The organism is Amycolatopsis bullii (assembly GCF_014654205.1).
Lineage (GTDB): Bacteria > Actinomycetota > Actinomycetes > Mycobacteriales > Pseudonocardiaceae > Amycolatopsis > Amycolatopsis plumensis.
Map to the genome: position 1 here is coordinate 112088 of NZ_BNAW01000006.1, position 55663 is coordinate 167750.

General features: G+C 71.4%; 54 protein-coding genes and 1 tRNA gene (2 of these 55 cut by a window edge). 36 read left to right on the forward strand and 19 right to left on the reverse strand.

Annotated features, from left to right (window positions below; translation table 11 throughout):
* The 3 genes in view from IE317_RS10470 to IE317_RS10480 are tightly spaced (each overlapping or abutting the next) and all read left to right on the forward strand, a layout consistent with a single transcriptional unit that may run on beyond the window.
* Nucleotides 1-143, forward strand: partial view of an ATP-binding cassette domain-containing protein gene (locus tag IE317_RS10470; protein WP_191308741.1) — the final stretch only. Its footprint begins 1024 nt before the window's first position; 143 of the gene's 1167 nt are visible here — the last part of the coding sequence; its start codon lies off the left edge, out of view; its stop codon occupies nucleotides 141-143.
* Nucleotides 140-919 carry an ABC transporter permease gene (locus tag IE317_RS10475; RefSeq protein WP_191308743.1) on the forward strand — a complete coding sequence of 260 codons (780 nt, stop codon included), beginning with the start codon at nucleotides 140-142 and terminating at the stop codon, nucleotides 917-919. Before IE317_RS10470 ends, IE317_RS10475 begins: the two co-directional genes overlap by 4 nt.
* Nucleotides 916-1875, forward strand: coding sequence for a glycine betaine ABC transporter substrate-binding protein (locus IE317_RS10480; RefSeq protein ID WP_191308746.1), 960 nt, complete (start codon nucleotides 916-918; stop codon nucleotides 1873-1875). Before IE317_RS10475 ends, IE317_RS10480 begins: the two co-directional genes overlap by 4 nt.
* A gap of 160 nt (nucleotides 1876-2035) precedes the next feature.
* Here IE317_RS10480 and IE317_RS10485 read toward each other — a convergent pair whose 3' ends face one another.
* On the reverse strand, nucleotides 2036-2497 hold the full coding sequence (locus IE317_RS10485) for a DUF6474 family protein (protein ID WP_191308748.1): 462 nt from the start codon (nucleotides 2495-2497) through the stop codon (nucleotides 2036-2038).
* Between the two features lie 90 nt (nucleotides 2498-2587).
* Here IE317_RS10485 and IE317_RS10490 point away from each other — a divergent pair, with 90 nt between their 5' ends.
* The 3 genes from IE317_RS10490 to IE317_RS10500 all read left to right on the forward strand — a co-directional run bounded on the left by IE317_RS10490 (nucleotide 2588) and on the right by IE317_RS10500 (nucleotide 5726).
* Nucleotides 2588-4228, forward strand: coding sequence for a TM0106 family RecB-like putative nuclease (locus IE317_RS10490; RefSeq protein ID WP_191308751.1), 1641 nt, complete (start codon nucleotides 2588-2590; stop codon nucleotides 4226-4228).
* Between the two features lie 83 nt (nucleotides 4229-4311).
* Nucleotides 4312-4944, forward strand: a complete 633-nt coding sequence (locus IE317_RS10495; RefSeq protein WP_191308753.1) for a PadR family transcriptional regulator — start codon at nucleotides 4312-4314, stop codon at nucleotides 4942-4944.
* 134 nt (nucleotides 4945-5078) lie between these two features.
* A complete protein-coding gene (locus IE317_RS10500; RefSeq protein ID WP_191308756.1) occupies nucleotides 5079-5726 on the forward strand; it encodes a class I SAM-dependent methyltransferase in 648 nt (215 codons plus the stop codon).
* 51 nt (nucleotides 5727-5777) lie between these two features.
* On the opposite strand, the gene IE317_RS10505 is transcribed toward IE317_RS10500, so the two are convergent.
* Nucleotides 5778-6536, reverse strand: coding sequence for an SDR family NAD(P)-dependent oxidoreductase (locus IE317_RS10505; RefSeq protein WP_191308757.1), 759 nt, complete (start codon nucleotides 6534-6536; stop codon nucleotides 5778-5780).
* 144 nt (nucleotides 6537-6680) lie between these two features.
* Between IE317_RS10505 and IE317_RS10510 the strand changes: the two genes are divergently transcribed.
* The 3 genes from IE317_RS10510 (at nucleotide 6681) to IE317_RS10520 (ending at nucleotide 10296) form a co-directional block, all read left to right on the forward strand.
* Nucleotides 6681-7985, forward strand: coding sequence for a UDP-glucose dehydrogenase family protein (locus IE317_RS10510; RefSeq protein WP_191308759.1), 1305 nt, complete (start codon nucleotides 6681-6683; stop codon nucleotides 7983-7985).
* Between the two features lie 136 nt (nucleotides 7986-8121).
* Entirely contained in the window at nucleotides 8122-8502 is a 381-nt protein-coding gene (locus IE317_RS10515; protein ID WP_191308761.1) for a VOC family protein, read from the forward strand.
* Nucleotides 8503-8529: 27 nt separating this feature from the next.
* The gene (locus IE317_RS10520) at nucleotides 8530-10296 is read left to right on the forward strand and encodes a gamma-glutamyltransferase family protein (RefSeq protein WP_191308764.1); all 1767 of its coding nucleotides are present in this window, start codon (nucleotides 8530-8532) and stop codon (nucleotides 10294-10296) included.
* Here IE317_RS10520 and IE317_RS10525 read toward each other — a convergent pair.
* From IE317_RS10525 to IE317_RS10540, 4 genes are all read right to left on the reverse strand, one after another.
* Nucleotides 10293-10670, reverse strand: coding sequence for a hypothetical protein (locus tag IE317_RS10525; protein WP_191308766.1), 378 nt, complete (start codon nucleotides 10668-10670; stop codon nucleotides 10293-10295). The two genes, IE317_RS10520 and IE317_RS10525, sit on opposite strands and share 4 nt — an antisense overlap.
* A 46-nt stretch (nucleotides 10671-10716) precedes the next feature.
* Nucleotides 10717-11589, reverse strand: coding sequence for a VOC family protein (locus IE317_RS10530; RefSeq protein WP_191308769.1), 873 nt, complete (start codon nucleotides 11587-11589; stop codon nucleotides 10717-10719).
* On the reverse strand, nucleotides 11582-12106 hold the full coding sequence (locus tag IE317_RS10535; RefSeq protein ID WP_191308771.1) for an RNA polymerase sigma factor: 525 nt from the start codon (nucleotides 12104-12106) through the stop codon (nucleotides 11582-11584). Before IE317_RS10535 ends, IE317_RS10530 begins: the two co-directional genes overlap by 8 nt.
* A 199-nt stretch (nucleotides 12107-12305) precedes the next feature.
* Nucleotides 12306-13730 carry an MFS transporter gene (locus IE317_RS10540; protein WP_191308774.1) on the reverse strand — a complete coding sequence of 475 codons (1425 nt, stop codon included), beginning with the start codon at nucleotides 13728-13730 and terminating at the stop codon, nucleotides 12306-12308.
* A 102-nt stretch (nucleotides 13731-13832) separates the two neighbouring features.
* Here IE317_RS10540 and IE317_RS10545 point away from each other — a divergent pair, with 102 nt between their 5' ends.
* The 5 genes from IE317_RS10545 to IE317_RS10565 all read left to right on the forward strand — a co-directional run bounded on the left by IE317_RS10545 (nucleotide 13833) and on the right by IE317_RS10565 (nucleotide 18616).
* Nucleotides 13833-14666 carry a helix-turn-helix transcriptional regulator gene (locus IE317_RS10545; protein WP_191308776.1) on the forward strand — a complete coding sequence of 278 codons (834 nt, stop codon included), beginning with the start codon at nucleotides 13833-13835 and terminating at the stop codon, nucleotides 14664-14666.
* Nucleotides 14667-14733: 67 nt separating this feature from the next.
* Nucleotides 14734-15840 carry a sensor histidine kinase gene (locus IE317_RS10550; protein ID WP_191308779.1) on the forward strand — a complete coding sequence of 369 codons (1107 nt, stop codon included), beginning with the start codon at nucleotides 14734-14736 and terminating at the stop codon, nucleotides 15838-15840.
* The gene (locus IE317_RS10555) at nucleotides 15837-16505 is read left to right on the forward strand and encodes a response regulator (RefSeq protein WP_191308781.1); all 669 of its coding nucleotides are present in this window, start codon (nucleotides 15837-15839) and stop codon (nucleotides 16503-16505) included. The genes IE317_RS10550 and IE317_RS10555 overlap by 4 nt, the downstream gene beginning before the upstream one ends.
* A gap of 204 nt (nucleotides 16506-16709) precedes the next feature.
* Nucleotides 16710-17705, forward strand: a complete 996-nt coding sequence (gene gmd / locus IE317_RS10560) for a GDP-mannose 4,6-dehydratase (RefSeq protein WP_191308784.1) — start codon at nucleotides 16710-16712, stop codon at nucleotides 17703-17705.
* A complete protein-coding gene (locus IE317_RS10565; RefSeq protein ID WP_191308787.1) occupies nucleotides 17702-18616 on the forward strand; it encodes an FkbM family methyltransferase in 915 nt (304 codons plus the stop codon). The genes gmd and IE317_RS10565 overlap by 4 nt, the downstream gene beginning before the upstream one ends.
* Before the next feature lie 4 nt (nucleotides 18617-18620).
* Here IE317_RS10565 and IE317_RS10570 read toward each other — a convergent pair whose 3' ends face one another.
* The 6 genes from IE317_RS10570 to IE317_RS10595 form a co-directional block, all read right to left on the reverse strand.
* Nucleotides 18621-20990 (reverse strand): glycosyltransferase family 4 protein, encoded by a 2370-nt coding sequence (locus tag IE317_RS10570; RefSeq protein ID WP_191308790.1) that lies wholly within the window; start codon nucleotides 20988-20990, stop codon nucleotides 18621-18623.
* The gene (locus tag IE317_RS10575; RefSeq protein ID WP_191308792.1) at nucleotides 20987-22123 is read right to left on the reverse strand and encodes a methyltransferase domain-containing protein; all 1137 of its coding nucleotides are present in this window, start codon (nucleotides 22121-22123) and stop codon (nucleotides 20987-20989) included. The genes IE317_RS10570 and IE317_RS10575 overlap by 4 nt, the downstream gene beginning before the upstream one ends.
* A gap of 24 nt (nucleotides 22124-22147) precedes the next feature.
* Nucleotides 22148-23425, reverse strand: a complete 1278-nt coding sequence (locus IE317_RS10580) for an alginate O-acetyltransferase AlgX-related protein (RefSeq protein WP_229902626.1) — start codon at nucleotides 23423-23425, stop codon at nucleotides 22148-22150.
* The gene (locus tag IE317_RS10585) at nucleotides 23422-25806 is read right to left on the reverse strand and encodes a glycosyltransferase (protein ID WP_191308794.1); all 2385 of its coding nucleotides are present in this window, start codon (nucleotides 25804-25806) and stop codon (nucleotides 23422-23424) included. The genes IE317_RS10580 and IE317_RS10585 overlap by 4 nt, the downstream gene beginning before the upstream one ends.
* A 1-nt stretch (nucleotide 25807) precedes the next feature.
* Nucleotides 25808-27028 (reverse strand): hypothetical protein, encoded by a 1221-nt coding sequence (locus IE317_RS10590; protein ID WP_229902627.1) that lies wholly within the window; start codon nucleotides 27026-27028, stop codon nucleotides 25808-25810.
* 108 nt (nucleotides 27029-27136) lie between these two features.
* Nucleotides 27137-28318 (reverse strand): hypothetical protein, encoded by a 1182-nt coding sequence (locus IE317_RS10595; protein ID WP_191308796.1) that lies wholly within the window; start codon nucleotides 28316-28318, stop codon nucleotides 27137-27139.
* 215 nt (nucleotides 28319-28533) lie between these two features.
* Between IE317_RS10595 and IE317_RS10600 the strand changes: the two genes are divergently transcribed.
* Both IE317_RS10600 and IE317_RS10605 read left to right on the forward strand, forming a co-directional pair.
* Entirely contained in the window at nucleotides 28534-30315 is a 1782-nt protein-coding gene (locus IE317_RS10600) for a hypothetical protein (RefSeq protein ID WP_229902628.1), read from the forward strand.
* A gap of 89 nt (nucleotides 30316-30404) precedes the next feature.
* The gene (locus IE317_RS10605; protein ID WP_229902629.1) at nucleotides 30405-31028 is read left to right on the forward strand and encodes a hypothetical protein; all 624 of its coding nucleotides are present in this window, start codon (nucleotides 30405-30407) and stop codon (nucleotides 31026-31028) included.
* Here the strand turns inward: IE317_RS10605 and IE317_RS10610 are convergent.
* Nucleotides 31006-31689, reverse strand: a complete 684-nt coding sequence (locus tag IE317_RS10610; RefSeq protein WP_191308798.1) for an alpha/beta fold hydrolase — start codon at nucleotides 31687-31689, stop codon at nucleotides 31006-31008. The genes IE317_RS10605 and IE317_RS10610 overlap by 23 nt on opposite strands.
* A 133-nt stretch (nucleotides 31690-31822) precedes the next feature.
* Between IE317_RS10610 and IE317_RS10615 the strand changes: the two genes are divergently transcribed.
* Together IE317_RS10615 and IE317_RS10620 are read left to right on the forward strand one after the other, a co-directional pair.
* On the forward strand, nucleotides 31823-32413 hold the full coding sequence (locus IE317_RS10615) for a DUF2716 domain-containing protein (RefSeq protein WP_191308801.1): 591 nt from the start codon (nucleotides 31823-31825) through the stop codon (nucleotides 32411-32413).
* A gap of 33 nt (nucleotides 32414-32446) precedes the next feature.
* Nucleotides 32447-32848: an Imm7 family immunity protein gene (locus IE317_RS10620; protein ID WP_191308803.1), complete on the forward strand. Its 402-nt coding sequence runs from the start codon at nucleotides 32447-32449 to the stop codon at nucleotides 32846-32848.
* A 165-nt stretch (nucleotides 32849-33013) separates the two neighbouring features.
* Here the strand turns inward: IE317_RS10620 and IE317_RS10625 are convergent.
* Nucleotides 33014-33086 (reverse strand) — tRNA-Gly (locus tag IE317_RS10625).
* A 186-nt stretch (nucleotides 33087-33272) separates the two neighbouring features.
* Here IE317_RS10625 and IE317_RS10630 point away from each other — a divergent pair.
* The 11 genes from IE317_RS10630 to IE317_RS10680 all read left to right on the forward strand — a co-directional run bounded on the left by IE317_RS10630 (nucleotide 33273) and on the right by IE317_RS10680 (nucleotide 45125).
* The gene (locus IE317_RS10630; protein ID WP_191308806.1) at nucleotides 33273-34898 is read left to right on the forward strand and encodes a sigma-70 family RNA polymerase sigma factor; all 1626 of its coding nucleotides are present in this window, start codon (nucleotides 33273-33275) and stop codon (nucleotides 34896-34898) included.
* Nucleotides 34899-35041: 143 nt separating this feature from the next.
* On the forward strand, nucleotides 35042-35482 hold the full coding sequence (locus IE317_RS10635) for a hypothetical protein (RefSeq protein WP_013222080.1): 441 nt from the start codon (nucleotides 35042-35044) through the stop codon (nucleotides 35480-35482).
* A 12-nt stretch (nucleotides 35483-35494) separates the two neighbouring features.
* Nucleotides 35495-36355 carry an Fpg/Nei family DNA glycosylase gene (locus IE317_RS10640; RefSeq protein WP_191308809.1) on the forward strand — a complete coding sequence of 287 codons (861 nt, stop codon included), beginning with the start codon at nucleotides 35495-35497 and terminating at the stop codon, nucleotides 36353-36355.
* Nucleotides 36356-36454: 99 nt separating this feature from the next.
* Complete coding sequence (locus tag IE317_RS10645) at nucleotides 36455-37780, forward strand: histidine kinase (RefSeq protein ID WP_191308811.1); 1326 nt, start codon at nucleotides 36455-36457, stop codon at nucleotides 37778-37780.
* A gap of 143 nt (nucleotides 37781-37923) precedes the next feature.
* Nucleotides 37924-38769, forward strand: a complete 846-nt coding sequence (locus tag IE317_RS10650) for a S49 family peptidase (RefSeq protein WP_191308814.1) — start codon at nucleotides 37924-37926, stop codon at nucleotides 38767-38769.
* Between the two features lie 158 nt (nucleotides 38770-38927).
* Nucleotides 38928-40325 carry a carbohydrate-binding protein gene (locus IE317_RS10655; protein ID WP_191308817.1) on the forward strand — a complete coding sequence of 466 codons (1398 nt, stop codon included), beginning with the start codon at nucleotides 38928-38930 and terminating at the stop codon, nucleotides 40323-40325.
* An 81-nt stretch (nucleotides 40326-40406) separates the two neighbouring features.
* On the forward strand, nucleotides 40407-41240 hold the full coding sequence (locus IE317_RS10660) for a LytR/AlgR family response regulator transcription factor (protein WP_043792552.1): 834 nt from the start codon (nucleotides 40407-40409) through the stop codon (nucleotides 41238-41240).
* Nucleotides 41241-41254: 14 nt separating this feature from the next.
* On the forward strand, nucleotides 41255-41782 hold the full coding sequence (locus IE317_RS10665; RefSeq protein WP_191308819.1) for a hypothetical protein: 528 nt from the start codon (nucleotides 41255-41257) through the stop codon (nucleotides 41780-41782).
* Nucleotides 41783-41813: 31 nt separating this feature from the next.
* The gene (locus tag IE317_RS10670; RefSeq protein WP_191308822.1) at nucleotides 41814-43604 is read left to right on the forward strand and encodes a sodium/solute symporter; all 1791 of its coding nucleotides are present in this window, start codon (nucleotides 41814-41816) and stop codon (nucleotides 43602-43604) included.
* Between the two features lie 124 nt (nucleotides 43605-43728).
* On the forward strand, nucleotides 43729-44085 hold the full coding sequence (locus IE317_RS10675) for a rhodanese-like domain-containing protein (protein ID WP_191308825.1): 357 nt from the start codon (nucleotides 43729-43731) through the stop codon (nucleotides 44083-44085).
* A gap of 2 nt (nucleotides 44086-44087) precedes the next feature.
* A complete protein-coding gene (locus IE317_RS10680) occupies nucleotides 44088-45125 on the forward strand; it encodes a DUF4328 domain-containing protein (RefSeq protein WP_191308827.1) in 1038 nt (345 codons plus the stop codon).
* Here the strand turns inward: IE317_RS10680 and IE317_RS10685 are convergent.
* Entirely contained in the window at nucleotides 45122-45712 is a 591-nt protein-coding gene (locus tag IE317_RS10685; RefSeq protein WP_191308828.1) for a TetR/AcrR family transcriptional regulator, read from the reverse strand. The genes IE317_RS10680 and IE317_RS10685 overlap by 4 nt on opposite strands.
* A 95-nt stretch (nucleotides 45713-45807) precedes the next feature.
* On the opposite strand from IE317_RS10685, the gene IE317_RS10690 reads away from it, so the two are divergent.
* Nucleotides 45808-47154 (forward strand): DHA2 family efflux MFS transporter permease subunit, encoded by a 1347-nt coding sequence (locus tag IE317_RS10690; protein WP_229902644.1) that lies wholly within the window; start codon nucleotides 45808-45810, stop codon nucleotides 47152-47154.
* A 56-nt stretch (nucleotides 47155-47210) separates the two neighbouring features.
* Nucleotides 47211-48053: a mycothiol conjugate amidase Mca gene (gene mca, locus IE317_RS10695; RefSeq protein WP_191308831.1), complete on the forward strand. Its 843-nt coding sequence runs from the start codon at nucleotides 47211-47213 to the stop codon at nucleotides 48051-48053.
* Between the two features lie 278 nt (nucleotides 48054-48331).
* Here the strand turns inward: mca and IE317_RS10700 are convergent, their stop codons facing one another.
* Complete coding sequence (locus IE317_RS10700; RefSeq protein WP_191308833.1) at nucleotides 48332-49498, reverse strand: cytochrome P450; 1167 nt, start codon at nucleotides 49496-49498, stop codon at nucleotides 48332-48334.
* 53 nt (nucleotides 49499-49551) lie between these two features.
* Here IE317_RS10700 and IE317_RS10705 point away from each other — a divergent pair, with 53 nt between their 5' ends.
* The 4 genes from IE317_RS10705 (at nucleotide 49552) to IE317_RS10720 (ending at nucleotide 52452) form a co-directional block, all read left to right on the forward strand.
* Entirely contained in the window at nucleotides 49552-50433 is an 882-nt protein-coding gene (locus IE317_RS10705) for a DUF5926 family protein (RefSeq protein WP_191308835.1), read from the forward strand.
* Nucleotides 50434-50551: 118 nt separating this feature from the next.
* Nucleotides 50552-50905, forward strand: coding sequence for a DUF952 domain-containing protein (locus IE317_RS10710; protein ID WP_191308837.1), 354 nt, complete (start codon nucleotides 50552-50554; stop codon nucleotides 50903-50905).
* A 210-nt stretch (nucleotides 50906-51115) separates the two neighbouring features.
* Nucleotides 51116-51625: a SigE family RNA polymerase sigma factor gene (locus tag IE317_RS10715; RefSeq protein WP_191308839.1), complete on the forward strand. Its 510-nt coding sequence runs from the start codon at nucleotides 51116-51118 to the stop codon at nucleotides 51623-51625.
* A complete protein-coding gene (locus IE317_RS10720; RefSeq protein WP_191308842.1) occupies nucleotides 51622-52452 on the forward strand; it encodes a hypothetical protein in 831 nt (276 codons plus the stop codon). Before IE317_RS10715 ends, IE317_RS10720 begins: the two co-directional genes overlap by 4 nt.
* 74 nt (nucleotides 52453-52526) lie before the next feature.
* Here the strand turns inward: IE317_RS10720 and IE317_RS10725 are convergent, their stop codons facing one another.
* The 3 genes from IE317_RS10725 to IE317_RS10735 all read right to left on the reverse strand — a co-directional run bounded on the left by IE317_RS10725 (nucleotide 52527) and on the right by IE317_RS10735 (nucleotide 55263).
* Entirely contained in the window at nucleotides 52527-53081 is a 555-nt protein-coding gene (locus IE317_RS10725; RefSeq protein ID WP_191308844.1) for a ferritin, read from the reverse strand.
* Nucleotides 53082-53225: 144 nt separating this feature from the next.
* On the reverse strand, nucleotides 53226-54410 hold the full coding sequence (locus tag IE317_RS10730) for an arginine deiminase (protein ID WP_191309132.1): 1185 nt from the start codon (nucleotides 54408-54410) through the stop codon (nucleotides 53226-53228).
* 40 nt (nucleotides 54411-54450) lie between these two features.
* Nucleotides 54451-55263, reverse strand: a complete 813-nt coding sequence (locus IE317_RS10735) for a CPBP family intramembrane glutamic endopeptidase (RefSeq protein ID WP_191308847.1) — start codon at nucleotides 55261-55263, stop codon at nucleotides 54451-54453.
* 22 nt (nucleotides 55264-55285) lie between these two features.
* Here IE317_RS10735 and IE317_RS10740 point away from each other — a divergent pair, with 22 nt between their 5' ends.
* Nucleotides 55286-55663: the 5' portion of a PPOX class F420-dependent oxidoreductase gene (locus IE317_RS10740; protein ID WP_191308850.1), read on the forward strand. Its footprint extends 84 nt past the window's final position; 378 of the gene's 462 nt are visible here — the first part of the coding sequence; it begins with the start codon at nucleotides 55286-55288; its stop codon lies off the right edge, out of view.

Sequence of the window (55663 nt, forward strand, 5' to 3'; positions counted from 1 at the left end):
AGGCGATGCTCGCCGAAGGCGGGTCGGTGCCGGTCACCGGCGCGCGCGGGGAGTACGCGGGCACCATCCAGCTGGACACGGTGATCGCGACCATCCAGCAGCTGCGCGAGGAGCACACGAACGACGAAGAGGTGCCGGCATGACAGCAGCCGTCGACACCGGCTTCAGCACTGAATCGGGCTCGAAACGCGCGGAACGCGTCCGGCTGTTCGCCCAGCCGATCGCGGTGCTGGTGATCGTCGCGGTGACGCTGGTCGCCGTGTTCTCCAGCGGGCTGAACGCGACGGAGAAGGCGACGCTCAACGCGTCGACCCTGCTCACGGCGTTGGGGGACCACGTGCTGATGACGCTCGTGGTGACCGCGATCGTCGTGCTGGTCGCGGTGCCGCTCGGGGTGATCGTCACGCGGCCGTGGGCGCGCTTCCTGGCCCCGGTCTTCCTGGCCATCGCGAACATCGGCCAGGCCGCGCCCGCGCTCGGCGTGCTGGTGCTGTGGTTCATCGTCACCGGCGCGACCGGCGGGATCTGGGTGGCCGCGCTGCCGCTGGCGTTCTACTCGCTGCTGCCGGTGCTGCGGAACACGATGGTCGGCATCCAGCAGGTCGACCCGGCCCTGATCGACGCGGGCCGCGGCATCGGCATGTCGGCGGGCGCGGTGCTCTGGCGCGTCGAGCTGCCGCTGGCCGTCCCGCTGATCCTGGCCGGCCTGCGCACGTCGCTGGTCCTGGCGGTCGGCACGGCGACGTTCGGCATGTTCGTCAACGCCGGTGGCTTCGGGCTCCTGATCGACACCGGCTACAAGCTGAACCTGACCTCGGTGCTGGTGACCGGCTCGGTATTGGCCGTCGCGCTGGCGCTGCTGGTCGACTGGCTGGGCGCGGTCGCCGAACAGTACTTCGGACCGAAGGGGCTGCGATGAAACTCCGGCGACTGGCGGTCGTGGCGCTGCTCGGCGTCACGCTGTCGTCCTGCGGCCTGACGGTCAACCAGGCGGTGCCGTACGACATCAAGCCCGGCTCGATCCAGCCGATCCCGGCTCTGCAGGGGGTGAAGGTGACGGTGGGGTCGAAGGACTTCACCGAGAACATCATCCTGGCGTACATGGCCGAGATGGCGTTGACGGCCGCGGGCGCGGACGTCGTGGACCTCTCGGACATCAAGGGGTCGAACTCGTCGCGCCAGGCGCTGCTGTCCGGGCAGACCGACGTCACGTGGGAGTACACGGGCACGGGCTGGATCAACTACCAGGGCAACGAGCTCCCGGTCCCGGGCGGCGAGCAGGCCCAGTACGAGGCGACGGCCAAGGCGGACAAGGAGAAGTTCGGCGTCACGTGGCTGAACTATTCGCCGCTGAACGACCAGTACGCGTTCGCGGTGACGGAGGCGTACGGCGCTCAGAACAACCTGAAGACGACGTCCGACTTGGCGGCGTTCATCAAGCAGAAGCCGGACCAGGCGGTGTTCTGCCTGGAGACGGAATTCACCAGCCGCCAGGACGGCTTCCCGGCCGCGGTGAAGGCGTACGGCTTCCAGAACCCCACGGTGAAGAACTTCGGCATCGGCACGATTTATTCGGCGGTGGCGAGCGGAACCTGCCCGGTGGGCGAGGTGTTCACGACGGACGGCCGGATCTCGGGCTTGAACCTGCGGGTCCTGGAGGACGACAAGAAGGCGTTCCCCCAGTACAACGCGGTGGCCACGCTGCGCACGGAGTGGCTCGACCAGCACCCGGAGGTCCGCGGCCCCCTGGAAAAGGTGAGCGCGGCGATCGACAACGAGCAGATGGTCGAGCTGTGCAAGCAGGTGGACGTCGACGGCGAGGACGCGGGCAAGGTAGCCCACGACTGGATGGTCGAGAAGGGCTTCATCCGGTAGCCGAACGGCCGGGCAGCAATCACGTTGCCCGGCCGTTTGTCAAATCAGCCATCCACAGGCGCGGAGTTGTCCACAGATTTCCCGCGCACCCGTTTTTGGCCCCTGCCGCCGATAGACTGGACCAGGGGACGCCCCCCGGGACAGGGCGGGGGCTGCCCGGTCAGATTCCGAGCCGGTGCAACAACTGCCCCTCCAGCCGCTCCAGCTCGCCGGCCACCGCCCGGTGCACCGACTTCCGCCGCGCCGACGGCATCCGCTCCGCCGCCCGGACCGAAGCCGACAGCTGCTCCAGCGTTCCCAGCGCGCCGCGCGCGAACTCCCGGTCCGCGTCCGAAGCCTTCTCCGACTTCTGCAGGTCCTGGCAGCCCTCGGCCACCCCCGCGATCCGGGCGTGCAGCGCCGCGCCGCGGCCGGTGTACAAGCCCAGCTTGTCGACCGAGACCCCCAGCTTGCGCGCCTGGTAGCGGTCGTACGCCTCCCGGGCCGCGCCCGCCGCGCGCACCGCGAACGGCGCCACCACCGGGATCACCGCCGGCCCGAGCACCTTCGCCACCGCGACCGCGTTCTTCGCCCTTTTAGGGGTGAACCTGGCTTCACCCTCGACCTTGGCCTTGCGCGCCATGGCACCTCCTGCGACGTGTCGAGGTCGAACTTACTGGTCGCCTGGGTGGCGGGCATGTCGGCTCGGCGGTGGGAATCTAGAGTGATCTCCATGAACACCGAGGTGGTACTCGACGCGGGCGCGGTCAGCCGCTGCCGTCGCCGCGTGCACCTCGAGCACGATCCCGCCATGCGCGAGGTCCCGCTTTCCCCGCCCGACCCCACCGCCCAGCAGCGGATCGACGACGCCACCGCCCACCGCGAGGACATCGTCACCCGGCTGATGGCCGCGAACGACGACCACTGGGTGAAGATCGGCCGCGACCTCCCCGCCCATGAGCGCGTCGAGCAGACGCTGCAGGCCTTCGCCGACGGGGCGCGCTACATCTGGGGTGCGCTGCTGCCGGTCGACACGGCCGGGCACCGGCGTGGCGGGATCGACCTGCTGGTGCGCACCGGCCGCGGCTACGTCCCGGTGCTCGTCGTGCGCCACCGCATCACCGACCGCGGCACCGGCGCGATCGTCACCGAAATGACCGACCTCGACCCGGCGCACCGGAAGGCCGACGAGGGCCGCAAGGTCCGCTCGCAGCCGCGTGACCAGCTCAAGCTCGTGCACATCCGCCGCATGCTGCAGACGCTCGGGCAGGCCGACGAGAGCCTCACCCTCGGCGGCGTCATCGGGCTCGACGCCGATGTCGTCGTCTGGCACGACCTCACCGCGGGCACCTGGCCGGGCGGGCGCACCGCGCTCACCGAGTACCAGGCCCGGTTCGCCGACCGGCTGGCCATCGCCACCGCCGCCGCGAACGGCGAGGAGCCGCTGGCCGAGCCGTCGCGCGTGCTGGAGTGCAAGCGCTGCCCGTGGTGGCCGACGTGCGAGGTCGTGCTCACCGAGACCCGGGACGTCAGCCTGGTCGTGCGCGGCGAGGACGCCGTCGAGCTGCGCCGCGCCGGCGTGTCCACTGTGGACAACCTGGCCGCGCTCGACCCGGCGGGTGAACCGCCGGCGGTGAACTGGACGGGCGTCACCTTCCCGGACGCCGTCGTGCTCGCCCGCGCCTGGCTGGCCGACCTGACCCTGGTGCGCCGCGTCGACCGGGTCGAGGTGCCGCGCGCCGACGTCGAGGTCGACGTCGACATGGAGAGCTTCGGCGACGCCGGCGCGTACCTCTGGGGCTGCCTGCTGACCGGCGCCGACATCGGCGTCCCGCGGGGCTACCGCGCCTTCGCGACCTGGGACCCGCTGCCCACCGACGACGAGGCCCGCTCCTTCGCCGAGTTCTGGGCCTGGCTCACCGACGTCCGCGAGCGCACCGAAGCGGCCGGAATGACCTTCCGCGCCTACTGCTACAACGCGCTCGCCGAGAACCGCTGGCTCTTCGGCTCGGTCGAGCGCTTCGGCGACCACCCCGGCGTGCCCACGAAGAAGGACATCCAGTCCTTTGTGGATTCCGAGCAGTGGGTGGACCTCTTCCGCAGCGTCACCGACCAGTTCCTGTGCTCCCACGGCAAGGGCCTGAAGGTGATCGCGCCGGTGGCCGGCTTTTCCTGGCGCGACCCGGAGGCGGGCGGCGAGGCGTCGATGCGCTGGTACCGCGACGCCGTGGGCATGGACGGCGAGAAGCCGGACGACGACCAGCGCGAGCGGCTCCTGCGCTACAACGAGGACGACGTCCTCGCGACCCGGGCGCTGCGTGAGTGGATCGACGCGCGCGCCCAGGCCGAAGTGCCGTACATGTTCGACCTCTGAGGTGCTTTGTCGACTAAGACACTTGCCCGCTGACGCGTTCTGCGCAATACTCGTCTGCGAGTACTCGTAGACGAGGAGTCGGAATGAAGCGGCGGAAGGTCGGCAACCTGCTCGGCCTGGCCGTGCTGTCCGTCGTGGCGGAACGCCCGCGGCACCCGTACGAGATGGCGGCCGTGCTCAAGGAGCGCGGCAAGGACGCGGACCTGCCGATCAAGTGGGGCTCGCTCTACACCGTCGTCGCCAACCTGGAGAAACACGGCTTCATCGAGGCCGTCGGGAGCGTCAAGGACGGCGGGCGGCCCGAACGGACCGTCTACCGGATCACCCCGGCCGGTCGCGAGGAGTTCGAGGACTGGGTCCGCGAGCTCGTCGGCACGGTCGACCCGGAACCGCCGCGGTTCCGGTCGGGGCTGTCGATGATCGGCGTCCTCGGGCCGGACCAGGCGATCAGCGGGCTGCGGGAGCGGCTCGACCAGCTCGACGAGCGGGCCGGGAAGCAGCGGGTCGTGCTCGAGCAGCTGCGGCCGCTGATGCCGCGGATGTTCCTGATCGAGGTCGAGTACGACATCGCGATGACGGAGGCGGAGGCGCGCTGGGTGCGCGGCTTCCTCGGCGAACTGACCAGCGGCACCCTGCCGGGCATCGAGGCCTGGCGGCGCTGGCACGAGACCGGCGAGCTTCCCGACGACTTCGGGGAGTTCGTGGAGGAGAGATAAGCACGGACCCCGGGAGGTGCTGGCACACCGCCCGGGGTCCTCGACCCCGAACCGAGCACGCCCGGCCCCGAGGTGGCACCGCAAGGATAACCGGGTGCGCTCTTCGGTTCGGTCCAACCGAAGAGGAGAACTCCATGGAGACGACCCGCAAGCACCGAGTGCCCGAGATGGAGGGGTTCCAGGCCCGCTGGTACGCCAAGAACCGCGGCACCGAGGCCCAGCTCGCGCAGTACCGGCGGCAGGCGGCCGAGGTCACCGCGGGCTGGCCGGACGGTGCCGAAGTCCTGGAGGTCGCGCCCGGCCCCGGCTTCTTCGCCATCGAGCTGGCGAAGCGCGGCTACCGCGTCACCGGGCTCGACATCAGCCACACCATGGTCGAGATCGCCCGGGAAAACGGCCCGGGCATCGACTTCCGCCAGGGCGACATCACGCACGCGCCGTTCGAGTCCGAGTCGTTCGACTTCCTTGTCTGCCAGGCCGCGTTCAAGAACTTCCGGCAACCGGTGACGGCGCTGAACGAGATGCACCGCGTGCTGCGCCCGGGTGGGTACGCGGTGATCCACGACCTCAACCACGAGGCCACCAGCGCGGACATCGACCGCGAGGTGGCCGGGATGCACGTCGGCGTGGTCGCCGGGTTCACCGTCCGGCAGACGCTCGGGTGGCTGCGGCGCCGCGCGTTCACGCGTGAGCAGTTCGAGACGCTCGCCGCGGAGAGCGCGTTCGGCGGCTGCTCGGTCACCACCGACGGCATCGGCCTCGAGGTCCGCCTCACCCGCTGAACCGCCCGAGGAGGCGGGCACTTTCCCGGGAAAGTGCCCGCCCACTCGGCGTCAGCGCGGGGCCATCCGCAGCGAGCCGTCCATCCGGACGACCTCGCCGTTCAGGTAGTCGTGGTCGATCAGCGACAGCGCGAGCTGGGCGTACTCGTCCGGCCGCGCGAGCCGCTTCGGGAACGGGACACCGGCGGCGAGCGACGCGCGGAACTCGTCGCTGACCGTGGCCAGCATCGGGGTGTCGACGATGCCCGGCGCGATGGTCAGCACGCGGATGCCGTGCGAGGCCAGGTCACGGGCCGCGGGCAGCGTCATGCCGACGACGCCGCCCTTGGACGACGAGTAGGCGACCTGCCCGATCTGGCCGTCGAACGCCGCGATGGACGCGGTGTTGATGATGACGCCGCGGGCGTCGTCTTCGAGGGGCTCGGTCTTGGCGATCGCCTCGGACGCGATGGTGAGCACGTTGAAGGTGCCGACCAGGTTGATCTGGATGACCTTCGCGTACAGCGCGAGGTCGTGGCGGCCCTTCTTGGACAGGATCCGCGCGGACGGCCCGATACCGGCGCAGTTCACCACGGTCCGCAGCGGCACGCCGGAGCCCGAAGCGGTCGCCACGGCGGCCTCGACCTGCTCGACGTCGGTGACGTCGGCCTCGACGTAGGTGATCCCGTCGACCTGCTCGGCCTTCTCGATCGACGACGCCAGGTCCAGCGCGAACACCCGCGCGCCCTTGGCCGCGAGGGCCTTCGCCGTCGCCCCGCCGAGGCCGGACGCACCCCCGGTGACGAGCGCCGCGGTGTCGGTGATCTGCATCTTTGCGGTTCCCTTCGTCTTCACGTTCGCGGAGACAGGTTAACGCTCGTTCGCATGGGCAGCGTTCGTGTCTTCGCTCACCGCTTTCGGGCCCGACCGGTTCCGTTAGCGCGGTGGTCAACTCCGGCTGTCACCTTCAGCACCATGACGCCAGCTCGGATCGTGGTGGTAGGAACCGGATACGTCGGCTTGACCACGGGGGCCTGCCTGGCCAGTCTCGGGCATTTCGTCACCTGCGTGGACGTCGACCGCGCGAAGGTCTCGCGGCTGGCCGCCGGCCGCGTCGACATCCTCGAACCCGGGCTCGCCGACCTCGTGCACCGCGGGATCGCGGCCGGGCGCCTGCAGTTCGTCGTCGGCGCGCGGGACGCCGTCCGCCACGCGCAGGCGGTGTTCCTCTGCGTGCCGACGCCGATGGGCGCCGGTGGCTCCGCCGACCTGCGTGCGGTCGAGGCGGTGACGGCCGAGATCGGGGACGTCCTGCCCGCCGGCTGCGCGCTGGTCACCAAGTCGACCGTGCCGGTCGGCACCTCGCAGCGGATCCAGGCGCTGGTCGGCCGGACCGACGTGCCGGTGGTGTCGAACCCCGAGTTCCTGCGCGAAGGCACCGCGGTCGCGGACTTCCTGGGCCCGGACCGGATCGTCGTCGGTTCGGACGACCTCGCCGCCGCGCGCTGGGTCGGTGAGCTGTACGCCGAGCTCGACGCGCCGGTCGTCGTCGCCGACGCCGCCAGCGCCGAACTGGTCAAGTACGCCGCGAACTGCTACCTGGCGCTGAAGCTGTCCTACGTCAACTCCATCGCCGAACTCTGCGAACGGCTGGGCGCGGACATCTCGCTGGTCACCGAGGGGATGGGCTACGACCGGCGGATCGGCCGGACGTTCCTCAAGCCCGGCCCCGGCTGGGGCGGTTCCTGCCTGCCGAAGGACACCAGCGCGCTGGTCAAGGTGGCCGAGTCGGTGAACTACGACTTCACGATGCTGACGTCGGCCATCGACGAGAACCTGGCCCAGCGCGACCGGATCGTCGCGAAGATCGCCGGCGCGGTGGGCGGGACGCTGGCCGGCGCCCGGATCGGCGTGCTGGGCCTGGCGTTCAAGGCGGGCACCAACGACCTGCGCGACTCGCCCGCGCTCGCCGTGTCCTCGGTGCTGTGCGCGCTGGGCGCCGAGCTGATCGCCTACGACCCGGCGGTCGACGGCGAGATCGCCGGGATGACCGTCGTCGACGACGCCTATCAGGTCGCGAAGGACGCGGACGCCGTCGTCGTGCTCACCGAGTGGGCCGAGTTCAAGCACCTCGACTGGGCGGCGATGGCCGAGCTCATGGAAGGCATCGACGTCGTCGACACGCGGAACCTGCTCGACCCGCGGGTGATCGTCGACGCCGGGCTGTCCTGGCAGGGTGTCGGACGGCCGCGGGCGGCCGCGCGAATCACGGTTTCCTGACCGCGCCTTCTTGACTAGGGTGATCGGCACGGCATCGCGTGTCGGTCACCGGCTGGGTGAGGCATGGAGGTGGCGGGAGTGCCCTGGAGGCATTTCAACCGTGTCAGTTTCCGTATCCGTTGAATTGAACCATCTGATGATCCCGTCCCGGGACAACCGGGAATCCGCCGAATTCCTGGCGAACCTGCTCGGCCTCGAAGTCGGCGAGGAATGGGGTCCGTTCGTCCCCGTCGAGACGCGCAACGGCGTCCGGCTGGACTTCGCGACCATCCCCGACGAGGACCGGCGCCTGCAGCACTACTGCTTCCTGATCCCGGAAGACGACTTCGACGCCGTGTTCGCGCGGCTCGTCGAAACCGGCGTGACCTACCACGCCGATCCGATGGGGAAGCAGATCGGCGAAATCAACCACAACCACGGCGGTCGTGGTGTCTATTTCCTCGATCCCGGCGGGAACGGGATGGAAATCATCACGCAGCCGTACGAGCCGGAGCGGCGTCGTCCGGCGGCTTGGTAATTCGTTAGCGTTGCGTACTATCGAGGCATGTTCACGACGAGGCCGGAGCTGACCGGCACCTTCGGGATGGTGGCATCGACGCACTGGCTGGCCTCGGCCACCGGGATGGCGGTGCTGGAAGACGGCGGCAACGCGTTCGACGCGGCGGTCGCCGCCGGCTTCGTCCTCCAGGTCGCCGAGCCGCACCTGTGCGGCCCGGCGGGCCAGGTGCCCGGCCTCTTCGTGACGGCGGACGACCCGACCCCGCGGGCGCTGGCCGGGCAAGGCCCGTCGCCCGCGGGGGCCACCGCTGCGCACTTCGCTTCGCTGGGCCTGGACCTGATCCCGGGCAGCGGCCTGCTTCCGGCGACCGTCCCGGGGGCCTGGGACGCCTGGCTCCTGCTGCTACGCGACTACGGCACGAAGCCGCTTCGCGAGGTGCTGAAGTACGCGATCGGCTACGCCCGCAACGGCGTCCCGCTGGTGTCGCGGGTCGGCGACACGATCCGCGCGGTGTCCCGCCTGTTCACCGAGCACTGGCCGACGTCCGCGGCGCTCTGGATGCCGGACGGCAAGCCCGCGGCCGGCCTGCACCGCAACCCGGCCTTGGCGGACACGTGGGAGCGGCTGCTGCGCGAGGCGGAGTCCGTCTCGGGCCGCGAAGCGCAGCTCGACGCGGGTCGTCGTGCCTGGTCCCAGGGTTTCGTCGCGGAAGCGATCGAAGCGTTCAGCCGGACGGCGTTCCGCGACGACTCCGGCCGCGACCACGCGGGCCTGCTGACGGGCGACGACCTGGCGTCGTGGTCGGCGTCGTACGAGGACCCGGCGTTCGTGGACGTCGGCGACTGGCGCCTGGTCAAGATGGGCGGCTGGACGCAGGGCCCGGCGCTGCTGCAGCAGGCGCTCCTGCTGCACGGCTTCCGCGACGAGCTGTCCTATGTGGACGGAATCCCGTCGGAACGCACGGTGCACCTGGCGACCGAAGCGGCGAAGCTGGCCTTCGCGGACCGCGAGGCCTGGTACGGCGACACCGACGTGCCGCTGGACGTGCTCCTTTCGCCGTCTTACACGGACGCCCGGCGCGCCTTGATCACCGACACGGCGTCTGCTGTGTTGCGTCCAGGCGACGCTCGTGGCCCGGCGCGTCTCCCGGCGATCCTGGACTCGCTGCAGGGCATCGAGGCGGGCGACGGCGCCACGGGCGAGCCCACGGTCGGCCCCCAGGGCCAGACCCGTGGCGACACGGTCCACCTCGACGTCGTCGACGCGGCGGGCAACCTGGTGTCGCTGACGCCGTCGGGAGGCTGGCTGCAGTCCAGCCCGACGATCCCCTCGCTGGGGTTCTGCCTGGACTCCCGGGGGCAGATGTTCTGGCTGGAGCAGGGTTTGCCGAACTCCCTGGCCCCGCGCAAACGCCCGCGCATCACGCTGTCCCCGTCCCTGGCCCTGCGCGACGGCGTCCCGACCCTGGCGTTCGGCACCCCCGGCGGCGACCAGCAGGACCAGTGGCAGCTGTGCTTCTGGCTCGCGCACGTCTACGGCGGGCTCAACCTGCAGGAGTCGATCGACTCGCCGGCTTGGCACACGACGGCGTTCCCGAGTTCGTTCTACCCGCGCTCGTGGAACCCGCGCGAGCTGGTGGTGGAGTCCCGCCTGGGAGAGTCTACTTTGGACGCCCTCCGCGCCCGCGGTCACGCCGTGGTCGACGCGGGAGACTGGGCCTTGGGCCGCCTGTCCGCGGTTTCCCGGACCGACGGCCTCCTCCGCGCGGCGGCCAACGCACGCGGCATGCAGGGCTACGCGGCCGGACGCTAGAGCGGCAGCGAAGCCCAGCCGCCGCCCTCGGCGAGCAGCGTTCGCACGGCGAGGGCGTGCTCGGCGAACCCGGCGAGGTCGCCGTGCAGCAACGCCATCCGCTCGTCGTCGAGCGGGGTGGTGTCGCCGGACCACAGTTCGCAGATCCAGCTCGCGGCCAGGTGCATCGACCGCACGAGCGCGGCCACTTCGGTTCCCGCGGCCGCGGCAGCGATTTCATCGCACGCCACCACCAGATCCCGGAGCCCGCGCACGGCTTCGTCCGGGGTGCCGTCCCAGTCCGGGCGGGGCCACGCCGACGAGCCGAGTTCGAGCCACAACCGCCATCCCGCGGTCAGCTCGTCGTGGTCACGCGGCACCCATTGCCCGGCCATGCTTCCGAGTGTGCGCCCGAACGCCCGCCCCGGCGGATGGGATTCCTCACTTCGCGGGCTGCTGCCAGAGCCAGAATTCGATGCCCTGGTTGTCGGTGCAGTCGGCGGTCAGTCCGTACGGGTGGTTTTCGACCTCGCCCGCCCGGCCGCCCTGCTCGCGCACGCGGGTCAGCGCCGCGTCGAGGTCGGCCACCGCGTACATCAGCTTCCAGCCGATCTGGCGGTCACCCGCCCACAGGCCGCCTTCGAGACCGGGGCCCGAGAAGCTCCAGGCATCCGACACCGAGCCCGGCGTGAACTCCCAGCCCAGCACCGCTCCGTAGAACGACTTCGCCGGCTCGGCCTCGGGCACCTGGAACGTGAAGTACATGGCCTGGCCCGGAGCCGGGGACGGCTTCGGGGCCGCCTGGGACACCAGCCAGCGCTGGCCGAACGGGTCGCGGAACGAGCCGCCGCGACCGTACGGGGAGTCGCTCACCGCACGGATCAGCGTCGCGCCCAGTTCCAGGGCGCGGGCCACCGAAGCGTCGGCGTCGGGAACCTCGACCCGCACCGAAGCGCCGCCCTCGCGCGGAGCCACGTGCCCGATCTCCGGGTGCTCCTCGGCGAGCATCAGCACCGCGTCCCCGATGGCCAGCTCCGCGTGCCCGATCCGGCCGTCGTCCATCAGGATCGGGTCGCCGCGGCGGATCGCGCCGAAGACCTCGACGTAGAAGTCGAGCGCCGCGCGGGCGTCGGAAACCGCCAGGTAGGGCGTCAGCGAACGCGGTGACGCGGTCGCGGCGGGGACGGCAGTGGTCGTCATATCGGCTCCGTTCAAGATGGCGCGACGCAGGTTGTCGCGCAGTTCGGCGGCGAAGTCCGGGTCGGGCGCGACCCGCTCGGAGGGACGGCGAAGCGCGTCGAAAGGCTCAGGCATCGCGACCCTCCTTCTCCTCGTAAGCGCGCCGGAACGCGGCACGGGCCCGCACGAGCAACGCCTCGGTGGCGTGCACGCTGCGGCCCAGGTGGCCGGCGACCTCGGGGACGCCGAGGCCGTCGACGTACCGCAGGGTCAGCGCCGCCCGGTGGTGCGGCCCCAGTGACTCGAGCACCTGTCTCGCGCGCAGGGCGTCGAGCTGGTCGTCCCACGGGTCCTCGACGTCCGGCTCGCTGTCGTGCACGAGCCGCAGGCCGCGTTCCTCACGTTCGGTGCGCCGCCAGTGGTCGGCGAGCTTGTGCCGGGCGACGCCGATCAGCCACCCGGTGCTCACTGGAGGTGCGTACTCCTTGCGACAGGCGGCGACCGCCCCGAGGAACGTCTCGGACGTCAGTTCCTCGGCGAGCGTGCGGTCACCGCATCGGGACAGCAGGTACCCGTAGACCTCCGGCAGGGCGGTTTCGTACAGCCCGAGCAGCGCGAAGGCCGGGTCCGGTCGTACCCGAGGTTCCGTCACACCTTCATAGTCGTCCGGCGCCCACCTTTTCCGACGGGTGAACTTCGCTTTTTTCCGGCGGCCAGTTGATCCGCACGGTGACAACGTGCTCCCGCCGCTCCCGGCTACAGCGCGCAATCGCCGCCCGGGACTCGAAAGCGCCCGCGGCCGGGGCAACTCGAAGTGCCACCGGCCGCGTGGTCCGCCTTCCTCTCCGCCGTCACGCCCGCGGGTCCGGCAGCCGGCGCCCGGTGATCGCGACGATCGCCGCCAGCACCGCCACCACGCCGATCACCAGCGCGAACGCTTCACGCGAACCCAGCGAACCCGACAGCGCCGCGTACAGACTCCCCAGCGTCGCCACGCCCAGGGCCAGCGACGTCTGCTGATTGGTCGTCATCACGCCCGACCCCACGCCCGCCAGGTCCGTCGGCACGTGGGACAGCACGATCCGGAACAACGTCGTCATCGCCAGTGCGTTCCCCACACCGATCGCCACCATCGACGGGGCCAGATCGAGGATCGTCACGTGCGGCCACGCCGACAGCGTCGTGCAGAGCAGCGCCACCATGCCCACCGCCGTGATCGCGCCGCCGATCGGGACGACCTTCGGGCCGTAGCGGGCCACCAGGCGGCTGCTCAGCATCGACACCGTGAAGTACGCGACCGCCAGCGGGGTCAGCGCGCCACCCGCACCCAGCGGGCCGTAGTGCAGGCCCTCCTGCAGCGTCATCGCGAACACGAACATGAACGAACCGAACGCGCCGAAGAACGGCACCGCCACCATCAGCCCGCGGCGCACGCTCGGCAGCCGCAGCACCGACGGCGGCAGCAGCGGCGTTCCGCCGAGCCGCTCCAGCCGCCGTTCGACGTGCACGAGCGCGGCCGCCGCGAACGGGAACACCGCCAGCAGCGCGATCGTCCACACCGGCCAGCCCAGTGCCCGGCCCTCCATCAGCGGGACCAGCAACGACAGCAGCGTCACGGCCAGCAGCGCGGTGCCCAGCCGGTCGACGCCCAGCGGGTTGTGCGCGCGGCTCTCCGGCAGCTTGCGGGCCATGACCAGCACCACCAGGCCGATCGGGACGTTCACCAGGAAGATCGGCCGCCAGCCGGTGCCCCACAGGTCGGCCGCCACCAGCCCGCCGCCGAGGAGCTGGCCGACCACCGTCGAGATGCCGCCCGTCGCGCCGAACAGGCCGAGCGCGCGCGACCGCTGCTCGCCCGACGTCGTCGCCTGGATGATCGAGAGCACCTGCGGCAGCAGCAGGGCCGACGCCGCCCCCTGCGCGGCGCGGGCCACCACCAGCGTGCCGGCCGTCGGGGCGATTCCGCAGGCCAGGGACGTCAGCGTGAACAGCCAGAGGCCCGCGATGAACAGCCGCCGCCTGCCGAAGGAGTCGCCGAGGCGGCCGCCGACCACCAGCAGCACCGCGTACGCGATGCCGTAGGCCGCCACCACCAGCTCGAGGGTGGCGGTGGACGCGTGCAGGTCGGCGTCGATCGTCGGCAGCGCGACGTTGACGATGAAGAAGTCGATGATCGGCAGTGCCGCCCCCAGCAGCACCGTGACCAGGCCGGCGGGGGTCAGTCCCGGCCGAAGTTGAGCACCGGCCGAGCTCGGCGCAAGAGAGGTCGTGGTCATGAGTACTACGATCGACCCGCTCGGAACCTGGTACCAGTTGTTGTTTATCCAGGTACCAGTCACTACCTGGTACCAGGTTCCACGGCGTGCCATCCTGGCACCATGACCACCGCCGTCGAATCCGGCCTCCGCCGCCAAGAGCTGGCGCGGTTCCTGCGCAGCCGTCGCGAACGGATCACGCCCGAGCAGGTCGGCCTGCCGATCGTGGGCCGCCGCCGGACGCCCGGCCTGCGCCGCGAAGAGGTCGCGCAGCTCGCCGGCGTCGGGGTCACCTGGTACACGTGGCTCGAGCAGGGGCGGGACATCAACGCCTCCGAGCAGGTCCTGCAGGCCATCGCCCGCACCCTGCGGCTCGACCCGCACGAGCACGTCCACCTGTTCCGCCTGGCCGGGGCACCCGAGCCGGAGGGCGAGAAGGACTGCCAGGTCATCACGCCGGCGATGGAGCTCATGCTCCGGAAGCTGGAGCCGTACCCGGTCGCGATCCGCAACGCCCGCTGCGACCTGCTCGGCTACAACCGCGGCTACACCTGGCTGATGGGCGACGTCGACGCCATCCCGTTCGGCGACCGGAACACCCTGGTCCAGTGCCTGCTCAACCCGGAGTGGCGCAAGCGGATGCTCGACTGGGACGCCAACATCCCGCGCGTGATCGCCTCCTTCCGCGCGGCGATGGCCGACCACGTCGCCGAGCCCGCGTGGAAGCAGCTGGTCAAGCGCCTCAAGGCCGAGTCGCCGCTGTTCGCCGAGCTGTGGCCGCACCACGACGTCAACTCGGAGCCGATCCGCACCAAGCGGTACCTGCACCCGGACGTCGGGCTGCTGCAGTTCAACTTCACCTACCTCTACTACGGCCGCCGCTCCGAGATCACCATGTCGACCTACACCCCGGCCGACGAAGAAACGGCGGCGAAGCTGCCGCTCATGTTCGACTGACGACGTACGCCCGCGGGCCGCTCCGGGACGGACGCGCCGCGGCCGGGCGACCGGTAGTTTTCGCGGCATGAGATGGCCGCCGTGGGTGGGGCGCGTGGTGCGCACCGCCGTCGTCACCGCATTCGTGCTCGGGGCGACGAGCGGTGCTTCGCGCTGGCAGCCCGGTGCGGCCCCGATGACCCCGCTCGCGGTGGCGTGGCTCGCCGCCACCGGGCTGACCCTGCTGCTCGTCCACCGCTTCCCGCTGACGCTCTTCCTGGTCACGGCCGCCTCCGCGTTCGGCTACTACGCCTCCGGCCTGCCCGGCGGGCCGGTCATCCTGGTACCGACCATCGCGTTGTTCGTCCTCACCCGGCAGCGCGGGCCCCTCACCGCGGGCAGCACCGGCGCCGGCGCGCTCGCCGCGGCCTACCTCGTCCACATCGTCCTGACCAGGTCGTTCGCGCTGGACTTCGGCGCCGGGTTCGTCGTTGTCTGGCTGGTCGCGGTGGTCGGGATCGGCACCGCCGTCCGGTACCAGCTCGACGCGCTCGCCGCCCGCCGCGAGCAGGCCGACGAGCACCGGCACCGGCTCGCCGAACAGGAGCGCCTGCGGATCGCCCGGGAGGTCCACGACGTCGTCGCGCACAGCCTGGCGATGATCAACGTCCAGGCGGGCGTCGCCGCGCACGTCGCCGACCGGCGGCCCGAGCAGGCCAAGGAGGCATTGCTCAACATCAAGGCGGCCAGCGCGTCCGCGCTCAAGGACCTGCGCGCGACCCTGGCCGTGCTGCGGTCCGGGGAAGACAAAGCGCCCGCGCCGAGCCTCGCCCAGGCCGCCGAACTGCTGGACCACGCCCGCGACGCCGGGCTCACGGTCGAGGTCCACGGCGCCCCCGGCGACCTCCCGGCCCCGGTCGACGCGGCCGCCTACCGGATCCTGCAGGAGTCGCTGACCAACGTCGTCCGGCACGCTGACCAGCCGAACCGCGTGGACGTGCGGTTCGAGCGACAAGCGGGAGCCGTCACGCTGCGGGTGCGCGACGACGGCCGCGGCACCGCCCAGCCGAACCCGGGCCACGGCCTCCGGGGCATGGCCGAACGCGCCGCGGCGCTCGGCGGCCGGTGCACCGCCGGGCCGGTCGACGGCGGTTTCGAAGTGTGCGTCGAGCTACCGATCGAGGGGGAAGCATGATCCGCGTCCTGCTGGCCGACGACCAGGTCCTGGTCCGCGCCGGATTCCGCGTGCTGCTGGAGACCGAAGACGGCTTCGAGGTCGTCGGCGAGGCCGGCGACGGCGAGCAGGCGGTCGCCGGAGCGATCGAGCACCACCCCGACATCGTCGTGATGGACGTCCGCATGCCCGGCGTCGACGGCCTGGAAGCGACCCGGCGGATCACCGCGAACCCGGACCTCGCCGGGACGAAGGTGCTGGTCCTGACCACCTTCGACGTCGACGAGTACGTCTACGAAGCCCTGCGCGCGGGCGCCAGCGGGTTCCTGCTGAAGGACACCGAGCCGGTCGAGCTGCTGCGCGCGCTGCGGGTCGTCGCGAGCGGGGAAGCGCTGCTGGCCCCGACGGTCACCCGGCGGCTGATCCAGGAGTTCGTCGGGCGCCCGGAGAACCGGCGCATCGACACCAGCGCCGTCCGCGAGATCACCGACCGTGAGCGCGAGGTGCTCGGCCTGGTCGCGGGCGGGATGTCGAACGACGAAATCGCCGCCCACCTGGTGATCTCGACGGCCACGGCCCGCACCCACGTCAGCCGCATCATGACGAAGATCGGCGCGCGCGACCGCGCCCAGCTGGTGGTGCTGGCCTACGAGTCCGGGCTGGTCACACCGCGTCGCCCCGCCTGACCCGGCGCACCACGCGGACCGCCCGCACCAGGAACACCACGGCGAGGACGCCGACCAGGCAGATCCAGATCACGGCGCCTCCTCTCCCGGCCGATGCTCTGCTCAGTGGGCGTCCGGGAGGGGGATGGCGTTCACCGACACGGCGGAAGTCACACCTTCGGGCTAACCTGCTCGCCCGTGTCTTCCCCCGGCTATCCTCAGCGGGTGCGTCGTGCGTTGATCACCGGGATCACCGGTCAGGATGGCCAATACCTCGCCGAGCTGCTCCACGAGAAGCAGTACGAGGTCTTCGGCCTGGTCAAGGGGCAGAACAACCCCCGGATCGACACGATCCGCACGGAGTACCCGTACGTCGAGATCGTCGAGGGCGACCTGCAGGACCTGTCGAGCCTGGTCGGCGTCCTGGAGCAGGTGCAGCCGGACGAGGTGTACAACCTCGGCGCGATCTCCTTCGTCGCCTTGAGCTTCAAGCAGGCCGAGCTCACCGCGAACGTCACCGGGCTCGGCGTGCTGCGGCTGCTCGAAGCCGTCCGGATGGTCGGCGGCAGCCAGAACAACCAGATCCGCTTCTACCAGGCCTCGAGCTCCGAGATGTTCGGCAAGGTCCGCGAGTCGCCGCAGACCGAGGCCACGCCCTTCTACCCCCGCTCGCCCTACGGCGTCGCGAAGGTGTTCGGGCACGACATCACCGTGAACTACCGCGACAGCTACGGCCTGTTCGCCTGCTCGGGCATCCTGTTCAACCACGAAAGCCCGCGCCGGGGCATGGAGTTCGTCACCCGCAAGGTGACCAACGCCGTCGCGCGGATCAAGCTGGGGCTGCAGGAAAAGCTGGTGCTGGGCAACCTCGACCCGCGCCGCGACTGGGGCTTCGCCGGCGACTACGTCCGCGCCATGTGGCAGATGCTGCAGCAGGACTCGCCGCAGGACTACGTCGTCGCGACGGGCCGCACGCACAGCGTCCGCAACTTCGTCGACCTCGCCTTCAAGCACGCCGGCATCGACGACTGGGAGCGGTTCGTCGAGCAGGACCCGCGGTTCTTCCGGCCCGCCGAGGTCGACCTCCTGGTCGGCGACGCGACCAAGGCCCACACCGAGCTGGGGTGGAAGCCGGAGGTCGGGTTCGAAGACCTCGTCGCCATGATGGTCGACCACGACCTGCGGCTCGAAGCCAGGAAGGCCGGGATCTCGCTGCCGTGATCTCCTACGCGCAGAACGCGGAGGACGTCGTCCTCGCCCGCGTTTTCGCCGGTCAGGCCACCGGCCGCTACGTCGACCTCGGTGCCGGGTACCCGACGCTGGACTCGGTCACCAAGCACTTCTACGACCTGGGCTGGCGCGGGATCAACGTCGAGCCGGAACCGACGCTGGCCGCCGAGCTCGACCGCGCCCGCCCCGAAGACGTCAACCTGCGGGTCGCCGTCGGAGCGAAGCCGGGGACGACCGTGCTGCACGCGGTCGACGGCCAGTGGGGCCGGGCGACGATCGACGACTCGCTCGCCGCGCAGTACCGCGAGGACTGGGCGGTCCGGGACATCGAGGTACCGGTCGTGACCCTGGCCGCGCTCCTCGACGAGCACCCCGGGCCGGTCGACTTCCTCAAGATCGACGTCGAGGGTGCCGAGCGCGCGGTGATCGAGGGCGCGGACTGGACCCGGCACCGGCCGCGGGTCCTGCTCGTCGAGGCGACCGAACCGGGCTCGCCGAAGCCGGCCCACCACGGGTGGGAGCCGATGCTGCTCGACGCGGGTTACCGCTGCGCGCTCTTCGACGGGCTGAACCGCTTCTACGCCCAGTCGGGCGACGCGGACGCGCTGACGGCCCTGTCGGCTCCCGCCAACGTCTTCGACGACTACGAGCCGCACGCGGTGGTCCTCCTGCGGGAGGAAACCCGGCAGAGCCGTCCCGCCGAAGTCGCCTACATCCGGCGGCTCGAGGCAGCCGTCAAGACGGCCGAAGAGGGGCGCGCCGAGCTGGGCGAGCAGCTCGAGGACCACCGGCGGCAGCTGGAGCAGGCCCGGCGCCAGGCGGAGGAGACCCGCCGTCGGTCGGCGGCGCTGGAACACCGCGTCGCCGAACTGGAGGCCCAGCTCGACGCGCGGCGTTCCTGACGCTTCAGCTCCGCACCTTCACCGGCACGCCGTCGCGGGCCAGCTGGGCCAGCCGCTCGGTCATGATCCGCCCGACCGCCGCCGGGCTGCACCAGTCCCGGATCGCCTCGATGGCCTTCGCGCCCATTTCGGCGCGCAGCCGCGGGCTCGCGGCCAGCTTCCGCAGCCAGCGCGCGGCCTGGTCGATGTCCGGCTCGGCCCACAGCTGGCCGACGGTGTACCAGTCGCCGAACTCGGCGCCGAACCGGTGGTCGTGCTTCGAGATCGGGCGGACGTCGTAGCCGACCACCGCGGCCGAGCCCGGCGGCATGAAGTCGATGTTGCCGCCGAAACCGGTGGCCACCACCGCCTTGCCCATGGCCATCGCCTCGGCCATCCCGAGCCCGAACCCTTCCGACCGGTGCAGTGACGTGTAGACGTCGCAGGTCGCCAGGAGCGTGTCCATGTCGTCGCGGGACATCTCGCGGCGCAGCAGGGTCCCGTTGACCGAGGCGACGGCCGCGCCCAACACGGTGTCCAGCTCGGGGAAGCGTTCCAGGTTGTTGGCCTTGAGCACCAGATGGGCCTTCGTGCCGCGATCTTCGGCCGGGAACGCCCGGCGGAAGGCCTCGATCACCGCCCACGGGTTCTTCCGGGCGTCGCTGGACGACGCGCTGAAGGTGAACAGCACGATCAGGCCGGTCTCGGGCAGGTCGAACTTCGCCCGGTTCCCGGCGATCGCCGGCGCCTGCGGGACCACGCTCGGCACGACGGTGATCGGAATGTCCGTCACCGTCCGGAAGGAGTCCGAGACGAACGACGAGAGCACCCACAGCTCGTCGATCCCCGGCAGGTGGGGCATCGCGTGCACCGGGGGTTCCGGCAGTTCCCACGCCCACAGGCCGATCGTGTAGCGGTCGAGGGCGTGCTCCGGGATCAGCTGCCACTCGTTGACGTTGACGATCCACAGGTCGACGTCGAACTCCTTGCCGCGGCGCAGCGCGGCGATGTCCGGCGGGACCGGGATCGACCGGTAGGGCGCCTGGCTGTTGAACTCGGTGAAGGTGAGGTTCGCACCGGCCGCGGCGAGGGCCTGGACGTGGCGGCGAGCGGACTCCGAAAGGCCGGTGGTGGCCCGGACGTCGGCGAAGACGTTCACCCCGGGGCGCCGGACCACGGGCACCGGTGCCACGACACCGTGTCCCGCCTCGATCGCCGCGGCGTAGCCCTGTGCGGCGATCGACCAGGTCGCGTTCTCCCGCACCCACTCGCGCGCGAGCTTCCCGGCCGCGCGCAGCTCCTCCGGCCACAGCACCGCCCGCTCGAGCAGCCGGTACAGTTCCGCGGCTTCACCGGCCGGTTCGGTCGGCACCGTCCAGCAGAACGACGCGTCGAAGTGGCGGTGCTGCGGCAGGTCGCTGGTGAGCACGACGCGGCCGGCGCCGAACGCCCGCATCATCGTGCCGCTGGTCTCACCCGCGGTCGGCCAGCGCAGGCTGAGCACGGCGTCCGAGGCCAGCACCAGGTCGTCGAACCGGGACTCCGCCGGCGACAGTTCGAAGTGGACGGACTGGGCGAAGCCGCTCCGGTCGATGGTTTCCCGCAGCTGGGCCGGCAGTGACGGCACCCCGGCGTGCCCGGCGATCAGCAGCCGCGCGTTCGGCCAGCGGCGGCGCAGCTCGACGAAGGCCAGCACCGCCGCGGTGACCCGCTTGTGCTCGGCGAGGCTGCCGAAGACCCCGAAGACGACCTGGTCGTCGGTCCACCCCAGCGCCGACCGGATCGGCCCGCGGCGGGCTTCGTCGAGCAGGTTCGCGCCGTGCGGCACCGCGTGCACCGGAACACCCGGATAGCGGGCCCGCAGGAACTCCGCCGTGTGCGGGTCGTGCACGAGCACCCCGCGGCTGCCGGTGACGAGCCGGCGTTCCATGGTCAGCGTCGCGTGGTCGAGGGTCTTGACGCCGTCGACCTCGATGGCCGGCAGGCCGTGGAGCAGGGCCGGATCGTGGGAGTGCCCCCAGATCGGGCCGTGTGCGTACCGGACCTCCCGGCGGAACTCGTCCGTGCCGACCCCGCCCGCCAGCCCGGCGTGGAGGTCGAGCAGCGACGGGTCGTGGAGCACGACGAGGCCCGGCCGCGCCACGGCTCGGCGGTGGATCCAGGCGTGGACCCCGGCGTGGTTGCCGATCTGGTAGACCGGCAGCCCGCCGGCCTCCTCGTCCGGGCTCAGCAGGGGAACCCCGCCGGGGGCCCGGGCCGTCGCCGGGGACTCGGTCACGGCGGCGACGTCGGTCAGTTCGGCCAGTGCTTCGAGCAGGTGGTGGCTGTAGTCCGCGATGCCGCTGGTCTGCGGCGGCAGCGGCGTCCACAGCACGGCGCGATGGCTGGCTTTCATCGGCGGGCGACCAGGCACAGGCGCTCGTCCAACCCGTGTGCCGCCTCGGACACGCGGACCTCAACCTCGGCGAAGCCGGCCGAATCGGCGAGGAACCGCAGGTACACGGGGTCCAGGGGCTTGCGGGCGAACGGGTCCAGCCGGAAGTCGGCCGCCGCGTCCGGGCCCGGCGTCTCGACGAGCAGGACGCCACCGGGCTGCAGCGCGGCGGCGGCCAGGTCGGTGAAGCGGGCGAGCGTGTCGGGCGCCAGCCGTTCGGCGAACCGGAACGCGGTCACGGCGCCCAGCGAACGAGCGGGCTGCCCGGCGAGCGCCGCCAGTGCGTTCTGCGCGGTGACGTCGAAGCCGAGCTTGGCGCAGTGCCGCCTGACCAGCGCGTTGTCCGACGCGGCCGCGTACGGCAGCCCGGCCGCGCGGAGGACCTCCAGCCATTCGCCCCGGCCGGCCGCGACGTCGAACACGGGGCCCGTGGCGCCGGCGTCCTGAGCGGCGGTGATCAGCGGGAGGTGGCTCCGGCGGGCCTCGCGGACGCGGTCCGCGGGCCCGTCGAGCAGCTCCGAGACCGCCAGTTCGAGGAACGACTCGCGGTCGGCGACGTCGGCGGCGACGTCCTCCACCGCTGCTCCCGCGCGGACCCGGTCGAGCGCGAGATCCAGCTGCGCGTGGCGGAGCCGGACGTCCGCCGTCGCCGACGCCGATGCGGCCGCCTGCGCTTCGAGGGCCTTCAGCCGCTGGTCGGTGTCGTGGCCGGTCTCCTCCGTTTCCGCCTGGCGCAGCCGCAGCTCACCCAGCTCGGACTCGAGCCTGCCCAAGCCGGAGTACAGCCGCTGGTTGAGCCCGGCGGTCATGGTCTGGTCGTGCCGGCGCAGCTGGTCGACTTCGTGGGCCAGCTGCTGCGTGCTGACCAGGTCACGGGTTCCCGCCAGCTGGTCCTGGTGGTCGCGGAGGAGCTGGTGGACCGCGTCGAGCGCGTCACGGACGGCGAGGTTGGCTTCGATTTGCCACTTCACCTGGCGCTTCCACAGGAAACGCATCGCCAGCCTGCCGAGCAGGTCGCTCTTGCGCAGCGGCAGGTGCAGTTCGCGGTGTTCGTCCAAGCGGGCCAGTGCGGTGGCCACGCGGTCAGCGGACATGTGGTTTCCCCCGGGTCGGTTCGGTCATCGGGCAAGCTTGCCGACGATGTTCTGCTGCACCTGCGGCAGCAGGAGCGACACCGCGCCGGAGGCGAACCCGCGTTCGGTCAGCTCGATGACCACGACGTCGCTGCGCTGCAACAGGTTCCCGACGGCTTCGCCGCCGTCGTGGTCGGCCGTGCTCGTGTGGAGCGCGGTCAGGTCGCCGAAGGTCGCGGCGAGGTACGGGAGGGCGCGGATGGTGAACGAGTCGCCGATCCACGCCGTGCGCAGGCCGTAGGTGCCGTCGCCGTGCGTGGTGTCGGTGTGCACGGGGGTGACGTAGTCGTTGGGCATCGGCCGGGTCCGGTCGGTCTTGCCGTCCGGCATCAGGGCGTAGTGCGTGCCCTCGGTGACGCCGGTCCGGCCGATCAGCGGCGGCAGGTCGGCCGGCAGCTGCCAGTCCTCCTTCGGCTGCAGCCGCCACTTCGCGCTGATCCCCGGCCGCAGTTTCTCGGCGACCGCGCGGACGGCGGTGATGGCGCCTTCGTCCGACCAGTGCGCGTCCTGCGGGCCGTAGAGCGGTTCGCCCTTCCGGCTCGCCCAGTCCTGCATCGGGCCGCGGACGTCGATCATGAAGTTCTCGGCGTCCACCCGGCGCCAGAACTCGTCCGCCACCTTGTCGCGGCAGTCCTTGCCGAGGTAGCCACCGGGCAGGTGCTGCGGGACCATGCCGATCTTGTCGGGCGCGACGACGACCGCGAACTGCCGTCCCGACGCCTCGACCGCGTCGCGGAAGGCACGCAGGCGGGCGAACGTGGTGTCCAGGCTGACCGTCTGCACGCAGTGGCTGGTGGCCTCGTCGCCGAGGTAGAGCCAGCCGTCCTTGCCCTCGATGACGTCCGGGAACTGACGCGGGTCCAGTTTGGTCGGCGCGGTGTCGGCGGGCACCTGCAGCGGACCCTGCTGGTTCTCCTGGTGCAGCGGCGGCGGCTCGCCGAACACCCCGCGGCTGATGCCGTCGGCGGCGTGCACCGCCTGCTCGCGGAACACCAGGTGGTCGGTCGTCCACTGGCTCAGCTGCGGGAAGAACGACCAGCCCTGGCCGATGCTGGGGAACGGGGTGAGCTTGCGGTTCTCGAACTCCGACGGCCGCGCGCCGAGGATCGCCGACATGGCGGGCGTGGCCAGGAAGATCGTCGCGCACACCAGCGCGATCAGCTGCTTGCGGCCGTGGCGCGGCCGGTACAGCGCGTGTTCGCGCGGGAGGAAGGCCTCGTAGACGGGCGGCATCGTGGGCTTCGGCCCCTGCGTCCTCGTCACGCCGTCACCCCCAGTCTTCTGGCCGCGGCGCGCACCGGCCGGAGCGCCCGGCGGGCGCCGGCGACCAGCGGGTGCCGCGGGGCCGGCCGGGGTTCCCGCCCCGCCAGCCAGGTCTGGTGGGCTTCGGTCAGCCGCTCCCGCAGCCACTCGGCGGCGGCCTGCGTCGACCGGGTCCGCAGGATGTGCTCGCGGGCGGCCTGCCCCCGCCGCCGGGCTTCGGCCCGGTCTTCGGCGACCGCGCGCATCGCCGCGGCCGCGACGTCGAGATTTGGGTCGGCCCACCGGCCTTCGGGCTGGTAGGGCGGCCACCCGGGGCCGACGTCGGTCATCACGGCCGGCACCGGCCAGCCGTGCTCGGGGCCGAAGAACTCGGTCGTGCCCGAGTAGTCGGTGGCGATCACCGGTATCCCCCTGACCATCGCCTCCGCGACCGTGAGCCCGAAGCCCTCACTGCGGTGCAGCGAAACGTAGGCGTCGGTCCTGGCATACAGGGCGCCGAGTTCGGCCACGGTGAGATAACGCTCCAGGAGCTCGATCCGCGGGTCACCGCCGATCGCGCGCCGCAGCCGTTCGACGGCGGGGGTGTTCAGATGCCCGTTGGTGGCCTTGAGCACGAGGTGGACGTCTTCGCGGCCGGGGAAGGCGCGGTGGAACGCCTCGACGACGCCCCACGGGTTCTTCCGGCCGCCGGTGGAGTTGAAGTCGAAGATGAAGAGGAACTGCGTCACGGGCGCCGGTTCCCGCACCGGTTCGCCGGGGTCCGGCACGGGTACCGGAATGGTCCGGACCGGCACCGGTGAGTGCGCCGCGATCGCCCGGGTGGCGAACTCGCTGGGCGTCCAGATCTCGTCGACGAGCGCGAACCCGTCGTGCATCGCCGCCGGGAAGTCCTCAAGCTCCCACGCCCACAGCCCGATCCGGTAGCGGCCCGCGCCGGTGTCCGGGTGGGTGTCGAGGATCAGCCGGGTGAAGTCCGAGTTCACGGTGAGCAGGCTGACGCCGAACCGGGGTGCGCCGACGTCGTCCGGGGCCGCCAGACCGGTGCGGACCGATCCGGACAGCGAGTGCTCCTCGACGACCGACACCATCGGCACGCCGGCCGTCGCGATCGCCCGCTGGACCACCCGGGCCATCTCGCCGAGCCCGAGCTCGGCGGTCAGGTAGCCGGCGACGTTGACGCCGAACTCGTCCACCGGCGGGACGGGAGCGGGCGGCTCGGCGGGCACGGCCCACGTCGGCAGCAGGCCTTCCTCGACCCCGTGCGTGGCGCACCACTGCCGGAAGGCGGCGCGGTGCGCGCCACGCGGGTGCGGGAACACCGCCTGCAGGTCGACCCGGGCGAGCCAGACCGCGGCGGCCAGCCGGGTCAGCCCGGTGGCGGCGTCCAGCGGCGACGCGGGTTCGGTCAGCCACTGCCGGAACGCCCGTCCGCCGTCGTCGCCGAACGGGTGCGGCGGCAGCTTTTCGGCGACGCGGCCGAGTGGATCCGGTGTGTCGCGGAGGTGCTCCGCGCGGCTCCAGGCGTCGTGGTACAGCTGCCGCATCACGCTGGTGAGCGGCGTGCCTCCGGGCAGCGTGGCGTACGGCGAATCGCCGGACGCGCCGGTTCCGATGCGTTCGCCGTAGCGCTCGCAGAGTTCTCGCAGCACCGGTTCGGCGGAGAGCCGGACCCGCGGCCGCTGCCGGCAGTCGGCGGTGAGCAGCCACGGCGTTTCGGGGTCGTAGCCGCGGAACGCCAGGAACTTCAGCCCGGTCGCCGGGCGCTCGTGCAGGTTCCAGTAGCCGACGGCGAGGCCGGGATCGCGGACGACGAGGTGGTCGAACACGCCGGCCAGCAGGTCCGGCCACCGCCACGTCGGCCCGGTCCGGTGCGGCGCGCGCCGGCGAGCTCGGTCGGCCCAGTGGTCGAGGAACGGCCGGGCGTCCTGGCCGGCGGCGAGGAACCCGTCGAAGACGCCGGGGACGTGCTCCGGCTCCAGGCCGTCCTGCGGCAGCGGGGCGAGCAGGGCCGCCGCGACGACCAGGCCGTGACCGGCCGCGAGCGCGGCGACGTCCTCGAACGGCGCGTGGACCTCGATGTCCGGGTCGAGCAGGACGACCACGTCGGACCGGTCCAACAGGCGGCGCACCAGGAGCGGCCGGAGGACGTCGGCGAGGTCCGCCCCGGCGTGGCAGGTGACCAGCCGGTGGTACTCGTCCGGGTCCAGGCCGAGCTCGGCGGGCGCCGCCTCGTCGTCGGCGACGAGCACGGTGAAGCCGTGGCCGGGGTGGTGCGCGCGGTAGGACTCGGCGAGCACGTCCGCAACGGCTCGCCGATCCCGGGTGACGACGGTGCAGGCGGCGAACCGTGGCGCGGGATCTCCGGACCGGTTCCCGGCCATGTCAGCCGGTGACGGGCAGCTCGGTCAGCTGCTTCGCGAGGATTTCGTCGAACACCTTCGAGACGGTGCCCAGGTCCGGACCGTCGACGTGAACGCGGACGACCGTCTGCTTGTGCACGTAGTGCACGCGGACCAGTGCGGTGCCGTCTTCCTTGACGAGCTGCATGACCTCCACGCCGGCGGGCGCGCTGCCGGTGTACTTGACGAGCTTGAACTTCACCTGCTGCTCGGTGAGCTGCTCGACGGCGTTGGCCGCGTTGGCCGCGCCGGCCGTCTTGAGGGTGAGCACGACCGCGGTGGCGCCGGAAGGCAGCTTGGACACCGACTGGCGCGCCTTGCTCACCTGGGCGTCGGTGAGCGCGTTGTACTCGCCCTCCGTGAGCACGTTGGCGGCCTTGAGCTCGTCGAAGCTCCCGAAGTCGGTCGTCGAAAGGACGTTGCCGGGCAGCTTGGCGATCTCCAGGTCGTCCTTCGGCTTCTGCGTCGGCGACGGTGGCGCGCTCGAGGACTGGGCCACCGGCGGGTTCTTGTCGTCGGAGTTGCCGGAGAACAGGAAGTACCCGCCCACGCCGAGGCCGGCGAGCACGACGACGGCGAGGACGATCGCGAGGACCTTCTTGCCGCCCTTGGCCGGGGTGGTCTCGAACGACGGCTCCGGACCCTGCGCGACCCAGTTCGTGTCGGCCGGGAATTCGGAGGCGCCCCACGGGGTGCTCGTGTCCTGGCTGGGCGCGTTCCACGGCATCTGCTGCTGGCCCTGCGGCGGGTGGTACTGCGGTGTCTGCTGGGCGGGGAACCCGCCGGAGCCCTGGCCCTGCGGCCGGTACCCGCCGGCGACCGCCTGCGGCGGCACACCCGGCACGACCTGCGTGCGCTCGGCGTCGCCGGGCTGCCCGCCCGGTGCCCAGCCCTGCGGCGCGCCGCCCTGGCCGACCGCCTGGGTGCGCTCGCCGCCGCCGAAGGAGGAGTTGACGATCTGGGTCTGGTCCGCCGCACTCGCGCCGCCGGGCTGCTGCGCCGGGGTCGGTGCGCTCTGCGGCGGGTTCACCGGGGCGATGATCTGGGTGCTCTCCGCCGAGCCGCCCGTGGCGGGCGCGGCCTGGGAATCGGCGTTGACGGCCGCGGACAGGACACCGTCCCGGCGCACCCGGTAGTCGTCAGCCGAAATCTGGCCAGCGGCCAGCTCTTCGTCCAACCGGCGCAGTTCCTCCTGCCAGGACAAAACCCGGCCCCCTTCTCGTCAGCGGTTGCCAGCCGAGCCAGCTCACGCATCATTGTGCACTCAGCCCTGCTCACCGGGGCCCCGAGGGTCGTTTCGTGACCAGGGCCGTCAACCGGCGGGCAGGACGCTTTCGAACTGCTTCACGAGCGCGTCCAGCTGGCCACTCATGCCGGACTGGCCGCGGTAGGGCAGGCCGACGCCGATGATGACGACGTTGCTGCCCGAGCCGTACCAGCTCGTGTTCAGGAACTTGTCCTGGAACCGGCCGGAGACCGTCCGGATATCGGCGGTCACCGGGCGCATCCCGGACGCCAGCCCCTGCTGGTAGAGCGTCTCGACGACGGTCTGCGCGTTGGCCGGGCCACCGGTCGGGACGACCAGCGTCAGGTAGGAGACGTCACCGTCGGCGGATCCCCGGAACACCACTTCCTTCGCCCCGTTCGCGGTGAACAGGTCGGCCGTCGGCGCGGGGAACAGGCCGAAGTCGCGGGCTTTCGCGATCGACATCGTGGAGTTGTTGGGGTTGGCCGCGCCGGGGGGCGTCGGCAACCGGTCTTCCAGCGGTTCGGGACGGACGCCGGCCGCGCTCGACTGCGGCACCCGCGACGTCGGCGCGGGCGCCGCCGAATCGGTGCGCGAACCGAGCCACACGGTCACCCCCGCCACCATGCCCAGCACGACCAGCACACCCAGCGCGACGAACAGCCAGGCCGGCCGCCGCCTGCCGGTGGTCTCGTCCGAGCGGTGCTTCCCCGGTGCCTCTTCGGGCTCGCCGGGCTGCGAGTGCGCCGGGTGGCCGCCGGCCGGGGTCACCGGCGGGAACCGGCTGACCGCGGACGCGCCCGGCACCTGGCCCTCGACCTGCAGGTAGCGGGTCGGGACGATGTCGGCCGGGCTCGGTGCGGTCGTCAGGTGGTCCGGGAACTCCGGGAGGGCGCGCGGAGCCGCCGTCTTCTCCCCGGCCGGAGCCGCACCCGTCCGCTGCCACGGTGGCGCCGGGGGCGCGGGGGGCTGCGGCCGGTACTGCACGGGCTGGTACTGCGCGGGCGACGGCGACTCGACCCGCTGCGGCGGCGCCGACGGCGGCTCGTGCTGCTGCGGCGCGGCGGGGTTCGTGCTGTGCCACGAGGTCGGCGCGGGCCGGCGCAGGGGCGAGGGCACCGGCGAGGGCACGGTCGACCCCGATGCCTGCGCCAGCAGCTCGTCGCGCTCCTTGCGGTGCACGGCCGGCTCGATCCGGCCCGTCGCCAGGTCAGCGTCGAGTCGGCGCAGGTCCTCCTGCCAGCTCATGGTTAGACCCCCATCCACCATCCGGGGCGTCAGTCTGGCACGTGTGCGGCCGACCTGCGCGGTTGCAGTTTGAGGTTGATCGGCAACGTAGCGCAAGAGCCGCTCCGGCGGGAGTCTTCCCGGTCACGAACCGGTTCCGGCAGGTCGGGTATCGTCCGGCTGCCCTGGTGACGGCCCGTGCGTGCCGCGCCCGGTGGCGACGAGGGGAGTCGGGGTTGATCACTGAAGAGCTGCCTGGCGCGAACGACGTCACCGGCGATGCCCGGGACGGCCGCGGCCGGCGCGCGAGGATCCGGGAGGGCGTTTTCGCCGTCCTGGCCGGCTTCCTGCTTTCCGCGGTGTTCAACCACCAGGTGGTGCTGCACCCGCGGTCCCTGGTCACCGGGGACCTCGGCGATCCGCTGCTGCAGGCCTGGCAGCTCGCGTGGCAGCACCACTTCGTCACCGGCGGTGGCAGCTTGTGGACCGGCAACACGCTCTATCCGGCGACCGGCAGCTTCGCTTTCTCCGACTCGTTGCTCGGCTACCTCCCGCTGGGGCTGCTGGGCGACGGGCCGTACGCCGCGATCATGCGCTACAACGCCGTCCTCGTCTTCGCGTTCGCGCTCGCCTTCGCGGGCGCCTACCTCCTGATCCGGCAGCTGGGCGGCAACTGGCAGGCGGCGGCGCTCGCCGGCGTCGTCTTCGCCTGGGCGCCCTGGCGGCTCACCCACATCAGCCACCTGAACATCCTCTCCTCCGGCGGGATCGCGCTGGCGCTGTTCGCCCTCGCCCGTGCGCACGGCTACTCCCTGCGCCACGGCCGGCGTCCCGAACTGGCCCGGCCGGGGTGGGCGGTCGCCGGCTGGCTGATCGCCGCCTGGCAGGTCACCCTCGGTTTCGCGGTCGGCATCCCGTTCGTCTACCTGCTCGGCGTCATCGGACTGGTCCTGCTCGTCACGGCGGTCCGGGGGTGGCGGCGGTTCGGTACCCGGCTGTTCGTCGCCGACGCCGCCGGCGCGGCCGTGTTCCTCGTCGTCACCTACCTGATGACCATCCCGTACCGGCAGGTCGTCGAGCAGTACGGCTTCACCCGCGGCTGGGACGAGGTGCAGCTCTACTCACCGCCGCCGCAGGGCCTCCTCGGCACGCTGGCCTCGACCTGGCTCTGGCAGGACACCCCGCTGGACCCGCGCACCGGCGCCTTCGCCGACCCCGCTTGGACGACGTTGCCGGGCGTGGCCGAGAAGCTGCTGTTCCCCGGGCTGGCGGTGCTGCTCGTGGCGCTGGCGGGGCTGTTCTTCAGCGTCTGGTCGGTTCGCGTGCGGGTGTGGCTCGGCGTCGCGACGGTCGTGGTGACGGTGTTCGCGCTCGGCTCGCAGTTCTTCGGCGGCGACTACACCTACTACCTGTTGTGGCGATACCTGCCGGGCTGGGACGCGCTGCGCACGCCGGGCCGCCTGATGCTGTGGGTGCTCCTGCTGCTGGCGGTGCTGGCCGCCGGCGCGCTCACCCGCACGGCCGAGTGGCTGCGCACCCTCGACACGACGTACGACCGGGGCCGGTTCCTGCAGGCCCTGCTCGTGGTGCCGGCGCTGTTCGCGGTGCTGGAGGGCGTTCCGGACCAGGCGTACCCCTCGCCGCCGGGTATCCCGCCGGACGTCGCCAAGGCCTTCGAGAACAACCCTCGCCCGGCCCTCATGCTGCCGATCGGCCAGGACCCCGGCCAGTTCAGCGAGTTCGTCTACCAGTTCTGGTCGACCGACGGCTTCCCGCCGCTGGCCAACGGCCACAACGGCCTCCTGCCGCCGAGTTACGGCGAGATCGTCGAGGCCGGCAAGACCTTCCCGGACGCGCACAGCGTCGCCGTGCTGCGGAAGTACGGCATCCAGCAGGTGCTGGTGCTGAAGGTCGCGGCCACCGGCACGCCGTACCAAGCCGCGCTGACCCGCCCGCTGGACGGGCTGCCGGTCACCCGTTCCGAATCGACGGACCTCGTCACGTTCACCCTGCGCTAGTCACCCGTCAGGCCCCGGAAACTGTCGTACATATGTTCTAAAATGGGCGTTGTCCAGGGGAGATGCCGCCCGCGTCCGCGGGTGGCGTGATGGAGGAAGGCAGGGCCATGGCCTACATCACCCTGTCCACGTTCGTGGGCTACAGCGCGAGTTCCGGGCCGTCGCGGTCGTCGTTCGTCCGGCGGCAGCGCCGTCAGTACGAAGATCCGGCGCGGGCGGCGTTCAACTACTACCGGCGGGCCGCCAACGCGGTGCGCTCCGGCCGGGCGGCGAACCAGGACGAGGTGGCGCTGCGCGCGCTCGTCAACGCCGCCGACGAGCGGACGAAACCGCACTACGCGGCGATCGCGGAGGGCTGGCTGCGGTACCTCGGCCGCCGGTCGCCGAAGCTGGTCGACGTGGGGCGCGGCCGGTGCCGGATCGGGGAGCTGGAGATCGGGGTCAGCCCGCAGATGGGGCTGCGCAAGAGCGACGGCCGCCGGTACGCGACCTGGCTCTACTTCAAGGAGGAGCCACTGGCGAAGGCCTCGGCGCAGCTCGCGCTGTGGGTACTGGAGCAGGCGATGCCGGACATCCTGCCCGGCGGGGAGGCGCTGGTGATCGACGTCCGCCGGGCGAAGGAGTACCAGCTCTCCGCCCGCGACCGCGAACGGCTGCGCCTCTGGGCGAGCAGTGAGGCGTCGGCGTTCCTCACCCTGTGGGACGCAGCCTGAGCAGCACGCCGGCCACCAGGTCCGGCTGAGTGACGAAGGGGTGGTGCGCCACCGGCAGTTCGACGACGTCGGTGGCGCGCGCCGCCTGTTTCCGCTGCGTCTCGGGCAGCGTCGCCCGGTCTTCGCCGCAGACGAGGTAGGTCGAGGGGATCTCCCGCCACGCCGCCCGGGTCGCGGGCCGGCCGAACACCGCCTCGTTCTGGGTGGTGAGCCGGGCGGCGGCCGCGGCGTACGTGCGGTCGTCGAAGTCCTGGGCGAACAGCGGCCGCACCAGCTCCTCCCGGACGCTCGCGGTGCCGTCTCCGTGGCTGAGGTGCCACGGCGGCGGCTCGCCGGTCCCGAAGTCCGCGAGCGCCTCGCCGACGTCCGGCAGGAAGGACGTCACGTAGACGAGCCGGTGGACCGCCGGGTGATCGCCCATTGTGGTGATCACCATGCCGCCGTACGAGTGACCGACGAGCAGCGCGGGTTCGTCCGAGCCGTCGAGCAGGGCGCGGACGGCCGCGGCATCGTCGTGGAGATCCCCGCGCGGCTCGGCCTCGCAGCTCGGCAGCACCGCCGCTGAACTGGGCAGACCGTGCCGGGCGAGGACGTCGGCCGTCGGCTGCCACCACCACGCGCCGTCGCGGACGAAGGCGCCGTGGACGAAGAGGACCCGCATGGTGACAACTTGGCAGAACCCACCCGGATGAGTGACACAGTTCGCGGCGGGCGGACGGGGACTGGACAAACCGGAGGGTGAACACGAAGCTTTCGCGTGTTCTTCCGCGCCTGGCCGACTAGAGGTCTCAACCGTGAATGCTGCCTGGGAAGCCGTCTCCCGCGTCGTCGACGAGCCCGCCTGGTACTGGGTGTACGACAAGCTGGCGTTCTGGCCGAGCACCTACCCGCACGCCTGGCCCGGGTTCCGGGAGCCGGTGCCGTCGCGGACGTGGGACCTTTCGCCCGGCGACCTGGACCGCGCCTCGGCGGAGTTCCGCCTGGGCCCGTACGCGGTCGAGGAGCACCAGGTCGCGACGATCGCGCTGGCCGCGTTCCGTGAGGTCTGCGGCCCGGACGACTGGATGTGGGCGCTGCACTGGCAGCACCAGTCCTACCGCGTCCGGCCGCACCTGATGTCCGGGAGCGCCCGGTGGCCGGTGCCGGTGTTCCCGCGCGCGGACTACCACCTGTTCCTGGCGGCGGACTTCTCCTTCGGCACGCTCGGCCACCCGTGGGAGCGGACGCTGTGCGTGTTCGGCGAAAAGCTGGTGCCGGCGTTCGAGCGGCTGGGTGAGGGCGTGCTGACGAACGTGCTGCGCCGCGACGGGAAGCCGTCCGAGACGAGCCGGGCCGGGGGCTCCGCCACCCGGACCCCCGAAATGCCGTCCGAGCTGGCCCGCTGAGCGGCCGGTTGATCTCTTGCTACCGTTCTGCGGGTGTTCGAATATCACGGCTGGGTGACCATCCAGGCGACCGCGAGCGGCGACGACGACGCGGCGCTCCTGGAGCGCCTGGTCGACCGCGTCCACCGCGCAATCCGCGACGCGGGCGACTTCGACTTGGTCGACCTCCGCTGGAGCGCGGGAATGCCGATGCTCCACTTCGGTGGTTTCGACAAGCACGGCGGCCCGATCGCCGCCGATCTCCTCGAACTCTTCACCCGGGCGGGCGAACTTGCCCCGGGTTCCTACGGTCTCCTCCACACCTGGGACGACCAGGACCCGGACAACGACAACAACTTCCGCGTCTACCGGATGGCCCGAGGCCAGGTGACCGAGCGCGAAGACGTCCACCTGACCCCCGTGGCGCCCACCATCCTCGACACCTACGAGCTCTGACCCCACAAGGCAACCGAGGTCCACCAAAGGCCGGCTCGACCAGAGCCGGGGAACACTCCCGAAGCCTGGCGAAGGCACCGTGGGAGGTCCGGGGACTCAGCCCCCCGGGTGAAATAGCGAAGGGGCTGCACCGGCGCTTCCGCCGATACAGCCCCTTCGATCGCGAGCGGATGACGGGATTCGAACCCGCGACCCTCACCTTGGCAAGGTGATGCGCTACCAGCTGCGCTACATCCGCGTTGTCTTGCTGATGGGAAGAACTCTATACCCTCGGCTCAAGGCATCTGTCACCGGGGTCCCCGCCGCCCGGGCGGTGCTTCGGTGTCACAGCTGGCGTACAAGGGGTGACGACGGCTGATTCCCTCCGTATGGTGTCCCCATTCGACCGAATGGGGAGACCTTCGGGGAGGAGGTGCCGGGCCGGATGACCGAGCTGGGCACGGTGCCGCCACCAGCGGCCTCGGAATCCGACGAGCAGGCCCTGCTGCAACGGCTGCGCAACGGCGAGGACGCCGCCTTCGGGGAACTGTTCGAGCTGCACGCCGCCGCGGTCCGCCGGCTCGCGCAGAGCCTGGCCGCCGACCGGTCCGAGGCCGAGGACATCACCGCGGAGACGTTCTTCCGCGTGTTGCAGGCTCTCCGCCGGGGTGCCGGTCCCCGTGACTACGTCCGCGCCTACTTGCTGACCGTGGCCCGCCGGGTGTCGTGGGAGTGGCACGGTGCGCGCCGGGACGTCCCGGTGTCCGACGACGAACTGACCTTCCGCGCCGGGGCGGGTGCGGACACGCACGCCCGCACGGCCGAGCACACGTTGATCACGACCGCGTTCACGAGCTTGCCGGAGCGGTGGCGGACGGTGCTGTGGCAGACCGAGGTCGAGGGCGAGCAGCCCGCGATGGTCGCGCCCCATTTCGGGTTGAGCGCGAACGCCACCGCCGCTCTCGCCCGCCGGGCGCGGCAGGGGCTGCGTGCGGCGTACCTGCAGGCCCACCTCTCGGTGAACCGGGGCCCGGACTCGTGCCGGGCGGTGGTCGAGAAGCTCGGCGGGTTCACCGCGGGCAGCGTCACCGGCGCCGAGGCCGAGCGGATCAAGGCGCACCTGCACGGCTGCCCGTCGTGCCGGGCGACGCAGGACGAACTGCGGGACGTCTGCTCGTCGCTGCGGGCGCACGCCGGGGTGCTGGTGCTGCTGGTGCCGGCCGCCGCGTCGCTGGGCGGCGGCGGGGTGCTGGCCGGGCTGGGTGCGACGGTCAAGGGTGTCCTGGTCGGTTCGAAGGTCAAGATCGGGCTGGCGCTGGCCTCGACCGCCGCGGTGGGTGCCGTCGGCGTCGCGGCCGGGCCGCTGCTGTTCGCCTCGGGTCCGGAGCTGGACGTCGGGCTGGTCGGCGGGGCGCCGGAGCTCGTCGTGGTGCCGCCGTCGGAGACGCAGCCGGAGCCGCCGCCCCCGGCGCCGGAGCCGCGGATCGGCGTCGGTGTGCTCAACGGCCGGGGTATCGCCGCGGTCCCGGCCCGGCCGCGGGGCGGGGAGCCGCAGGTCGCCGCGAACGAGGTGCCCGAACTGCCGGTGGCCGGGGAGGTCCCGGTCGCGGCGGTGAGCGGCGGGGCCGCCGAGCAGCCTGCCCCGCGTGAAGACCTGCCCTCGTCGACCTTCGCCGCGTCCGACCACCCGGCGACGTCGCCGAGGCTGGACGTGTCGCGGCCCGGTATTTCGATGACGACCGCGTCCACGGAAGCGCCCGTGCCGGAGGAGGCCGACGCGCCCGAGCTGTCGCCGACCGGACGGCCCGGCAAGCCGGCCCCGCCGCCGGACGAGTCCGCGGACCAGTCCTCCGACGTCCCGGAGAAGCCGGCGCCCAAGGAGGACGAGCCCGGCGCCACGGAGACGCCGCCGGACGCCTCGATGCCGGACAGCTCGGAGCCTTCGCGGCCTTCGGAGCCGTCGACGACGGTCACGCCGACTTCCGAGAAGCCGTGCCCCAGCAGCACGTCGGCCGTCACCGGGTCGGGCGAACCGGCGGACCCGGCTCCGGCCGCGCCGTCGGGTTCTTGATCAGCGGTGATCCGGTCCGGCGGGCGAGATGTCCGCTTCCTCCCTCGCGCGGGTGAGCCCGGGCACGGTACCGTTCTGGTGTTTGCTCCGAGCTTGTTCGTTCTTGAGCTGCTCACCCTGCGGGCGCCCCGGGAGGCAACCGAATGAACCGGCTGGTACGCGGTGAAGACGGCCGCGACTGGGTGGTCCGTGCCCAGATGGAATGGCGTGCGCCGGCGACGGCCGACGACTTCGAGCACGACGTCGCGGGCAGCTACGGGCCCGGGATCGCAATGATCGTCGTCACCACGCTGCTGGCCGTGATCCTCGTGGTGTGGACGCCCGACCAGGTCAACGTCCCCGCGTGGGTGCTGCTGGCGCTGCTGCTCGTGGTGCTGTTCTTCCCGTTGCGGTGGATCCTGCGCCGTCCGTGGACCGTGGTCGCGGAGACCGAGGGCGACGTGACCGGCGACCGGCCGTCCGAGCGCTGGGTCGGCACCATCCGCGGCATGTTCACCGTGCAGGGCGAGGTCAAGAAGATCTCCAAGACCATCCAGCGGCACTCGCTGCCGGACTTCGACGGGCCGCTTCACCCGGTCGAGTAGGACACTGGAGCCATGCCCGAGCTACCCGAGGTCGAAGCACTGGCTCACCACCTGCGCGAGAACGCCGTGGGCCGGACGATCTTCCGCATCGATGTCGCATCGCTGAGCGTGCTGAAGACGGCGATGCCGCCGTGGACGGAGCTGCACGGCCGCGAGATCACCGGCGCGACCCGGCACGGCAAGCACCTCGACGTCGTGGCCGGAGACCTGCACCTGGTCGTCCACCTGGCCCGCGCGGGCTGGCTGCGCTGGTCCGACGGCCTCGCCGCGGCGCCGCTGAAGCCGGGGAAGGGCCCGATCTCGCTGCGGGTGCACCTCGAGTCCGCCACCGGGCCCGGCTTCGACCTCACCGAAGCGGGCACGAAGAAGGGCCTGGCGGTGTGGATCGTCAAGGACCCGCAGGAGATCGCGAGCGTGGCGCGGCTGGGGCCGGACGCGCTCGCCGTGGACGCCGCCCAGCTGCGTGAGCTCTTCGCCGGCAAGAACACCCGGCTCAAGTGGGCGCTCACCGACCAGTCGCTGCTCGCCGGGATCGGCAACGCCTACTCCGACGAGATCATGCACCGCGCGAAGCTCTCGCCGTACGCCACGATCGGCAAGCTCGACGAGGGCGCGCTGGAAACCCTCGCCGAGGCGATCCACGAGATCGAGTCCGACGCCGTCGAGCGGTCGGTCGGGCAGAAGGCGGCCCGGCTGAAGGGGGAGAAGCGGTCGGGCCTGCGGGTGCACGCGCGGACCGGGCTGCCGTGTCCCGTCTGCGGCGACACGATCCGCGAAATATCGTTCGCCGACAAGTCGTTCCAGTACTGCCCGACCTGCCAGACCGGCGGCAAGCCGCTCGCCGACCGCCGGATGTCGCGCCTGCTGAAGTAGCCGCTTCCGGACGCTCGGTAGGGTCTGGGCGACTCTCGGTCATCGCTGTTGGACAGAAAGTGGGAACAGGCCTTGCACCCGGTCGGTCGAGCGCAGAGCATGGACGCCGTGTCCGGGTTCACGCTTGCGCAGATCCTCCCGTGGGGTCTTGTGGTGGTGCTGCTCGTCGCGGTGATCGTGCTGGTCGTGAAACTGCGCAAACCGGCCAGCGTGGTGGAGGACGCCATGCTGCAGGCGGTGCACCGGATGTCGAAGGCGGCGCCGAACCTGCGCGCCGGCCTGGACGAGGACGCCGCCGACAAGATCACCACGCAGCTGCTGCAGATGCTCGACTGCGTCGCCGTCGGCATCACCGACAGCGAAGGCACGCTGCTGTCGTGGGACGGCGAAGCGAACGAGCACTACGTCGACCTCGTCGACGCGATCGGCGCGGCCATCCGCAAGCACCGCCGCGAGGTCGTCGCGCACGACCGGATGCCGTGCAACCACCGCGGCACCTGCCGGATGAAGACCGCCGTCATCGTGCCGCTGCTGGTGGAGGGCGAAACCGAAGCGGCGCTGATCGTCGTCGGCCGCACCCGCGGGCGGCTGGTGCAGATGGCCGACGCCGTCGCCCAGTTCGTCTGCACCCAGTTCGAGCTGTCCCGGCTCGACGAGTCGAAGCAGCAGCTCCAGCAGGCCGAGATCAAGGCGCTGCGCGCGCAGATCTCGCCGCACTTCGTCTACAACGCGCTCAACACGATCTCCGCGCTGATCCGCACGGACCCCGAAGAGGCGCGAGAGCTGCTTCAGGACTTCGCCGACTTCACGCGCTACTCGTTCCGGACGTCGGGCATGTTCACCTCGCTCGCCGAGGAGCTGCGCAACATCGACCGCTACCTGACCATCGAGAACGCCCGCTTCGGCGGACGGCTCGAGGTGCGGATGAAGATCGCGCCCGAAGTGCTCAGCGTCGTCGTGCCGTTCCTGATCATCCAGCCGCTGGTGGAGAACGCCGTCAAGCACGGCCTCGCCAGCAAGCCCAGCGGCGGCTGCGTCACGGTGATCGCGCAGGACTACGGCACCGAAGCGCTGATCAGCGTCGAAGACGACGGCATCGGCATGGACCCGCGGCGGCTGCGGGACGTCAAGAACGCGCACAGCACCGGCGCCCACGTCGGGCTCGGCAACATCAGCCAGCGCATGCAGCAGGTTTTCGGCAGCGACTACGCGGTGATGGTCGAGACCGCGCCCGGCGCCGGCATGAAGGTGACGCTGCGGGTGCCCAAGTTCGTCCCGGGCGTCCGGCCGAACATGCCGGACTACAGCTCCGAAACCGACGCCGGCGAGGCCGACGTCCCGGCCCAGGGTGGTCCCGGCCAGCTGAACGGCTCCGAGGTGAACGGCGTCAACGGCACGCGCTCCGGCATCCTCCCCATGGGCTGAATCCGCTGTGACATCCGGGGCTTCGCCCCGGGCCGGGGGCTTCGCCACCCGGACCCCCGAAAAATGCTGTGACATCCGGGGCTTCGCCCCGGGCCGGGGGCTTCGCCACCCGGACCCCCGAAAAATCCGGCTAGCCTGGCTTCATGAGCGTTACGGACAAACTGGCCTCGCGGATCCCGGTGCTCGCCGACCGGGTCGAGCGCAAGGACGTCGTGGCCGTGGTGAAGCTGCACGGCGTGATCACGCCGTCGCCGTCGCCGCTGGCCAGGGGCGCGATCAACCTGGCCGCCGTGGAGTCGGCGCTGACCAGGGCGTTCGGCCACGAGCGGCTGAAGGCGGTCGCGCTGCTGATCAACTCCCCCGGTGGCGCGCCGACGCAGTCGGGCCTGGTCGCCGAACGGATCCGGCAGCTGGCCGACGAGAAGAACGTGCCGGTGCTGGCGTTCTGCGAGGACGTCGCCGCCTCGGGCGGCTACTGGCTGGCCTGCGCGGCCGACGAAATCTACGCCCACCGGACCTCGATGGTCGGCTCGATCGGCGTGATCAGCGGCGGCTTCGGGTTCACCGGCCTGCTGGAACGCTTCGGCATCGAGCGCCGCCTGCACACGGCGGGCGCGAACAAGTCGCGGCTCGACCCGTTCTCGCCGGAGAAGCCCGAAGACGTCGAGTGGCTGAAGAAGATGCACACCCAGCTCCACGAGCTGTTCGTGAACTGGGTGAAGGAGCGCCGCGGCGACCGGCTGACCGACTCGGAGGACCTGTTCACCGGCGACGTCTGGCTGGGCGCGAAGGCGGTCGAGCTGGGGCTCGCCGACGGCCTCGGCAGCCTCCGGCAGATCATCACCGAGCGCTACCCGGACGCGGAGATCTCGGTGGCCGAGCCGAAGAAGCCCCTGCTGGCCCGCCTCGGCCTCGGCGCACCGGCGGCCGCCTCGGCGGTGCTCGACGCGGTCTCACAGAAGGCGGCCTGGTCCCGCTTCGGCCTCTGACGAGCCGTGTCCGGTTCGAGTACTTTCGGGCACACCTTGTGACCTGAATCACTCTTCCCCGGTAACGCCCCTGGAATCACGGAGACGCCTCAGGTCTCCTTGTCGACGGGCTTTGTTGTGAACGGCAACAAATCCGGTCGACAAGGAGGTCGTCCCCGATGCCCCACACGCGCAGACTCGCCCTCGGTGCCGTGCTCGGCGCCGCGCTCATCGCCATCCCGCTGACCATCCCCGCCGCCGCGTCGATCCCGCCGCCCGAGTCGGGGTGGAGCACCGTCTTCGCCGACGACTTCACCGGCGGCGCCGGCTCGCTCCCGTCGAGCGCGAACTGGATCATCGACACCGGCCACAGCTACCCCGGCGGCCCCGCCAACTGGGGCACCGGCGAGATCCAGAACTACACGGCCAGCACCGGCAACCTCTCCCAGGACGGCAGCGGCAACCTCCGCATCACGCCGCTGCGCGACGGCGCGGGCAACTGGACGTCGGCGCGGATCGAGACCCAGCGCGCCGACTTCAAGCCACCGGCCGGCGGCGTCATGCGGATCGAGAGCCGGATCCAGATGCCGAACGTCACCGGCGCCGCCGCGCTCGGCTACTGGCCGGCGTTCTGGGCCCTCGGCGGCCCGTACCGCGGCAACTGGTGGAACTGGCCCGCCATCGGCGAGTTCGACATCATGGAAAACGTCAACGGGATCAACTCCGTGTGGGGCGTCCTGCACTGCGGCGTCAACCCCGGCGGCCCATGCAACGAGACCACCGGCCTGCCGAACAACCGGGCCTGCCCGGGCAGCACCTGCCAGTCGGCCTTCCACACCTACCGCTTCGAATGGGACGCGAGCACCAGCCCGCAGGTGCTCCGCTGGTTCGTCGACGGCCAGCAGTTCCACTCGGTGAGCCAGAACCAGCTCGACGCGACGACCTGGGCGAACATGACGACCCACCAGGGCTACTTCGTACTGCTGAACGTCGCCATCGGCGGCGCGTTCCCGAACAACAACTCGGGCACGACCACGCCGGGGCCGGGAATCGTGCCGGGCCACCCGATGGTCGTCGACTACGTCACGGTGACCACCCGCGGCGGCGGTGGCGGCACCACGACCCCGCCGACCACGACGACCACCACGACACCGCCCGGAACCGGCGGCAGCGCCTACCGCACCATCCAGGCCGAGTCGTTCAGCCAGCAGTCCGGCGTGATCACCGAGACCACCACGGACACCGGCGGTGGCCAGAACATCGGTGCGGTGGGCAACGGCGATTGGGCGCTCTACCCGAACGTCGACTTCGGCAGCACCGCGGCCACGAACTTCCAGGCCCGCGTCGCGTCCGGAGCGGCTTCCGGCGTCAGCGGGCTCGTCGAGGTGCGGCTCGACAGCCGGTCCAACGCGCCCATCGGCAGCTTCGCCATGGGCAACACCGGCGGCTGGCAGAGCTGGCGGACCGTCCCGGCGAACATCAGCGCGGTCACCGGCGTGCACAACGTGTATCTGACGTTCACGAGCGGCCAGCCCGCGGATTTCGTGAACCTGAACTGGTTCACCTTCGTGCATTGAGAGGAGGGCCCGCGGCCTCGGCCGCGGGCCTCCCCACATCAGGCGGACGGGGGCTGGACATTGCACTCGGCAATGGGCAGGATGCGTTTCACTGTGAGTGCTCACGATGACACCCGGAAACTCGTGGTCCTGGCCGTGGACGACGAGCCGAACGGTCTTGACGAACTCGTCCACTGCCTCCGCAACAGCCCGCACGTGGCGAAGGTGTTCCCGGCGATCGACGCCTCCGAGGCGCTGCGGTTGCTGTCCACCGACGACCCGCGGCTGCGCGAGCGCAAGGACCGTGGCCTGCCGATCGTCGACGCCGTCTTCGCGGACATCGACATGCCCGGGCTGTCGGGGATGGAGATGTCGCGCGTGTTCGCGGCGCTGCGCCCCTCGCCGGCGCTCGTGTTCGTGACCGGGCACGCCGAAGAAGCCGTCAACGCCTTCGACCTCGGCGCCCTCGACTACGTGCTGAAGCCCTACCAGCAGGATCGCCTCGACCGCGCGATCTCGCGCGTGCTGGACAAGCTGGCCGCCGCCGCGGCGCCCCCGCCCGGCGCGCTGGGCGGCGAGCCGGTCAAGAACGACGACGAGGTCATCCCGGTCGAGCTGGCCGGCACCACCAAGCTCATCCCGCGCTCCTCGGTCCGCTGGGTCGAGGCGCAGGGTGACTACGCGCGGCTGTTCACCACCGAAGGCAGCCACCTGGTCCGCATCCCGCTGGCCCAGCTCGAGGAACGCTGGGAAAAGGCCGGGTTCGTCCGCATCCACCGGTCGTTCCTGGTCGCCCTGCCGCTGATCACCGAGCTGCGCATGGGCCAGGGCGGCTACCAGGTCGTCATCGGCAACGAGGAGAAGGTGCTGCCGGTGAGCCGTCGGCACACCCGCGCGCTGAAGGACCGGCTGGTCGGTTCGGGCCGGAACGGCTGACCCGGGACCGGCCCATGACCGACGACTTCTACGAGCGCCGCGCGAACGGCGTCCGCGAACCGGATCCCACGCTCGGCAGGCGCCGTCCGCGGCCGCTGCCGCAGCCGGCCGACCGGGCCGTCGTCGAACACCTGCCGCCGGCGCCGGAGAACGAGCGGCCGCCCAAGCCGGAACACCACGCGAAACCCAAGCGCGAGCGGGTGATCCTCGCCGACCCGCGCCGCGGCGCCGGCACCCTGCGCGCCCGGGTCGAGCTGGAGGAGCAGACCAGCTGGGGAAAGCTGCTCGTCCGCGACCACCTGGTGAAGGTGCAGCTGCGGACGGCGTTGCTGCTCGCCCTGCTCGTCGTCGCGGTCTTCGGCTCGCTGCCCGCGCTGTTCTACCTGCTGCCCGGGTTCTCCAAGGCCAGCCTGCTCGGCATCCCGGTGGCCTGGCTGATTCTCGGCGTGCTGCCGTTCCCGTTCCTGTTCGGTGTCGGGATCTGGTACAACCGGCTCGCCGAACGCAACGAACGCGCGTTCGTGGACATGATCGAAAACTAGTTTCGCACCGAGTCGTGCGAGGATTCCCCCCGTGCAGTTGAACCCGTGGGCCTTGACCGGCATCGTGCTGGTCGCCGTGGTGACGCCCTACCTCGGTCTCCGCTCCTCGCGGTCGGCGACGAGCACGCACGATTTCCTGGTCGCGCGGCGCACGGTCCGGTCCCGTCGCAACGCCGCTGCGATCTCCGGCGAGTACCTGTCCGCGGCGTCGTTCCTCGGCATCGCCGGGATCGTGCTCAAGGACGGCGCCGACGCGCTGTGGTTCCCGATCGGGTTCACCGCGGGGTACCTGGCGCTGATGCTGTTCGTGGCGGCACCGCTGCGCCGCTCCGGGGCGTACACGCTGCCCGACTTCGTCGAAATGCGGCTCGGCTCGCAGGGCCTGCGCCGGTTCTCCACGGCGTTCGTCGTGTTCATCGGGATCCTGTACATGGCCCCGCAGCTGCAGGGCGCCGGCCTGACCCTGGCGACGGTCCTGCCGGTGCCGGCGTGGGCGGGGGCGATCGCGGTGATGATCGTGGTCACCGTCAACGTGATCTCCGGCGGGATGCGCGCGATCACCGTGGTCCAGGCCTTCCAGTACTGGCTCAAGCTGTTCGCGATCTCGGTGCCCGCGTTCGTGCTGTGCATGGTTTTCTTCACCGGCGGCGGCCCGGACGGGTTCCGGCCGCTCGGCGCGCCTGCCCCGCCGGTGTTCGTCACCGACACCACGGTGGACGTGCAGACCGACGTCACGCTGCACGTCACCGCGGACACGTACTTCTACGCCTACGGCCGCACCGACAACGGCCCGGCGGCCGGGCCGACGCACTGGACCCCGCTGGCGCCGCACACGGTTTCCGAAGGCACCAAGCTGAAGTTCCTCGCGGGCACGCCGGTGCCGGTGGTCAGCGATTCCGTCGCCGACAACGCGGATTGGCTGCACCCGGGCTCGGGCAGCCTCACCGACCTGCTCCAGACGTATTCGCTGATGTTCGCGACGTTCCTCGGCACCATGGGCCTGCCGCACGTGCTGGTCCGCTTCTACACCAACCCCGACGGCAAGGCCGCGCGCCGCACGACCGTGCACGTCCTGCTCCTGCTGGGGCTGTTCTACCTCTTCCCGACGCTGCTGGGCGCGCTGTCGCGGATGTACGTCCCCGAACTGCTGGTGACCGGCAAGGCGGACGCGGCGATCCTGCAGCTGCCGTCGGCGATCCTGCCGGGCGTCGCCGGCCAGATCCTCGGCGCGGTCACCGCGGCCGGTGCGTTCTCCGCGTTCCTCTCCAGCACGTCCGGGCTGCTGGTGAGCGTGGCCGGGGTGGTGTCGACCGACCTGCTGCCCGGCCGGGTGCGGGACTTCCGGATCGCGGCCGGGCTGGTCGCGCTGTTCCCGATCGCGCTGGCGGTCGCGTTGCGGCCGGAGGACATCTCGCTGTCGATCGGGCTGACGTTCGCGCTCGCCGCGTCGACGTTCAGCCCGCTGCTGGTGCTGGGCATCTGGTGGCGCAAGCTGTCCTGGCCGGGTGCGCTGGCCGGGATGTTCGTCGGCGGCGGCCTGGTGCTGGCCGCGCTGGTGGTCAACGTCGTGAGCGGCTACACCGGCGGCTGGGCACCCTGGTTCGTCAACCAGCCCGCGCTGCTCACGGTCCCGGCCGCCTTCGCGACGACGTACCTGGTCAGCCGCGTGACCGGGTACGGCCGCCCGGAGCACGTCCACGACATCATGCTGCGTCTCCACGCCCCGGACCCGCTCGGCTTCATGCGCGACAGGGCGGTCGCGCGGTTCGGCCAGGCCGAGGAGAAAACCCGCGTCACCACCCGCGGCCGCCACCGCAAGTGATGCCCCGCCAATCACGCGTCATGCCCCTCCGGACACGCGTGATGCCGCCCTGATCACGTGAGATGCCCGAAACCGCTCGGCCGGGTCTCGACCTCACGCGCGGGCAACGCCTCCGCATGGCAGCATGGAGATCGTGGTGAGCCCTGCTGAACTGCCGACCGCCGAGGTCCGCGACCTGCCCCAGGACGGCCTCGTGCTGCTCGACGTCCGTGAAGACGACGAGTGGGCCGCCGGGCACGCGCCCGGCGCGGTGCACATCCCGATGGGAGAGCTGCCCGCCCGCGTCGGCGAGCTGGCCGACCTGCCCGACCAGCCGATCCACGTGATCTGCCGCAGCGGCGGCCGGTCCGCGCGGGCGGCCGCGTGGCTGAACCAGAGCGGCTGGGACGCGGTGAACGTCGCCGGCGGCATGGGGGCGTGGCAGCGCGAAGGCCGTCCGATGGTCGGCGAGCACCCCGGCATCGAACCCGAAGTGATCTAGCCTTGCACCCGGGGCAGCCTCCCGCCGGGCAGCCGTACCCGCCCGGGTACTGGCCGCGCCAGGCGCCGCCGCCGTCCGCCCAGCAGCTGCAGGGCCGGACGCTGGCCGCCCAGCCGGAGCCGTACCCCTACCACCGCCGTCCGGTGCACCGGCCGCGGCTGCGCTGGGTGGCGACCCCGCCGCCCGGTGCGTGGCCGCGCCGCCGCGTGGTGCCGCCCGAGCCCTACTTCGGCCCGCCGTCGTACCCGGTGCCGCCGCGCTGGGGGTTCCCGAACCTGGTCTGGCGCCGCCCGACGTCGGTGCCCGGCACGGCGTCCGACGAGGTCCGCCCGATCGACCGGGTGCCGGTGCTCAGCCGCAGCGTGGTCATCATCCTCTTCGCGTTCGCCGTGCTCGCGGTGGCCGCGGCGGGTGCGGAAATCTGGCGGTACGTGCTGCTCGTTCAGGGCCGCGAAGCCGCGTTGTCCCGCTCGGTGGTGGCGTTCTCCGACGGCTTCGTGCTCGCCGCGGGGCTGCTCGCCTCGATCCTCGCGCTGCTGCCCGCGGGGCTGTCGCTCTGGTGGCTGCTGGTCGCGCGCCAGGCGGCGGCGGACGTCTCGGGCGACGACCCGCCGCGGCCGGTGTGGCAGGTGCTGGTCGGCGTCCTCGTGCCGGTGGCCAACCTGCCGATGGCGCTGTCGGTCGTCGGCGAGCTCGAGCACGCGGTGCTGGGCCGCTCGCGGTACGTCCGGCCGAAGCCGTCGCGCCAGGTGCTCGGCTGGTGGGGCGCCTGGCTGCTCAACTGGATCCTGCTCGGGGTGTCGATCGTCTGGCGCTTCCGCGACGACGTGCAGTCGATGGCCGACAGCGTCGTCCTGGTCGCGCTGACCGACCTTTCCGCGGCCGCCCTGGCGGTGATGACGGCCTTGGTGGTGCGGCGGTTCTCCGCGCTGCTGGCGCCGTCGGAAGCTCTCGCCGTGCGCAAGATGCGCGTGCTGAAGGTGCGGGATGCGCCGGAGCCCCAGCTGCGGGCTTCGCGGCCGGCCGGCGCCGCGCGCTAGTAGCGGCCGAAGACCGGTTCGAGCTGGTCGAAGGCCTGTTCCGCCAGCGGCCAGAGCTCGCCGGCGATCGCTTTTTCGTTCTCGAGGGTCCGGTCGAAGACCTCCTCGAAGAGCACGCGCAGAACCGTCGCGAGGTGGGCGGCGGCGAGCGTGGGCGTGAGGTCCTCTTCGGGGTGGCGCCGGATGAGGAGGTCGACGAGCGCCGTCTCGCGTTCGCGGTGCATCTCGTGCAGCGCGTTCGTCAGGACCGGGCTCTCCTTGATCATCCGCACGAAGCCGGGGCCGGAGAAGCCGACCAGCGCGTGCTCGGCGCCCAGCGCTTCGAAGTAGAGCTCGCGCGTGTCGTGGAAGACGCTGTCGCGGATCAGGGCGGCGGGCCACGACGTGAAGTCTTCGCGGATGTCGAAGACCAGGTCTTCCTTGCGCGGGAAGTGGTTCGTCACGGTCATCTTGGCGACCCGCGCCTCGGCGGCGATGTCCGCGATCGTGACGTCCTCGAAGCCGTTGCGGATGAACAGCCGCGTGGCGACGTCCGAGATGGTCTTTCGCGTCTCGTTCTTCTTCCGGTCCCGGAGTCCCTCACTCATGGCGTCACTCTACTAGGTCGGACCCAAGATTGTGCTTGACCTATTCAGTGGGTCGAACCTAATCTGAGGTTCGACCTAATCAACTGGGGGTGAGCATGACGACCGCGGTCCGGCCCGATGCGGCGCTGTGGCGGCTCGGCGGGGTGCTGATCATGGGCGCGGTGCTGTCGATCCTCGACGCGACGATCGTGACCGTCGGCATCGGCTCGATCGCCCGTGATCTGGACAGCCCGCTGACCACGGTGCAGTGGGTGGCGAGCGCGTACCTGCTCGCGGCCTCGGCGGCGATCCCGCTGTCGGGCTGGCTGACCGACCGGTTCGGCGGCCGCGCGGTCTGGCTGACGGCGGTGGCGGTCTTCACCGCGGGCACGCTGCTGTGCGGCTTCGCCTGGTCCGCGCCTGCTCTGGTGGCCTTCCGGGTGCTGCACGGGCTGGGCGGCGGGCTGATGCAGCCGGTCGGGCAGGCGGTGTTCGCGCAGGAGGCGGGTCCGGCCCTGGGCCGGATGATCGGCGTGATCACCCTGCCGGCCACGGTGGCACCGGTGCTGGGCCCGATGCTCGGCGGTGCGCTGGTGGCGGACTTCGGCTGGCGCTGGATGTTCTTCGGCATCGTCCCGCTGGGCGTGGCGACGTTCCTCTTCGCTCGGCGGCTCCTCCCGGCTCCTCCGCCGGGCGGGGTGAAGGCGCCGTTGGACGTCCGGGGCCTCGCGTTGCTCTCACCCGGGCTGGCCGCGTTCGTCTACGGCCTGGCCGAGGGCGTGGTCGTCGCCGGGGTGGCCGGGGCGGCGCTGGTGGTGGCGTACGGCGTCCACGCTTCCCGCACGGCGTCACCGGTGCTCGATCTGGCGTTGTTCCGGAACAAGGGGTTCGCGGTCGCGAGCGTGAGCACGTTCCTGCTGGGAGCGTCGCTGTACAGCTCGATGCTGCTGCTTCCGCTGTACTACGAGCAAGTCGAGCACGTGAGCGCGTTGCGGGCCGGGATGCTGCTGGCGCCCCAGGCCCTCGGCTCGGCGGCGGTCATGCTGGCGAGCGGCCGCCTGCTGGCCCGCTTCGGCCCGCGCCGCATGATGCTGGCCGGGATCGCGTCGTCCCTGCTGGGCACGGCCGCGTTCACCCAGCTCGGCTCGGCGCCCGGCGATGTCCTGCTGACGCTGTCCCTCCTGATCCGCGGAGTGGGCCTGGGCGCAGCAACGGCCCCGGGCATGACCACGCTGTACGGCTCGCTGGACCGCGCTCACATCCCCCGCGCGGCAAGTGCGTTCAACGTGGTCAACCGCATCGGTGGCTCGCTGGGCACCGCTTTGCTGGCCGCGATCCTCCACCGCGAACTCACCACCACCCCGGCCGCGGCGGCATTCGGCACCACGTTCACGTGGGCACTGGCGCTGTCGGCGCTGGCCTTGATCCCCGCCTTGTTGTTCCCGCAGAGGAGCCCCCGCTGACTCTCAACTCGCGCCGACGCTGACCCGGACCCGCCTGTCTCACCAAAGGAGCCCCGATGATCCTCCGCCTCTTGAGCGTCCACGCGCATCCCGACGACGAGTCCAGCAAGGGTGCGGCCACCCTGGCCCGCTACGCCGCTGAAGGCGTCGATGTCCTGGTCGCCACCTGCACCGGCGGCGAACGCGGCGACATCCTGAACCCGGCCATGGACAAACCCGAGACCTGGGCGAATCTCCCGGCCATCCGCCGCCGCGAAATGGCCGCGGCCGCCGAGATCCTGGGTGTCCGCCAACGCTTCCTCGGCCTGGTCGACTCCGGCCTGCCCGGCCCCGGCGAGCCGTTGCCCGAGGGCTGCTTCGCGGCCCTGCCGCTGTCCGAGGCGGCGGCGCCGCTGGTGGCCCTGATCCGCGAGTTCCGTCCGCACGTGGTGATCACGTACGACGAAACCGGCGGCTACCCCCACCCGGACCACATCCGCACCCACGAGGTGACGGTCGAGGCCTTCACCGCGGCCGCCGACCCCACCCGCTACCCCGGCACCGGCGAGCCGTGGCGCGCCCAAAAGCTGTACTACCAAGCCACTCTGAGCCGCGCCTGGTTCCAGGCGCTGCACGAGGCCACCCTGGCCGCCGGCCTGGACTCGGCCATGGCCGAAGTCCTGGACGAGCTCCCACCCGACAAACTCCTGATCACCACGAAGATCCGCTGCGAGGCCTACTTCGCCACCCGCGACCGAGCCCTCCTGGCCCACGCCACCCAAGTGGACCCGGCCCACCCGTTTTTCGCCCACTCACGCGAAATCGAACGCCAAGTCTGGCCCCACGAGGACTACCACCTGGCCCACCCCACGCCCACCGCCACCCCAGAGCACGACCTCTTCACCGGAGTAACCCCATGAACCCCCGTGTCGCCCCTCCAATCACGCATGATGCCTCCCCAGTCACGCGAGATGCCCCTTCAATCACGCGAGATGCCTACCCGATCACGCGAGATGCCCTTTCAATCACGCGAGTTTCGCCCCGGATCACGCGAGTTCCGTCGCCCAACACGCGAATCCCGTCCCGCAACACGCGAGAGCCGCCCCGAATCACGCCACATCCGCCCTGGATCACGCGAGACCCGCCGGGAGTCACGCCAGACTGGCCCGGATCCCGTGCGACCCCGGGCAGGACCCCGTCACGCGGTGACCCGGAGCTCCCGCAACCCACGAATCACGAACTCCGGCCGACGCGGCGGAGTCCCGGCCAACCGCAACCCCGGCAGCTTCTCCGCCAGCGCACTCAACGCGGCGGCGATCTCCACCCGAGCGAGAGGAGCACCCACGCAGTAGTGAATCCCCAGCCCGAACCCCAGGTGGGCGTTCGGCGTCCGGCCGATGTCCAGGCGGTCCGGCTCGTCGAACACCTTCGGGTCGCGGGCCGCGGCGCCCAGCAGCGCGCCGATCTTCTCGCCCCGCGGGACGACATATCCGCAGATCGACACGTCCTCGGTCGCCGTCCGCTCGAACAACTGCAGGGGCGCGTCGAACCGGATGAGCTCCTCGACGCACGAATCCAGGAGAGAAGGTGAGGCCAGCAGACGCTCCCACTGGTCCCGGTGCGTGAGCAGGGCCGTGATGCCGTTGCCGAGCACGTTGACCGTCGCCTCGTGGCCGGCCATCAGCAGCAGCACGGCCGTGGCCACCAGCTCGTCGGGGGTCAGCTCGCTGCGCAGCAGGTCGCTGATGATGTCGTCGCCCGGTGTCTCCGCGCGGGCCGCCGCCACCGAGCGGACGTACGAGACGAACTCGGCGGACGCCCGCTCGGCCGCGTCTTGCCCCTCCGAAGGGAGGTCGTACTCGTACATCTTCACGATCGCGTTGGACAGCTGGACCATCCGCGGCCCGTCCGTGGCCGGGACGCCCAGCAACTCGGCGATCACCGCGACCGGCAGCGGCTGGGCGAGGTGCTCGAGGAGGTCGGCACTGCCGTCGGCGGCGATGGCGGCCGCCAGGTCGTCGACCATGCGGGCGGCGAGCGTCGCGACCATCGGGCGCAGCCGTTGCACGTGGCCGCGGCCGAAGGCGCCCGCGATCAGGCGCCTGAGCCGGGTGTGCGCGGGAGGCTCGTTCTCCAGGAGCGAGTTGCGGTGCAGCAGGTTGAACGACGCGAACCGCTCGAGCGGCTGGGCGTCCTGCCAGATCCGGCCCAGCCCGCGGTGCCGCAACACCGCCGAGGACGCTGCGTGCGACACCGCGACGGCGAGGCCGAGCCCCTCGTGGAAATGAACTTCGCCGCGTTCGCGGAGGGCGGCGAACGCCGGGTACGGGTCGTCGAGGAACGTGGGATCGCGGGGGTCGAACACGTCGCGAGACTAACCCTTCGATAGCGTCTGAAGCCGAGCCAGAGGAGGCAGCAGTGGGCAAGGGCGCGCGCAAGAAGGGTCCCAAGCAGGCGTCGGACCGCAAGCCGAAGGTGCGCGACGTCTTCGTCGGCCAGCCGTTCGAGGGGCTGGCGGCGGAGCCCGAGCTGATCGCGCTGCGCGAGTTCGTGCCGTCCGCGACGGCCCAGCTCACCCTCGCCGACGGCGGTGACGTCACCCTCGGGACCGTGCTGCCCATGGCGGCGGCCGCGTTCGTCCGCTCGGACGGCCGGCGCTACCTCGGCCTGCAGGTGCAGACCCGCTCGTCCGACATCAGCCGGGACCTCGGCCGGTCGCTGAAGTGGCTGCTGGACGCCAAGGAGGGTGACGTCCTCGGCGTGCCGGACACCACCACCCCGCCGTCCGCCGACGAGCACGCGCGGCTCCAGGACCTGCTGACGCCGGGCGCCGAACTCGACGTCACGCTGCACACGGACTTCGGCTGGTGGCTGCCCGAGGACGCGGACGCGACCGGTGACGTCGCCGTCTCCCTCGAGCGCGCGAACGCCGCGATCATGCCCACCGAACGGCTCGGTTCGGGCGCCTACTGGGTCCTCGCCGGCGAGAAGGCGCACCTGCGCTGGGTCCGGCCGGAGCCGGAGAACCTGCTGCTCCAGGCCCTCGCCCGGCTGTCCGCGGCCGGCGAGCTCGGCCTCGGCGAGGGCTCGCGCTACGCGGGCTCGTTCCGGGCGCACGGCCTGCTCGTCCCGGTCTGGGACCTCGACCCCGAAGCCCACGCCCGCGAGTGGGCCGAAGCCAAGGAGGCTCTCGGCGCCCGTCTCGAGACGGCGTTGAAGTCCCTCGACGACGAGCCGCTGAACGCGACCGAGCGGCGGGCGCGCGACGGCCTCATCGGCCGGCAGCTGACCCTGCGCTGATCCTCATCGAGCGGGTGCCGTGGCGGAAAGCCGCCACCCACTCGATGAGCGTTCAACCAGGCCTTATGTGGCGCACGAGACACCGCCGCCGGATCGCGGCGGTGGGACGATTCCCTGTGTGATACTCCACATCTGCGGGGCGGCCGAGTGGGCCGAAGTGGGCGAAGGCGGCGAGTACCGCGATCCTTCCCTGGAGGAAGTCGGGTTCATCCACTGCTCCGACTTCGGCACGGTGAACCTGCCGGCCAACATCCGGTTCCGGGGCCGCACCGATCTGGTGCTGCTCGAAATCGACCCGGCGAAGGTCGAAGCGCCGGTCCGCTGGGAAGACGGCCTGCCGCCGCACCCGGAGGGGATCTGGTTCCCGCACGTCTACGGGCCGATCCCGCACGCGGCCGTCGTCGGCGTGCACGAATTCCGCGAGTCCGAAGGCGGCGGTTTCCGGCTGCCCGACTCGCTCGCCCACCGCTGACGTGGGCAGATCATCACCCGGCCGAGCGATCACGAACTCGGCCGGGAACGCGGGCAACCTGAGGGGGCTGTGATGCGTGTTGGGGAGGAAAGCGAGCCGGTTTCCGGCTACCCGACCCCGATGGGAGGCGATACGGTGACCGCTGCGGCACCCGTCTTCACCGGGGGAGAAACCTGGGTGACCAGCGCAGGCCGAGGGAGGGCCGCGACTTTGCCTGGCGACTTCGTCGACTTCGGCGACTTCGTGCAGGCCACCTTGCCGGGCTTGCTGCGCTACGGCCACGCGCTCACGGGCAATCCGCACGACGCGGCGGACCTGGTGCAGACCGTGCTGGAGAAGATCGGCTCGCGCTGGACGTACGTCCACGAGAAGACGGGCGACCCGCTGGCCTACGTCCGCCGGTCGATGGCGAACGCGCACGTGAGCCGCTGGCGCCGGACGCGCCGCGAGAACCTCGTCGCGGACCTGCCGGACACCCGCCCGCACGTGCCGGCCGATCCGTTCGAGCACGAGCCGCTGTGGCGTGCGTTACGAACGCTGCCGCCGAGACAACGTGCCGTCATGGTGCTGCGTTACTACGAAGGTCTCTCGGAAGCGGAGATCGCCGGTGCCCTCGGAATCACCCAGGGCACCGTCAAGAGCCAGGCCAGCAAGGCGATCGCGTCATTGCGGATGAAGCTGAAGTCGGCCGACGAAGGCGAAGGGAGTGGTGCGGGTTGAACATCTCCGAGGACGAACTGGAGCAGCGCCTGCGCGCCCTGTTCGCCGACGAGCGGCTGGACCTGCCGCCGCCGCCGGACGCCGGCACGGCCATCGTCATCGGTGCGCGACGGCGGCGTCGTCGCCGGCACACCGTGCAGGCCGTGGCCGGGGTGGCGGCCGCCGTGGTCGCCGTCGCCGGGGGGCTGACCATGGTCCGGCTCCACACCGAGGACGGCACCGCGGCGATCTCCGTCCCCGGCACCGGAGGCCACACCAAACCACCCGAGAACCTCACGCAGGGCCGGTCACCGGAGCCGTCGGCACCCGGGCCGACCGGAACGCAGAGCATCCGGGATTCCGCGCCGCCGGGAGTGCCGACGTCACCACCGCCGTCGCCGCGGCCATCGTCCGTCTCGACGCCGTCCACGCTCGCTGCCGTGACCAGCGGACCGCTGCTCGCGGCCGATGGCTTCGGCAAGCTCAAGCTCGGCATGTCCGAGGCCGACGTGGCCGCGCAGGCCGTCACGCTCAGCAACGCGCAGGCCGGGGCGGGTTGCACCGTCTACAAGGCACAGGGCAACGGGGTCCCCGCGTCCGCGAGCGTCGTCATTTCGAAGGCGGCCGGGCTCGTCGCCGTCACCCCGGACGTGGCCGCGCACACCGCCGAGGGCATCGGCGCCGGATCCACGAAGGACCAGATCCTCGCCGCCTACCCCGCGGCCAAGGAAGGAGCCGGTGGCGTCGTCGCCCCGGCCGGGGCCGCCGCCGAATACCGCTTCCGGCTCGGCGAGACCGGAGTCGTGCAGACGAGCCTGGCGAGCGCCACCCAGGACTGTGCCAGCTGAAAGACGGGCCGGCCGAACAGCGAAACCCGGGCTGTCCACAGGGGGAGAGCCCGGGTTTCGCGCTTCGCGGTGGGTCAGAGCTTGCCGCCGGCCACCGGCGGCATCTGCGAGTCGGTGCCGTCGTCGCCGACGGACTCGCGGGCCAGGTGGTTCTCGACCTCGAACAGGTTGCCGTTCGCGCGCTTGACGACGTTCAGCAGCGTGTTCATCTGGGAGATCTCTTCGACCTGCTCCTTGAGGAACCACTGAATGAACTGCTCGCTGATGTAGTCCTCTTCGGCGCGGGCGGCCTTGGCCATCGCGGAGATGTCGGCGGCGACCTCCTTCTCCTGCGCGAGCGCGAGCTCGATCAGCTCGGTGACGCCGGAGAAGTCGTTGCGCACCTCGCCGGTGCCGGGGATCTCGACGTGGTGGTCGCGGTCGAGCATGTACTGCACGAGCGCCATCGCGTGGTTGCGCTCCTCGACGGACTGCTTGTAGAAGTGCTTCGCCAGCTGCGGCAGGTCCTCGGCGTCGAACCACACCGCGAGCGCGATGTACTGCTGGGACGCGTTGAACTCGTTGTGGATCTGCGCCTGCAGCAGTTCGTAGAACTTCGAGCGCGGTTCTTTCTTCTTGGTGAGGGCCATGCAGACCAGAATAGATCAAGATTGGCGAGAATTCCACTCGGGACTGGTGATCCGGGCCCTATTAGGGTTACCATTCCTAAAGAAGACTCACCTTATTTAAGTAAGCCTTCCCTAAATGCGTGCGCCATTTAGGGAAGGCTTCCATTACAGCGGATCGCGGCGGACCGGGCAGGACATGCACCGCGGCCCGCCCCGGCCGGAGCCGAGCTCGGACCCCGCGATCGGCAGCACCTCGATGCCGGCCGCTTCCAGCCGTTCGTTGGTTTCGACGTTCCGCTCGTAGCCGACGACCACGCCGGGCGCCAGTGCGAGCGTGTTGTTGCCGTCGTCCCACTGCTCGCGTTCGGCCGTCACCGGGTCGAGGCCGGTGTCGATGACGCGCAGCCGGTCGATCTCCATCGCCTCGGCCGCGGCCGTCAGGAACGGCGCCGGGCCGGCCACCTTCACCCCGCCGTCGCCGGTGGGGCGCAGCGTGAAGGCCGTCAGCATGTCGCGCGCGAGCGGGTACATCACCACGGCGTCGGCGTCGACCATCGTGCACACCGTGTCCAGGTGCATGGTCGCGCGGGACTGCTCGATCGGCACCGCCAGCACGGTGTGCGCGATGCCGTCGGCGAACACCGACCGGGCGAGCGACTCCGCGCCGGCCGCCGTCGTCCGCTCGCCGACGCCGATGGCGAGCACGCCCGGCGCCAGCAGCATCACGTCGCCGCCTTCGATCGGTGCCGAATGGGCGCCGTACGCGCGGGCGGCGTGGCGGAACTGCGGGTGGTAGGCGTAGATCAGGTCCAGCACCGCGGTCTCGCGGCGGCGCGCGGGCATGTTCAGCGACGAAACCGCCACCCGGTCGGCGATCCACACGGACGAGTCGCGGGTGAACAGCAGGTTCGGCAGCGGGTCGACGGCGAAGTCGTGCGGGTGGTTCATCATCCGCACCAGCGACGCGCCTTCCGACGACGGCAGCTCCTCGAACGTCATGCCGGCCATCAGCACCTCGGCCAGCCCGGCCGAGGAAACGCCGGACAGGTGCGACCGCAGGGAGTCGGCCAGGTCGCCGCCGAGCCGCCGGTCGTCGACCGCCGCGTGCACGCCCGCCGCGTGGGCCCGGTCGTCCTCCAGCGCCGTCCGGAGGGCGTCGGCCAGCAGCAGGACCTCGACGCCGCGGCTGCGCAGCACGTCGGCGAACGCGTCGTGCTCGTCCTGGGCCCGGTCGACCCACGGGATGGAGTCGAACAGGAGCTGGTCGTTGTTGCGGGGCGTCAGCCTTTTGAGCTCGTTGCCGGGCCGGTGCAGCAGCACCGCGCGCAGGGGTCCGACTTCGCTGTCCACCCGGGGAGGTGTCGTTTCGTCGATCACCCCCCGAGCCTACTCAGGGCAACCACGAAACGTGCCCCTTGAGCAGCGAATATCCGACGAACGACACGAAGTCGAACAGCGTGTGCGCGGCGACCAGCGGCCACAGCCGGTTCGTCTTCTGCCACAGCCGCCCGAACACCAGTCCCATGATGAAGTTCCCGACGAACCCCCCGAAGCCCTGGTACAGGTGGTACGACCCGCGCAGCACGGCCGCGCCGAACACCGCGGTGTTCTCCCGGACGCCGAGCTGGCGCAGCCGGGTCAGCAGGTAGCCGATGACCAGCACTTCCTCGGCGAAGGCGTTGCCGAACGCCGAGAGCGTCAGCGTGATCGGCCGCCACCACGTATCGCCCAAAGTGGACGGTTGCACGGCCAGGCTGAACCCGAGGTGGTAGGAGACGAAGTACAGCGCCAGGCCGGGAATGCCGATCAGGGCGGCGAGCACGACGGTCAGCAGCGCGTCCCGGCCCGGTGACCGCCGGTCCAGGCCGATCTGCGCGACTTTGACGCCGGCGCGCCACAGCAGGTAGAGCCCGAGCGCGCCCCAGCCGACCAGCTGCGCCGCCGAGAGCAGCTGCTTGAGCAGGTCGATCAGGCTCGCCGCGGCCTGCGGCACGTTCAGCTGGGTCTGCTGCTGGGCCAGCGGCACCGGCTGCAGCAGCGAGTCCACAAGGGACAGCAGGCTGCGCACGCCGGACAGGCCCAGCGTGATCCCGAAGACGATCAGCAGCTCGAGCTTGATCGCGCGGCGCTCGGCCGGGTCCTCGATCGTCCCGGGGAACTCGGGGCGGGCCGGGGCCAGCCACGATCGCGCGGTGAACGTCATGGACGCACGCTACCTTCGGGGTATGCCGAGGAGCATCGCCACCAACGAAACCGTCGACCGCGCCGCGCTGGTCGAATTCCTGTCGACCCGCCACCGCGCGATCCTGCTGACCACCAAGGCCGACGGCGGCCCGCAGCTTTCGCCGGTCACGTGCGGCGTCGACACCGAGGGCAGGCTGGTCGTCTCGACCTACCCGAAGCGCGCGAAGGTCGTGAACGTCAAGCGCAACCCGCAGGTGTCGGCCTGCATCCTGTCCGACGAGTGGAACGACCAGTGGGTGCAGCTGAACGGCACCGCCGAGGTGCTCGACATCCCGGACTCGGTCGAGCCGCTCGTCGAGTACTTCCGCGCCATTTCCGGCGAACACCCGGACTGGGACGAATACCGCGAGGCCATGGTC

What these genes read in the sequence shown, in the direction of transcription:
- IE317_RS10530 (WP_191308769.1), bottom strand. Translation starts at nt 11,589, where the DNA reads ATGCCTGAGCCTTTCGACGCGCTTCGCCGTCCCTCCGAGCGGGTCGCG.
- IE317_RS10480 (WP_191308746.1), top strand. Translation starts at nt 916, where the DNA reads ATGAAACTCCGGCGACTGGCGGTCGTGGCGCTGCTCGGCGTCACGCTG.
- IE317_RS10525 (WP_191308766.1), bottom strand. Translation starts at nt 10,670, where the DNA reads ATGGCCGGGCAATGGGTGCCGCGTGACCACGACGAGCTGACCGCGGGA.
- IE317_RS10605 (WP_229902629.1), top strand. Translation starts at nt 30,405, where the DNA reads ATGGAGGAAGGCAGGGCCATGGCCTACATCACCCTGTCCACGTTCGTG.
- IE317_RS10500 (WP_191308756.1), top strand. Translation starts at nt 5,079, where the DNA reads ATGGAGACGACCCGCAAGCACCGAGTGCCCGAGATGGAGGGGTTCCAG.
- IE317_RS10665 (WP_191308819.1), top strand. Translation starts at nt 41,255, where the DNA reads ATGACCGACGACTTCTACGAGCGCCGCGCGAACGGCGTCCGCGAACCG.
- mca (WP_191308831.1), top strand. Translation starts at nt 47,211, where the DNA reads ATGATCCTCCGCCTCTTGAGCGTCCACGCGCATCCCGACGACGAGTCC.
- IE317_RS10610 (WP_191308798.1), bottom strand. Translation starts at nt 31,689, where the DNA reads ATGCGGGTCCTCTTCGTCCACGGCGCCTTCGTCCGCGACGGCGCGTGG.
- IE317_RS10675 (WP_191308825.1), top strand. Translation starts at nt 43,729, where the DNA reads ATGGAGATCGTGGTGAGCCCTGCTGAACTGCCGACCGCCGAGGTCCGC.
- IE317_RS10495 (WP_191308753.1), top strand. Translation starts at nt 4,312, where the DNA reads ATGAAGCGGCGGAAGGTCGGCAACCTGCTCGGCCTGGCCGTGCTGTCC.
- IE317_RS10570 (WP_191308790.1), bottom strand. Translation starts at nt 20,990, where the DNA reads ATGAAAGCCAGCCATCGCGCCGTGCTGTGGACGCCGCTGCCGCCGCAG.
- IE317_RS10585 (WP_191308794.1), bottom strand. Translation starts at nt 25,806, where the DNA reads ATGGCCGGGAACCGGTCCGGAGATCCCGCGCCACGGTTCGCCGCCTGC.
- IE317_RS10485 (WP_191308748.1), bottom strand. Translation starts at nt 2,497, where the DNA reads ATGGCGCGCAAGGCCAAGGTCGAGGGTGAAGCCAGGTTCACCCCTAAA.
- IE317_RS10660 (WP_043792552.1), top strand. Translation starts at nt 40,407, where the DNA reads ATGCGTTTCACTGTGAGTGCTCACGATGACACCCGGAAACTCGTGGTC.
- IE317_RS10685 (WP_191308828.1), bottom strand. Translation starts at nt 45,712, where the DNA reads ATGAGTGAGGGACTCCGGGACCGGAAGAAGAACGAGACGCGAAAGACC.
- IE317_RS10520 (WP_191308764.1), top strand. Translation starts at nt 8,530, where the DNA reads ATGTTCACGACGAGGCCGGAGCTGACCGGCACCTTCGGGATGGTGGCA.
- IE317_RS10735 (WP_191308847.1), bottom strand. Translation starts at nt 55,263, where the DNA reads ATGACGTTCACCGCGCGATCGTGGCTGGCCCCGGCCCGCCCCGAGTTC.
- IE317_RS10650 (WP_191308814.1), top strand. Translation starts at nt 37,924, where the DNA reads ATGAGCGTTACGGACAAACTGGCCTCGCGGATCCCGGTGCTCGCCGAC.
- IE317_RS10645 (WP_191308811.1), top strand. Translation starts at nt 36,455, where the DNA reads ATGGACGCCGTGTCCGGGTTCACGCTTGCGCAGATCCTCCCGTGGGGT.
- IE317_RS10635 (WP_013222080.1), top strand. Translation starts at nt 35,042, where the DNA reads ATGAACCGGCTGGTACGCGGTGAAGACGGCCGCGACTGGGTGGTCCGT.
- IE317_RS10505 (WP_191308757.1), bottom strand. Translation starts at nt 6,536, where the DNA reads ATGCAGATCACCGACACCGCGGCGCTCGTCACCGGGGGTGCGTCCGGC.
- IE317_RS10490 (WP_191308751.1), top strand. Translation starts at nt 2,588, where the DNA reads ATGAACACCGAGGTGGTACTCGACGCGGGCGCGGTCAGCCGCTGCCGT.
- IE317_RS10475 (WP_191308743.1), top strand. Translation starts at nt 140, where the DNA reads ATGACAGCAGCCGTCGACACCGGCTTCAGCACTGAATCGGGCTCGAAA.
- IE317_RS10515 (WP_191308761.1), top strand. Translation starts at nt 8,122, where the DNA reads ATGATCCCGTCCCGGGACAACCGGGAATCCGCCGAATTCCTGGCGAAC.
- IE317_RS10595 (WP_191308796.1), bottom strand. Translation starts at nt 28,318, where the DNA reads ATGAGCTGGCAGGAGGACCTGCGCCGACTCGACGCTGACCTGGCGACG.
- IE317_RS10630 (WP_191308806.1), top strand. Translation starts at nt 33,273, where the DNA reads ATGACCGAGCTGGGCACGGTGCCGCCACCAGCGGCCTCGGAATCCGAC.
- IE317_RS10540 (WP_191308774.1), bottom strand. Translation starts at nt 13,730, where the DNA reads ATGACCACGACCTCTCTTGCGCCGAGCTCGGCCGGTGCTCAACTTCGG.
- IE317_RS10655 (WP_191308817.1), top strand. Translation starts at nt 38,928, where the DNA reads ATGCCCCACACGCGCAGACTCGCCCTCGGTGCCGTGCTCGGCGCCGCG.
- IE317_RS10575 (WP_191308792.1), bottom strand. Translation starts at nt 22,123, where the DNA reads ATGTCCGCTGACCGCGTGGCCACCGCACTGGCCCGCTTGGACGAACAC.
- IE317_RS10690 (WP_229902644.1), top strand. Translation starts at nt 45,808, where the DNA reads ATGACGACCGCGGTCCGGCCCGATGCGGCGCTGTGGCGGCTCGGCGGG.
- IE317_RS10510 (WP_191308759.1), top strand. Translation starts at nt 6,681, where the DNA reads ATGACGCCAGCTCGGATCGTGGTGGTAGGAACCGGATACGTCGGCTTG.
- IE317_RS10550 (WP_191308779.1), top strand. Translation starts at nt 14,734, where the DNA reads ATGAGATGGCCGCCGTGGGTGGGGCGCGTGGTGCGCACCGCCGTCGTC.
- IE317_RS10640 (WP_191308809.1), top strand. Translation starts at nt 35,495, where the DNA reads ATGCCCGAGCTACCCGAGGTCGAAGCACTGGCTCACCACCTGCGCGAG.
- IE317_RS10545 (WP_191308776.1), top strand. Translation starts at nt 13,833, where the DNA reads ATGACCACCGCCGTCGAATCCGGCCTCCGCCGCCAAGAGCTGGCGCGG.
- IE317_RS10725 (WP_191308844.1), bottom strand. Translation starts at nt 53,081, where the DNA reads ATGGCCCTCACCAAGAAGAAAGAACCGCGCTCGAAGTTCTACGAACTG.
- IE317_RS10555 (WP_191308781.1), top strand. Translation starts at nt 15,837, where the DNA reads ATGATCCGCGTCCTGCTGGCCGACGACCAGGTCCTGGTCCGCGCCGGA.